This window comes from Bradyrhizobium sp. TM233, from assembly GCF_036247965.1.
Lineage (GTDB): Bacteria > Pseudomonadota > Alphaproteobacteria > Rhizobiales > Xanthobacteraceae > Bradyrhizobium > Bradyrhizobium ottawaense.
Genome location: NZ_BTIG01000006.1, coordinates 1 through 55,253, shown reverse-complemented (window position 1 = coordinate 55,253; position 55,253 = coordinate 1). Strand labels below are relative to the sequence as shown.

General features: G+C 65.2%; 57 protein-coding genes, 1 tRNA gene and 1 pseudogene (1 of these 59 running past the window's edge). 26 read left to right on the top strand and 33 right to left on the bottom strand.

The window, feature by feature from the left end:
• Positions 1–795, bottom strand: partial view of a DUF3280 domain-containing protein gene (locus tag AABA86_RS14665; protein WP_338307293.1) — the 5' portion only. Its footprint begins 120 nt before the window's first position; the window shows 795 of its 915 coding nt (coding positions 1–795); its start codon is at positions 793–795; its stop codon lies beyond the left edge, outside the window.
• Positions 796–985: 190 nt separating this feature from the next.
• On the opposite strand from AABA86_RS14665, the gene AABA86_RS14660 reads away from it, so the two are divergent.
• Together AABA86_RS14660 and AABA86_RS14655 are read left to right on the top strand one after the other, a co-directional pair.
• On the top strand, positions 986–2,368 hold the full coding sequence (locus AABA86_RS14660) for a sensor histidine kinase (protein WP_338307292.1): 1,383 nt from the start codon (positions 986–988) through the stop codon (positions 2,366–2,368).
• Positions 2,365–3,027, top strand: coding sequence for a response regulator (locus AABA86_RS14655; protein ID WP_038972910.1), 663 nt, complete (start codon positions 2,365–2,367; stop codon positions 3,025–3,027). Before AABA86_RS14660 ends, AABA86_RS14655 begins: the two co-directional genes overlap by 4 nt.
• A 21-nt stretch (positions 3,028–3,048) precedes the next feature.
• Here AABA86_RS14655 and AABA86_RS14650 read toward each other — a convergent pair whose 3' ends face one another.
• Positions 3,049–4,032, bottom strand: coding sequence for a VOC family protein (locus AABA86_RS14650; RefSeq protein WP_338307291.1), 984 nt, complete (start codon positions 4,030–4,032; stop codon positions 3,049–3,051).
• 144 nt (positions 4,033–4,176) lie between these two features.
• Between AABA86_RS14650 and AABA86_RS14645 the strand changes: the two genes are divergently transcribed.
• The 4 genes from AABA86_RS14645 (at position 4,177) to AABA86_RS14630 (ending at position 8,675) form a co-directional block, all read left to right on the top strand.
• A complete protein-coding gene (locus tag AABA86_RS14645; RefSeq protein ID WP_338307290.1) occupies positions 4,177–4,968 on the top strand; it encodes a DNA-binding transcriptional regulator in 792 nt (263 codons plus the stop codon).
• 77 nt (positions 4,969–5,045) lie between these two features.
• A complete protein-coding gene (mhpA, locus tag AABA86_RS14640; RefSeq protein WP_338307289.1) occupies positions 5,046–6,554 on the top strand; it encodes a bifunctional 3-(3-hydroxy-phenyl)propionate/3-hydroxycinnamic acid hydroxylase MhpA in 1,509 nt (502 codons plus the stop codon).
• Positions 6,555–6,569: 15 nt separating this feature from the next.
• Positions 6,570–7,421 carry a fumarylacetoacetate hydrolase family protein gene (locus AABA86_RS14635; protein ID WP_338307288.1) on the top strand — a complete coding sequence of 284 codons (852 nt, stop codon included), beginning with the start codon at positions 6,570–6,572 and terminating at the stop codon, positions 7,419–7,421.
• A gap of 42 nt (positions 7,422–7,463) precedes the next feature.
• Positions 7,464–8,675 carry an ABC transporter substrate-binding protein gene (locus tag AABA86_RS14630; RefSeq protein WP_338307287.1) on the top strand — a complete coding sequence of 404 codons (1,212 nt, stop codon included), beginning with the start codon at positions 7,464–7,466 and terminating at the stop codon, positions 8,673–8,675.
• Here AABA86_RS14630 and AABA86_RS14625 read toward each other — a convergent pair whose 3' ends face one another.
• Positions 8,676–9,518 (bottom strand): hypothetical protein, encoded by an 843-nt coding sequence (locus AABA86_RS14625; protein WP_212253779.1) that lies wholly within the window; start codon positions 9,516–9,518, stop codon positions 8,676–8,678. It abuts the gene before it with no gap.
• A gap of 213 nt (positions 9,519–9,731) precedes the next feature.
• Here AABA86_RS14625 and AABA86_RS14620 point away from each other — a divergent pair, with 213 nt between their 5' ends.
• Genes AABA86_RS14620 through AABA86_RS14605 form a run of 4 tightly spaced genes read left to right on the top strand, consistent with a single transcriptional unit; the run spans position 9,732 to position 14,083 of the window.
• The gene (locus AABA86_RS14620; protein ID WP_338307286.1) at positions 9,732–10,616 is read left to right on the top strand and encodes an IclR family transcriptional regulator; all 885 of its coding nucleotides are present in this window, start codon (positions 9,732–9,734) and stop codon (positions 10,614–10,616) included.
• 1 nt (position 10,617) lies between these two features.
• Positions 10,618–11,814, top strand: a complete 1,197-nt coding sequence (locus tag AABA86_RS14615; RefSeq protein ID WP_338307285.1) for a CaiB/BaiF CoA transferase family protein — start codon at positions 10,618–10,620, stop codon at positions 11,812–11,814.
• A gap of 42 nt (positions 11,815–11,856) precedes the next feature.
• A complete protein-coding gene (locus AABA86_RS14610) occupies positions 11,857–12,843 on the top strand; it encodes a Bug family tripartite tricarboxylate transporter substrate binding protein (RefSeq protein WP_338307284.1) in 987 nt (328 codons plus the stop codon).
• 19 nt (positions 12,844–12,862) lie between these two features.
• Positions 12,863–14,083 carry an ABC transporter substrate-binding protein gene (locus AABA86_RS14605; RefSeq protein WP_338307283.1) on the top strand — a complete coding sequence of 407 codons (1,221 nt, stop codon included), beginning with the start codon at positions 12,863–12,865 and terminating at the stop codon, positions 14,081–14,083.
• A 31-nt stretch (positions 14,084–14,114) separates the two neighbouring features.
• On the opposite strand, the gene AABA86_RS14600 is transcribed toward AABA86_RS14605, so the two are convergent.
• The 3 genes from AABA86_RS14600 to AABA86_RS14590 form a co-directional block, all read right to left on the bottom strand.
• The gene (locus AABA86_RS14600; RefSeq protein ID WP_212253774.1) at positions 14,115–14,381 is read right to left on the bottom strand and encodes a hypothetical protein; all 267 of its coding nucleotides are present in this window, start codon (positions 14,379–14,381) and stop codon (positions 14,115–14,117) included.
• A gap of 225 nt (positions 14,382–14,606) precedes the next feature.
• A complete protein-coding gene (locus tag AABA86_RS14595; RefSeq protein WP_212253773.1) occupies positions 14,607–15,098 on the bottom strand; it encodes an SRPBCC family protein in 492 nt (163 codons plus the stop codon).
• Positions 15,098–15,487 (bottom strand): ArsR/SmtB family transcription factor, encoded by a 390-nt coding sequence (locus tag AABA86_RS14590; RefSeq protein ID WP_028140935.1) that lies wholly within the window; start codon positions 15,485–15,487, stop codon positions 15,098–15,100. The genes AABA86_RS14595 and AABA86_RS14590 overlap by 1 nt, the downstream gene beginning before the upstream one ends.
• Before the next feature lie 282 nt (positions 15,488–15,769).
• Here AABA86_RS14590 and AABA86_RS14585 point away from each other — a divergent pair, with 282 nt between their 5' ends.
• Complete coding sequence (locus AABA86_RS14585) at positions 15,770–16,831, top strand: serine hydrolase (protein WP_338307282.1); 1,062 nt, start codon at positions 15,770–15,772, stop codon at positions 16,829–16,831.
• Positions 16,832–16,911: 80 nt separating this feature from the next.
• Here the strand turns inward: AABA86_RS14585 and AABA86_RS14580 are convergent, their stop codons facing one another.
• Positions 16,912–17,736 (bottom strand): outer membrane protein, encoded by an 825-nt coding sequence (locus AABA86_RS14580; protein WP_338307281.1) that lies wholly within the window; start codon positions 17,734–17,736, stop codon positions 16,912–16,914.
• A gap of 258 nt (positions 17,737–17,994) precedes the next feature.
• A complete protein-coding gene (locus AABA86_RS14575; RefSeq protein ID WP_338307280.1) occupies positions 17,995–18,699 on the bottom strand; it encodes an SDR family oxidoreductase in 705 nt (234 codons plus the stop codon).
• Between the two features lie 115 nt (positions 18,700–18,814).
• On the opposite strand from AABA86_RS14575, the gene AABA86_RS14570 reads away from it, so the two are divergent.
• Positions 18,815–19,657, top strand: a complete 843-nt coding sequence (locus AABA86_RS14570; RefSeq protein WP_338307279.1) for a GNAT family N-acetyltransferase — start codon at positions 18,815–18,817, stop codon at positions 19,655–19,657.
• Here AABA86_RS14570 and AABA86_RS14565 read toward each other — a convergent pair.
• The 7 genes from AABA86_RS14565 to AABA86_RS14535 all read right to left on the bottom strand — a co-directional run bounded on the left by AABA86_RS14565 (position 19,654) and on the right by AABA86_RS14535 (position 23,333).
• Positions 19,654–20,100, bottom strand: a complete 447-nt coding sequence (locus tag AABA86_RS14565) for a hypothetical protein (protein WP_338307278.1) — start codon at positions 20,098–20,100, stop codon at positions 19,654–19,656. The two genes, AABA86_RS14570 and AABA86_RS14565, sit on opposite strands and share 4 nt — an antisense overlap.
• Before the next feature lie 228 nt (positions 20,101–20,328).
• Positions 20,329–20,622, bottom strand: a complete 294-nt coding sequence (locus AABA86_RS14560) for a hypothetical protein (RefSeq protein ID WP_338307277.1) — start codon at positions 20,620–20,622, stop codon at positions 20,329–20,331.
• A 12-nt stretch (positions 20,623–20,634) separates the two neighbouring features.
• Complete coding sequence (locus AABA86_RS14555; protein WP_283814301.1) at positions 20,635–21,075, bottom strand: curlin; 441 nt, start codon at positions 21,073–21,075, stop codon at positions 20,635–20,637.
• A 79-nt stretch (positions 21,076–21,154) separates the two neighbouring features.
• Positions 21,155–21,565: a curlin gene (locus AABA86_RS14550; RefSeq protein ID WP_338307276.1), complete on the bottom strand. Its 411-nt coding sequence runs from the start codon at positions 21,563–21,565 to the stop codon at positions 21,155–21,157.
• Between the two features lie 26 nt (positions 21,566–21,591).
• Positions 21,592–21,984, bottom strand: a complete 393-nt coding sequence (locus tag AABA86_RS14545) for a curlin (protein WP_212253765.1) — start codon at positions 21,982–21,984, stop codon at positions 21,592–21,594.
• 120 nt (positions 21,985–22,104) lie between these two features.
• Positions 22,105–22,506 carry a curlin subunit CsgB gene (locus AABA86_RS14540; protein ID WP_338307275.1) on the bottom strand — a complete coding sequence of 134 codons (402 nt, stop codon included), beginning with the start codon at positions 22,504–22,506 and terminating at the stop codon, positions 22,105–22,107.
• A 179-nt stretch (positions 22,507–22,685) separates the two neighbouring features.
• Positions 22,686–23,333 (bottom strand): response regulator transcription factor, encoded by a 648-nt coding sequence (locus AABA86_RS14535; protein ID WP_212253763.1) that lies wholly within the window; start codon positions 23,331–23,333, stop codon positions 22,686–22,688.
• A gap of 617 nt (positions 23,334–23,950) precedes the next feature.
• On the opposite strand from AABA86_RS14535, the gene AABA86_RS14530 reads away from it, so the two are divergent.
• From AABA86_RS14530 to AABA86_RS14510, 5 genes are all read left to right on the top strand, one after another.
• Complete coding sequence (locus AABA86_RS14530; protein ID WP_338307274.1) at positions 23,951–25,378, top strand: efflux RND transporter periplasmic adaptor subunit; 1,428 nt, start codon at positions 23,951–23,953, stop codon at positions 25,376–25,378.
• A complete protein-coding gene (locus AABA86_RS14525) occupies positions 25,375–26,100 on the top strand; it encodes an ABC transporter ATP-binding protein (protein ID WP_338307273.1) in 726 nt (241 codons plus the stop codon). Before AABA86_RS14530 ends, AABA86_RS14525 begins: the two co-directional genes overlap by 4 nt.
• Positions 26,097–27,320, top strand: coding sequence for an ABC transporter permease (locus AABA86_RS14520; RefSeq protein WP_212253760.1), 1,224 nt, complete (start codon positions 26,097–26,099; stop codon positions 27,318–27,320). Before AABA86_RS14525 ends, AABA86_RS14520 begins: the two co-directional genes overlap by 4 nt.
• Positions 27,321–27,371: 51 nt before the next feature.
• Positions 27,372–27,683 (top strand): response regulator transcription factor, encoded by a 312-nt coding sequence (locus AABA86_RS14515; RefSeq protein ID WP_212253759.1) that lies wholly within the window; start codon positions 27,372–27,374, stop codon positions 27,681–27,683.
• Between the two features lie 1,222 nt (positions 27,684–28,905).
• Entirely contained in the window at positions 28,906–30,759 is a 1,854-nt protein-coding gene (locus tag AABA86_RS14510; RefSeq protein WP_212248947.1) for an alkaline phosphatase family protein, read from the top strand.
• 84 nt (positions 30,760–30,843) lie between these two features.
• On the opposite strand, the gene AABA86_RS14505 is transcribed toward AABA86_RS14510, so the two are convergent.
• The gene (locus AABA86_RS14505) at positions 30,844–31,416 is read right to left on the bottom strand and encodes a hypothetical protein (RefSeq protein ID WP_212248948.1); all 573 of its coding nucleotides are present in this window, start codon (positions 31,414–31,416) and stop codon (positions 30,844–30,846) included.
• Positions 31,417–31,809: 393 nt separating this feature from the next.
• Between AABA86_RS14505 and AABA86_RS14500 the strand changes: the two genes are divergently transcribed.
• Positions 31,810–32,469, top strand: a complete 660-nt coding sequence (locus AABA86_RS14500) for a peroxiredoxin (protein WP_212248949.1) — start codon at positions 31,810–31,812, stop codon at positions 32,467–32,469.
• A 132-nt stretch (positions 32,470–32,601) separates the two neighbouring features.
• On the opposite strand, the pseudogene AABA86_RS14495 reads toward AABA86_RS14500, so the two are convergent.
• Positions 32,602–34,333: pseudogene (locus AABA86_RS14495) on the bottom strand (methyl-accepting chemotaxis protein).
• 166 nt (positions 34,334–34,499) lie between these two features.
• Here AABA86_RS14495 and AABA86_RS14490 point away from each other — a divergent pair.
• On the top strand, positions 34,500–35,891 hold the full coding sequence (locus AABA86_RS14490; protein ID WP_338307302.1) for a cryptochrome/photolyase family protein: 1,392 nt from the start codon (positions 34,500–34,502) through the stop codon (positions 35,889–35,891).
• A gap of 66 nt (positions 35,892–35,957) precedes the next feature.
• Positions 35,958–36,275, top strand: coding sequence for a histone (locus AABA86_RS14485; RefSeq protein ID WP_338307272.1), 318 nt, complete (start codon positions 35,958–35,960; stop codon positions 36,273–36,275).
• Between the two features lie 61 nt (positions 36,276–36,336).
• Here AABA86_RS14485 and AABA86_RS14480 read toward each other — a convergent pair whose 3' ends face one another.
• From AABA86_RS14480 to AABA86_RS14470, 3 genes are all read right to left on the bottom strand, one after another.
• Positions 36,337–37,083 (bottom strand): hypothetical protein, encoded by a 747-nt coding sequence (locus tag AABA86_RS14480; RefSeq protein WP_338307271.1) that lies wholly within the window; start codon positions 37,081–37,083, stop codon positions 36,337–36,339.
• A gap of 97 nt (positions 37,084–37,180) precedes the next feature.
• Positions 37,181–38,053 carry a DMT family transporter gene (locus AABA86_RS14475; RefSeq protein ID WP_338307270.1) on the bottom strand — a complete coding sequence of 291 codons (873 nt, stop codon included), beginning with the start codon at positions 38,051–38,053 and terminating at the stop codon, positions 37,181–37,183.
• Between the two features lie 97 nt (positions 38,054–38,150).
• Positions 38,151–38,597, bottom strand: a complete 447-nt coding sequence (locus AABA86_RS14470) for a hypothetical protein (RefSeq protein WP_212248954.1) — start codon at positions 38,595–38,597, stop codon at positions 38,151–38,153.
• 293 nt (positions 38,598–38,890) lie between these two features.
• On the opposite strand from AABA86_RS14470, the gene AABA86_RS14465 reads away from it, so the two are divergent.
• A complete protein-coding gene (locus AABA86_RS14465) occupies positions 38,891–39,154 on the top strand; it encodes a hypothetical protein (RefSeq protein ID WP_212248955.1) in 264 nt (87 codons plus the stop codon).
• An 87-nt stretch (positions 39,155–39,241) separates the two neighbouring features.
• Here the strand turns inward: AABA86_RS14465 and AABA86_RS14460 are convergent, their stop codons facing one another.
• Positions 39,242–39,703 (bottom strand): host attachment protein, encoded by a 462-nt coding sequence (locus AABA86_RS14460; protein ID WP_212248956.1) that lies wholly within the window; start codon positions 39,701–39,703, stop codon positions 39,242–39,244.
• 310 nt (positions 39,704–40,013) lie between these two features.
• Here AABA86_RS14460 and AABA86_RS14455 point away from each other — a divergent pair, with 310 nt between their 5' ends.
• From AABA86_RS14455 to AABA86_RS14445, 3 genes are all read left to right on the top strand, one after another.
• Complete coding sequence (locus tag AABA86_RS14455; RefSeq protein WP_212248957.1) at positions 40,014–40,304, top strand: hypothetical protein; 291 nt, start codon at positions 40,014–40,016, stop codon at positions 40,302–40,304.
• 452 nt (positions 40,305–40,756) lie between these two features.
• Complete coding sequence (locus AABA86_RS14450) at positions 40,757–41,722, top strand: AraC family transcriptional regulator (RefSeq protein ID WP_338307269.1); 966 nt, start codon at positions 40,757–40,759, stop codon at positions 41,720–41,722.
• Positions 41,723–41,886: 164 nt separating this feature from the next.
• Positions 41,887–42,039, top strand: a complete 153-nt coding sequence (locus AABA86_RS14445; protein WP_166469028.1) for a hypothetical protein — start codon at positions 41,887–41,889, stop codon at positions 42,037–42,039.
• 81 nt (positions 42,040–42,120) lie between these two features.
• On the opposite strand, the gene AABA86_RS14440 is transcribed toward AABA86_RS14445, so the two are convergent.
• The 3 genes from AABA86_RS14440 to AABA86_RS14430 all read right to left on the bottom strand — a co-directional run bounded on the left by AABA86_RS14440 (position 42,121) and on the right by AABA86_RS14430 (position 43,560).
• Positions 42,121–42,197: transfer RNA gene (locus AABA86_RS14440), tRNA-Arg, on the bottom strand.
• 159 nt (positions 42,198–42,356) lie between these two features.
• The gene (locus AABA86_RS14435) at positions 42,357–42,824 is read right to left on the bottom strand and encodes a hypothetical protein (RefSeq protein ID WP_212248959.1); all 468 of its coding nucleotides are present in this window, start codon (positions 42,822–42,824) and stop codon (positions 42,357–42,359) included.
• A 160-nt stretch (positions 42,825–42,984) separates the two neighbouring features.
• Positions 42,985–43,560 (bottom strand): hypothetical protein, encoded by a 576-nt coding sequence (locus AABA86_RS14430; protein WP_212248960.1) that lies wholly within the window; start codon positions 43,558–43,560, stop codon positions 42,985–42,987.
• Between the two features lie 208 nt (positions 43,561–43,768).
• On the opposite strand from AABA86_RS14430, the gene AABA86_RS14425 reads away from it, so the two are divergent.
• A complete protein-coding gene (locus AABA86_RS14425; protein WP_028140965.1) occupies positions 43,769–44,152 on the top strand; it encodes a VOC family protein in 384 nt (127 codons plus the stop codon).
• A gap of 51 nt (positions 44,153–44,203) precedes the next feature.
• Here the strand turns inward: AABA86_RS14425 and AABA86_RS14420 are convergent, their stop codons facing one another.
• Positions 44,204–44,701, bottom strand: a complete 498-nt coding sequence (locus AABA86_RS14420) for a hypothetical protein (protein ID WP_212248961.1) — start codon at positions 44,699–44,701, stop codon at positions 44,204–44,206.
• Between the two features lie 259 nt (positions 44,702–44,960).
• Between AABA86_RS14420 and AABA86_RS14415 the strand changes: the two genes are divergently transcribed.
• Positions 44,961–45,314, top strand: a complete 354-nt coding sequence (locus tag AABA86_RS14415) for a GrlR family regulatory protein (RefSeq protein ID WP_212249165.1) — start codon at positions 44,961–44,963, stop codon at positions 45,312–45,314.
• Positions 45,315–45,323: 9 nt separating this feature from the next.
• On the opposite strand, the gene AABA86_RS14410 is transcribed toward AABA86_RS14415, so the two are convergent.
• From AABA86_RS14410 to AABA86_RS14375, 8 genes are all read right to left on the bottom strand, one after another.
• A complete protein-coding gene (locus AABA86_RS14410; protein ID WP_338307268.1) occupies positions 45,324–48,011 on the bottom strand; it encodes a PAS domain S-box protein in 2,688 nt (895 codons plus the stop codon).
• Between the two features lie 120 nt (positions 48,012–48,131).
• Positions 48,132–49,046 (bottom strand): DMT family transporter, encoded by a 915-nt coding sequence (locus AABA86_RS14405; RefSeq protein ID WP_212248963.1) that lies wholly within the window; start codon positions 49,044–49,046, stop codon positions 48,132–48,134.
• 80 nt (positions 49,047–49,126) lie between these two features.
• Positions 49,127–49,942: an NUDIX hydrolase gene (locus AABA86_RS14400; protein ID WP_338307267.1), complete on the bottom strand. Its 816-nt coding sequence runs from the start codon at positions 49,940–49,942 to the stop codon at positions 49,127–49,129.
• A gap of 4 nt (positions 49,943–49,946) precedes the next feature.
• The gene (locus tag AABA86_RS14395) at positions 49,947–50,900 is read right to left on the bottom strand and encodes a dihydrodipicolinate synthase family protein (RefSeq protein ID WP_212248965.1); all 954 of its coding nucleotides are present in this window, start codon (positions 50,898–50,900) and stop codon (positions 49,947–49,949) included.
• A 122-nt stretch (positions 50,901–51,022) separates the two neighbouring features.
• Positions 51,023–51,901 carry an SDR family oxidoreductase gene (locus AABA86_RS14390; protein WP_038950419.1) on the bottom strand — a complete coding sequence of 293 codons (879 nt, stop codon included), beginning with the start codon at positions 51,899–51,901 and terminating at the stop codon, positions 51,023–51,025.
• A gap of 163 nt (positions 51,902–52,064) precedes the next feature.
• The gene (locus tag AABA86_RS14385; RefSeq protein WP_338307266.1) at positions 52,065–52,925 is read right to left on the bottom strand and encodes a MaoC family dehydratase; all 861 of its coding nucleotides are present in this window, start codon (positions 52,923–52,925) and stop codon (positions 52,065–52,067) included.
• 254 nt (positions 52,926–53,179) lie between these two features.
• Positions 53,180–53,569: a Zn-ribbon domain-containing OB-fold protein gene (locus AABA86_RS14380; RefSeq protein ID WP_018322310.1), complete on the bottom strand. Its 390-nt coding sequence runs from the start codon at positions 53,567–53,569 to the stop codon at positions 53,180–53,182.
• Complete coding sequence (locus AABA86_RS14375; protein WP_338307265.1) at positions 53,569–54,726, bottom strand: thiolase domain-containing protein; 1,158 nt, start codon at positions 54,724–54,726, stop codon at positions 53,569–53,571. Before AABA86_RS14375 ends, AABA86_RS14380 begins: the two co-directional genes overlap by 1 nt.
• Positions 54,727–55,253: the final 527 nt, after the last annotated feature.

Below are 55,253 nucleotides of genomic sequence, written 5' to 3'. Positions count from 1 at the left end.
CAGCACCGCGCCGGTGCTGGCGTCGCGCAGCTGGAAGCCGAGCGTGTATTCGGTGCGGCTGACCCGCCGCACCACGCCGATCAGCGATTGATCCGCGCCGAGCTCTTTCGCAATCGCGGCCTCGCAGCCGCCGCAGTCGCGTAAAGCGTGCGCCTTGACCGCCTCGCCGCTCGCGCTGCCGATATCGATGATGCGGTAGCGGCCGGACTGGCCAAGCACGTCACGCACGCCACCGGTGGTCTCGGCGAGGTACGATGTGTCTGAAGCGGCCAAGGCGCCCCCTGATGCGGCCGTCATGTCCTCGAGCTCGAAATCGAACACGGCGAGCGCGACCGGCGCGGGCGTGCCGAGTGCCGCGATGACCTCGCGGGCGAGGAACGCCTCGGCGCGGTCCCAGGCTTCGTCGTTGTCGCCGCGGAACGTGTAGAGCTTCTCGAACAAGACCTTGTTGGCCCCGGTATCGATCACGGCGACCCGCGCCCATTGCACCAGCGTGCTCGTCTTCTGGACGCCGCCGACGACCTTGAATCTTGCGTCGGCTTGTCCTGCGGGCGTGAGCTGGTAGCGCTTGTCCGCCCCGACATCCCGTCGCAGCGCGATCATGAACGCGCCCAGCCGCTTCTCGTGGACGGCGGTCTGGTCGACCGGCTCGCCGGACGTATCCAGGTACTGGAAATCCTCGATCGACACGCCGGCCGGTGCCGCGGCAGCCGCCTCGGTCCCCGCGCCGGCAGGCCGGACAGCCACGAGGACAGCCAGGAGAAAAGCAGGGAGGATCAACCGGGAGAGGTACATGAGCGGAGCCTCGCAGATGGAGCGATCGGCAAATCTCGGCAGCAGCCCGACACCCTGCAACGGGGGCCGTCCCGGCGAGCGCCGGGAAAATTTCACGTCGTTGCACTGCGGTAACCGTGGCGCTTTGCGCGGCTGGCGTTCTGCCGTTTAATGCGGCGGCGACAAACCCGTTCGCGCCAGGTGCTGCCCGATGTGGAACCGCCCGAGATTCGATCTCAAGGTCCGTCTGACGTTGCGCGTCGCCGCCATAACGGCTGCCTGCTTCGCCGCAATCTCCGCCTATTTCCTGATCGCCGCCGACCGCGCGGTGCATGCGCGCATCGACGGCATCGCGGCGATCGTGGCGAAGTCGCTGGAGCTGCAGCAGGGCAAGATCCAGTGGGTGGCCGGCCCGCGCGACTTTCCCAACCTCGATCCCGTCGCGGCCTATGTGATGACGCCCGGCCTGTGTCTGGCATTCCGGGGCCCGAGCGGCGAGATGCTGCAGCGGTTCTGCAGCGGTGCGCCTGCCCCGGAGAGCCCGTCGCCGCAGGTCTTCGCGGCCTTCTATCGCAGCCTGTTCGACCCCGGCCGCGAAGCGGCACGGCCCGTGATCGTGCGCGGCGCAAAGCTCGGCGAGACCGTGGTCTCGGTCGATCCGGCCGTGCAGACGGCGGAGGCCTGGCACGAGGCCGGCCGCCTGATGATTGCGCTTGCGATCGCGCTGCCGCTGCTGTGCTTGCTGGTCTACGCCGCGCTGGCGCGCGCGCTGCGCCCGACCCGTCTGATCCGCACCGGCCTCGAGCGGATCGCCGCCAACGATCTCTCGGCGCGGCTGCCGCCGTTCGATCTGGCCGAACTCTCCGCGATCCGCGACGGCTTCAACCATCTCGCCGAAAGCCTCGACAACGCGCTCGCCGAGCGCAGCGAGCTGACGCGCAAGCTGATCGCGCTCCAGGACGACGAGCGCCGCCATCTGGCGCGCGAGCTGCACGACGAGTTCGGCCAGTCGCTGGCCGCCATCCGCGCGCTCGCCTCCTCCGCCCGCCAGACCGCCGCCCAGGACTGCCCCGCTTTGCTCGGCGAATGCGACGGTATCGCGCGGACCGCGACCGGCATGATGGAGACGCTGCGCGGCGCGCTGTTCCGGCTGCGCCCGCCCGACGTCGAGGAGCTCGGGCTGGTTGCGAGCCTGGAAGGCCTCGTCGCCGGCTGGAACGGACGCAGCCGCGGCGAGACCCGCTTTTCGATCCATTTCGACGGCGCGGTCGAGACCCTGCCCGCCGCGATCAGCGCCAACCTCTACCGCATCGTGCAGGAGGCGCTGACCAACGCCGCCAAGCACGCCGGCGCCACCAAGGTGGACCTGCATTTGACGATGGCGGCCAACGAGATCGCGCTTGCCATCGACGACGACGGCCGGCCGAACGATGCCTCCAGCAAATCCGGCATGGGCCTGCTCGGCATGCGCGAGCGCGTTGCGGCCTTGCGCGGCCGGATGAGCTTCGAAGTCGGCGCCAACGGCGGCTCGGCGCTGCGCGTCGTCATTCCGCTCACAGCCGCCGAGCGGCAGGCGCTGGAGCATGCGGCATGAGCGCGGCCGATGCCTCCATCCTGCTGGTCGACGACCATTCCGTGGTCCGCGAGGGCTATCGCTCCGTGCTCCAGAAGCAGCCGGGCCTGCGCGTCATCGCCGAGGCGTCCGACGGCGCGGAGGCCTACCGGCTGTACAAATCCGAGGCGCCCGACCTCGTCATCATGGATCTGAGCATGCCCGGCATCGGCGGCATCGAGGCCGTCAGGCGGATCAGGCAGTGGGACAAGGGCGCAAGGATTCTCATCTTCACCATGCATCAGAATGCGGGCTTTGCCGTGCAGGCGATCCGCGCCGGCGCCAGGGGTTACGTCACCAAGACCAGCCCGCCGGAAACGCTGGTGCGGGCCGTGATGGACGTGCTCGCCGGCAAAATCGCCATCAGCCCCGACATCGACCACGAGCTGGCGCTGAGCCGGCTCGGCGGCGAAAGCTCGGCCGCCGACGTCCTCACCGCGCGCGAGTTCGAGGTGATGCGGCTGCTGCTCGCGGAGCGGACGACGGAGGAGATCGCGGAAACGCTGCACGTCAGCCCGAAGACGGTGGCCAACCTGCACTCCCTGATCAAGGACAAGCTCGGCGTCGGCTCCGACATCGAGCTGGTCCGCCTCGCCTTGCGCCAGGGACTGTTGACCGAGCCCGATCTCGGCGAAGCCTGATGGACCCCGAGAAGCGGCCGATTATTCGCGCGCGACCACCTGGTCCAGCCACGCACAGTTGAGCGGCGGCACGCGGGGATCAGCGACGCGAACGCCGCGCGCTGCCGCATCGAGCCGCATGTCGCGCAGGCGCCTGCGCTGCTCCTCCGGCATATGCAGCCGCTCGTGGCCCCACAGCGACGGGCCGTCGAACGTCTCGTGCGGCTGCCAGGTCTCGGGATCGATGACGCGCGCACCCCAGCCATATTCGATGAAGAACCCGGACGGCGTATTCACGTAGAACGAGGTCATGTGGTCGTTGGTGTGCCGGCCCAGCGTATAGGCGATACGGCCCTCGTCCAGCTGCGCGAGGTCGTAGCCTTGACCGACATCGTCGAGGCTGCCGAGCTCGACCATGAAATGATGCATCGCCTTGCGCCCCGAGCCCACCATCGCAAAGGAATGATGGCGGCCGTTGACGTGGAAGAAATAGAGCCCGTAAGGCTTGAGTCCGAAGTCCGAGACGTGGAAGCCGAGCACGTCGCGGTAGAACGGTAACAGCGGCTCGACGTCCTCGACGTTGAGCACGACGTGCCCCATACCGAGCGCTCCGGTGCGGAAACCCGAGATCGGCCGACCCGGCTTGAACGGCTCGCTCGCAAGCTCCGGCTTGCAGAAGGCCTCGAGCCCGTTGCCGGCGGGATCGACGAACGCGATCAGTTCGGCGACATGCCGCTCGTCGGCGAGCGCGCGCGAGCCGCGCATCACCTTGACGCCGTGGTCTTCCAGCCGGCCGGCGAGCCGGTCGAGCTCGGCGCTCGAGGAGACTTCCCAGCCCATCACTGCAAGGCCGGCATCGCTGCTCCCGTCGACGATCAGCCGCTGCTTGCGATCGTCCATGCGGAACGCGCGCATCTTGCCGCCGCGATCGACCTGCTGCATGCCGAGCAGCCCCGTCGCCATCCGGCCCCACTGATCGAGCTGCGATGAGTTGATCCCGATATAACCGAGCGCGGTGATTTCCATCGAATTCCTCCCGAAGGCATCGCGTGTGCCGCAATGCGGCGAACTTGATACCGGCTGCGCACGATTCTACGGTGGCGTTCCGCAATCGCTTCGCGTTCGCAACGATAATCGCGGGACCGTGCGCCACAAGGGAGGAAATGCGAAGTGTCCAAGGAGCGGACGGGGACGGGCGCACCACGGCAGTCGGAAGGCGTCCGCGCCTTCAAGCGCGGCCTTGACGTGCTGCGAGAGGTCAACCGCTCGGGCGGCATCCGTGCCGGCGACGTTGCTCGCGCGCTCGACCTGCCCCGCCCGACCGTCTATCGCCTGCTCGAAACCCTGGAGGAACTTGGCTATATCGCCCGCAGCGCCAGCGACGACCGTTTTCGCGTGACCCGGCGCGCGCTGAGCCTCGGCGATGGCTACGACCCCGGCGTGGTGATCTGCCAGGCGGCAGCGCCTTATCTTGCCGAACTCAGCAAGACCCTGGTCTGGCCCGTCGATCTCTCGACTTATGAGAACGCCGCGATGGTGGTGCAGGAAACCACCCATTCGCGCAGCCCGCTCTCGATCGACCGCGGCATGATCGGCAAGCGCCTGCCGATGCTGCGGACGTCGGCGGGCCGCGCCTATCTTGCCGCCTGCCCGGCGCGCGAGCGCGACCTCATCGTCAATCATCTGCGCCGGATCGACGAGGCCGACGACCGCCCCTTTCTCGACGAAGCCCGCCTCGACCGCATGATTGCCGAGACTGCCGCGCGAGGTTACGCGATCCGCAGCGAGGGGGAGTACAATCCCAAGACGGCCTCGATCGCCGTACCCATCGTCCGAGGCGGCGTCGTGTTCGGTTGCATCTCCATCATCTGGATTCGTTCGGCACTGGGGATCGAGGAGGCAATTGCGCAATTTGCAGCGCAGCTTCAGGAGACGGCCGCGGCCATCCCGGTCGAGGTCTAGGCTCCGTCCGTCCGCTGGGCGGACACTTGGCGCGGCGGCGTTGATGCTGCGGCGCGGCTTGGGGAAGAGATAGCCCCATGCAAGATAAATCCGCCCCCGAAGAATTTGATGTCGTGATCGTCGGCCGCGGGCCGGTTGGTGCGACGCTTGCCAATCTGCTCGGCCTCCGCGGCGTGCGGACACTGGTGCTGGAGCGCGAGGCGCAGACCTATCATCTGCCGCGCGCGGTGCATTTCGACGACGAATGCATGCGCGTATTCCAGACCGTCGGCCTTGCCGACGCGATCCTGCCGCATGTCATCCTGAGCCCCGGCATGCTCTTCCTCGACGCCAACGGCAAAATGTTGCTGGATTGGTCGCGCCCGCAGACGCTGACGCCGATGGGCTGGCATCTCAGCTACCGCTTTCACCAACCTGATCTGGAGGACGTGCTGATCAGCGGCCTTGCCCGCTGGCCGCACGTCACCTTGCGCAGCCGCTGCGACGTGTTCGCGCTGGACCAGGACGAAGACGGCGTGCGCGTCCGCTACGAGGACCTGTCGAGCGGAAAGCTCACCGAGGTCAGGGCCGGCTATGTGATCGGCTGCGACGGCGCCCGCTCGCTGGTCCGCCGCTTCATCGGCTCCAGCATGGACGATCTCGGCTTCCACGAGCGCTGGTTGGTGATCGACGTGCTGCTCAAGCGCGCGCGCGACGATCTCGGCGACTACAGTCTCCAGCATTGCGATCCAAGGCGGCCGGCGACCTATGTGCGCGGGACCGGCACGCGGCGGCGCTGGGAGATCACGGTTCTCCCGGACGAGGATTCTCAGGAGATCGCGCAGCCGGCGAAGGTCTGGGAGCTGCTGTCGCGCTGGGTCACGCCCCACGATGCCGAGATCGAGCGCGCCGCGGTCTACACCTTTCATTCGGTCATAGCACAGCAATGGCGCAGCGGCCGATTGTTGCTCGCGGGCGATTCCGCGCATCAGACCCCGCCCTTCCTCGGCCAGGGCATGTGCGCCGGCATCCGCGATGCGGCCAACCTCGCCTGGAAGCTCGCCGCAATCATCCAGGGCGGCGCCGCACCCGATCTGCTCGACACCTACCAGAGCGAGCGCCAGCCGCATGTACGCGAATTCATCGAGCTCGCCATCCGTCTCGGCGGCATCATCAACACAAGGGCGATCGAGGCCGGCCTTGCCGTGGGCGAAGCGCGTCCGAATGCGCCGGCCAAGCTGGAGGTGAAAAAGCCTCTGCTCGGCCCTGGACTGGCGCTGGCGGATCTGCCGCTGTCTCGCCATCTCGCTCCTCAATTCGTGCTCGGCAATGGAGAGCGCAGCGACGACCGCACCGGCTACCACCACGTGCTGCTCGTCGAGACCACGGCCGCCCTGCCGTCGCGCCCCGCTCTGGCGCGGGCCGGAATCGAGATCCTCACCGCCGACGATGCCGATGGCATCGGCGACTGGCTGCGCGAACACGGCATCATCGCCGCATTGGTTGGTCCCGACCGCTACATCCGCGGCACCGCCCGCAACGAGATCGAGCTCGACCGACTCGCTGCTACCGCCATTCCCCCCAACCCTGTGCCGTCCGCGGCCTGATCTCAAGGATACCCCATGAAGCTGCTCTCATTCGTCGCCGGCGGCCGCGCCGCCTTCGGCGCCGTCAAGGACAACGGCGTCGTCGATCTCGGCGCGCGCATGGCGCCCTGCACCACGCTGCGGCAGTTGCTCGAAGCCGGTCGCCTTGCCGAGGCGGCAAAGATCGTCGCGTCCGCTGCGCCCGATCATCCGCTCGACAAAGTCACCTTCGCACCGGTGATCCCCGATCCCGGCAAGATCATCTGCGTCGGCCTGAACTACCGCGACCATGTCGCCGAGACCGGGCGCACCGTCACCGAGAAGCCGGCGCTGTTCGTTCGCTTCCCCTGCAGCCAGGTCGGCCATCTCCAGCCGATCGTGAAACCCAACGTCAGCGACGATTTCGATTATGAAGGGGAGCTCGCGCTGGTGATCGGCAAGCAAGGCCGGCACATCTCGGCTGGCCACGCGCTCGATCACATCGCCGGCTATTCCTGCTACAATGAGGGCAGCATCCGCGACTGGCAGCGCCACACCAGCCAGTTCCTCTCCGGCAAGACTTTTGCGGAGAGCGGCAGCTTCGGCCCGTGGCTGGTGACGGCGGACGAGATTCCAGATCCGTCGAAGCTCACCTTGCAGACGCGGCTGAACGGCGCCGTGGTGCAGGACACCACCACCGATCTCCTGATCACGGGCATCCCCGAGCTGATCGCCTACATCTCCACGATCTGCCCGCTCGTTCCCGGCGACGTCATCGTCACCGGCACGCCCGGCGGCGTCGGCGCCAAGCGCACGCCGCCGCTGTGGATGCGCCCGGGCGACACTGTCGAGGTCGAGATCTCCGGCATTGGAACCTTGCGCAACACGGTCGTCGCCGAACCGGCCTGACCACGCCTTCGAGCAATCAAAAACGACAAGTCAGGAAACGCCATGGCCAACCTCCGCACGACGTCCGCCTCCACCTTGCTCATCACGCTGGCGCTCGCAGGCCCGCCTGCGCGCGCCGAGATCAAGGCCGATGCCATCCGCATCGGCGTGCTCACCGACATGAACGGCGTGTTCGCGACCGCGATGGGCCCGGGCTCGGTCGAGGCGGCACGGATGGCCGCGGAGGAGTTTGGCGGCAAGATCAACGGCAAGCCGATCGAAATCCTGCAGGCCGATCACCAGAACAAGCCGGATCTGGCAGCATCACTCGCCCGCAAATGGTTCAGCGAAGGCGTCCAGGCGGTCGCCGACGGCGGCAGCTCCGGCGCGGCCCTCGCCGTGCAGGAGCTGGTGCGCAGCAACGGCAAGATCTTCCTCGTCTCCGGCGCCGGTGCCAACCAGCTCACCGATGAGGCGTGCGCGCCGACCAGCGTGCAATGGACCCAGGACGCCTATTCCACCGCGACCGCCGTGGTCTCCGGCATCATGCAGACCAGCAAGGAGCCATGGTTCTTCATCACCGGCGACTACGCCTTCGGCCATTCGATCGAAGCGACCGCACGCGCCCGCATTGGGGAGCTCGGCGGCAAGGTCGCCGGCAGCGTCAAGGCGCAGCTCGGAACGCCCGATTTCAGCTCATTCCTGCTGCAGGCACAGTCGTCGGGCGCCAAGATCCTCGCCATCAACGTCGCCGGCGACAACGCCACCGCCATCAAGCAGGCCGAGGAGTTCGGCCTCGCGGACCAGGGCATCAAGATCGTGCCGATGTCGTTCCAGAACGTCGACATCGAGTCGGTCGGGCTGAAGGCAACCCGCGGCGACCTCATCGTCACCTCGTTCTTCGAGGACGTCTCGCCGGCCGCGCGAAAATTCTCCGACGCCTTCTATGCGCGACGCAAGGCCATGCCCTCGCAGATCCAGGCAGGCGTCTATTCCGCCGTGCGTCACTATCTGCAGGCGATCAAGGACACCGATACCGACGACAGCGCCGCCGTGATGGCGAAGATGAAGGCGACACCGGTATCGGATGCGTATACGCCCAACGGCCGCATCCGCGAGGACCAGCGCATGGTGCACGATCTCTATCTGGTGCAGGTCAAGACACCCGAGGAGTCCAAGGGCCCATGGGATTTCGTCAAGCTGGTCGCGACGATCCCGCCCGACCAGGCCTTCCGTCCGCTCGACCGCAGCAAGTGCAGCCTCGTCGGCAAGTAATCAGGCGAGATACCGCGCCAGATAGCCTTCCATCGCATACAGCGCGCAGAGCGCGAGGCTCGACCACACCGCGGCGCTGAAATACAGGAACATCCAGGTCAGCTCGCCCTTCCAATGCGCGATGTCGTGGGTCACCACCCAGCGCGTCGAGACGTCGTGCAGGCCTTCGAGGAAGCCCAGGAACGTGTTGCCCTCGGCGTGCCCGGCCCGCCAGCGGCTGAGATACATCGGCACGTCGACGGTGACGAGGAAGGCGAGGAAGCAGGCGATGCCGACGATGCCTGACATCAGCGCCCAGCGCACCACGCCCTGGAATTCCGGCATCAGGCGGCACAGCGCGATGCCGGCGAGGAAGAAGGTCACCGCCCACAGCGAGTTCTCGATCGCGTTGTAGAGGAAATTGGTCGTCACCACCGCGTACCAGGAGAAACACTCCGCGATGATGATGATGGGCACGATCACGAGCGCGATGTTCACCGCGGTCTCGGCGCCCGTCATCTTGCCGAGCTGATGCAGGATGATGGCCCATTGCGCGACGAAACAGAGCTCGGCCACGGTCGCGACCGTTCGGCCGACGACGACGCTCGACAGCCAGGTGTCGAACAGGCAGATGCGCTGCACGTCGGCGCGCGGCAGGAAGGAGCGGAACGCGCAGCCGAACACGTAGCCGGCGCACAGCAGCAGCATCAGCCCGATGTCCGAGCCGCCGCTGAGGCTGCCCGCAGGCGTCGGGTAGAATTCGCGGTACAGCATGAACCACACCAGGATGTTGGCGCCGCTCACGAGCGTGAGGGATCCCCACCACCACGCGAGGGGATTTGACCGCGCCTGCCACTGCAACATGAACCGCTCCGCAAAATTATCGATCCGACATGCCGTCGTAATAATCCTGTCACAACAGGACATGCAATCGCGACAAAAATCCGTGTGCTCGGCCGGCCCGGTGCGTCCTTCAACAAAAACGTCGACGCAATCTCTGCGTCCACATATCGGACAATTTCGCCATTCTTGCTGAATCTATTGGACAGACGCAATTTCACCGTCTGATATTCGGGGATGGCCCTGAGAGATTCATCCAGACCGCGACATCCGCCCTCCTCCGCCGCCGCCGTGCTGGCGGACAGTGTCGATGACGCCGCCTTCGCGACGACGCTGGCAAAGGGGCTTGTCGTGCTCGAAGCGTTCAAGGCGGGAAGCACCCTGCTGGGCAACATGGAGCTGTCGACGCTGACGGGCATCCCGCGACCGACGGTGGCGCGGCTGACGCACACGCTGGCCGAGCTCGGCTACCTCCGTTACGACGCCGAGCGCGCCAAGTACCGCGTCGGTGCGCGGGCGCTGCGGATGGCGCATCCTCTGCTGGCCGGAATGCAATTTCGCCAGATGGCACGGCCCATGATGCAGGAGCTGGCGCTCAGCGTCCGCGGCACGGTCTCGATCGGCCTGCTCGACGCGACCTCGATGATCTATGTCGAGACCGCACGCTCCGGCGACGTCGGACCGCACGCGCCCGACATCGGCATGCCGATTCCCGTGGCGATGACCGCCATGGGCCGCGCCGCGGCGGCGACCTTGCCGCAGGCCGATGCAGACCGGCTCGAACGGACCATCGCCGCCGAAGATCCCGAGCTGTGGTCGGCCTTTCGCGACAAATACCGGGCGGGGATCGCGCAATGCAGAAGCCGCGGCTTCTGCACCTGCTGGGGCGAGTACATGGCCTCCATCCATGCCGTCGCCGCGCCGCTGTTTCACGCGAGCGAATCGAAGCAGTCGTTCTCGATCAATTGCGGCATCCCCGCCTTCCGGCTCCAGCCGGGCCAGCTGGAGGGCGAGATCGGTCCGCGCATCGCGGCACTCGCCGACAGCATCCGCGCCATCGTCGGACAGGCAGAGCCAGCGCCGCCGCGCAAGACCAAGAAAATCACAAGCGCCGGAAAGTGACATGGCTGGACCGCTCGAGGGACTGAAGGTTCTCGACATCGCGACGATCATTGCAGCGCCCTTCGCAGCAACGCTGCTGGCCGACTACGGCGCCGAGGTGCTCAAGATCGAGATGCCCGGCCACGGCGACGGCGTAAGGTCGTTTCCCCCGTTCAAGGACGGCAAGCCGCTGTGGTGGAAGGCGGCCAACCGCAACAAGAAGTTCGCCACGCTCGATCTGCGCACCGGGGAAGGACTTGCGCTGTTCAAGCAGCTGCTTCCGCGCTTCGACGTGCTGATCGAGAATTTCCGTCCCGGAACGCTCGATCGATGGGGCTTGCCTAAGGAGGTGCTGTGGTCGATCCAGCCGCGCCTCGTGATCCTGCGCGCCACCGCCTTCGGGCAGGATGGCCCCTATCGCGAGCGACCCGGCTTTGCCCGCATCTTCGAGGCCATGGGCGGGCTCACCTACATCACGGGGGAGAGCGACGGCGAACCGACCCATCCGGGCTACCCGATCGGGGATTCGATCGGCGGCCTGTTCGGCGCCGTCGGCGTGCTCGCGGCGCTGTGGAAACGGGCGCGCGATCCCGATGCGCCCGGCGAGGAGATCGATCTTTCGCTGACTGAGGCCACCTTCCGCCTGCTCGACGTCCTCGCCATCGAGCACGACCAGCTCGGCACCGTTCGCAGCCGGATCGGCAATTCCAACGGCTATTCGGCGCCGGCCGCCGTGTTTCGCACCAGCGACGATCATTGGGTGACGCTGGCAGGTTCGACCAACGCGCTGTTTGCCGCGAACTGCCGGGCAATCGAGCGCCCCGACCTGATCACCGATCCGCGCTTCGCCAGCAACGACCGGCGCGTCAAGCACGCCGCCGAGCTCAACGACATCTTCGCCGGCTGGTGCGCAGCCCATCCCCTCGAGGAGGTCCTCGCGCGATTCAATGCAGCGCAAGGCACGCTCGCCCCGATCTATTCGATCGACCAGATCGCGAGCGATCCGCAAGTGAAGGCGCGCGAGGTGATCACCCGCGTTGCCGACAAGCATTTCGGCACCGTCGCCATGACCAATGTCGTTCCGCGCTTCGCCAATGATCCCGCGCGATTGCGTCACGCCGCCGGCGACGTCGGCGAGGACAATGACGAGGTGTTTCGAAATTGGCTCGGCCTTTCGGACCAGGAGATCGAAAGGCTCACCGCGCGAAAGGTGATCTGAAATCAACAAGAAGACCAACTATAAAAAGGGAGGAAGAAAACAGTGACATCATTCAAGGTCACACGCCGAACCCTGCTGGGCACGCTCGTAGGCGGCCTCGCCGCCGGCTCGGGCCTGACGGCATGGGCCGAGGATGCTTGGCCCTCGCGCTTGGTGCGGCTGATCTCGCCCTACGGGCCCGGTGGCTCCAACGACATCTCGCTGCGCCTGCTGGCCGAAGAGTTCGGCCGCAGCCTGCGTCAGCAGTTCATCGTCGAGAACAAGCCGGGTGCCGGCACCCGCATCGCCAACGACATGGTCGCCCATGCCCCCGGCGACGGCTACACCATTCTCTACGTCGCGGCCCCCTACGCGACGGCCGAGGCGCTGTTCGGCAAGCTGACCTATGACCGCGGGGATCTGCAGCCGGTCGCAATGGTCGTGGTCGCGCCGCTGTTTCTCATCATCAGCGCCGACGCGCCGTTCAAGACGCTGCCCGAACTGATTGCCTATGGCAAATCGAAACCGGACGGGCTGACCTTCGCGTCTCCCGGCGCCGGCTCGCAGCCGCACCTTGCCGGAGAGCTCCTGTTTCGCGACGCCGGCGTCAAAGGCCTGAACATTCCGTTCCGGGGCGATGCCGCCTCTTACACCGAGCTGCTGGCCGGCCGCGTCGATGCCACACTGACGGCGTTGCCGACGGCCCTGCCCTACATCCAGAGCGGCAAGTTCACCGTGCTCGGCGTCGCCTCACCCAAGCGCAGCACGCTCTACCCGCAAGCGCCGACACTGCGCGAGCAGGGTTTTCCCAACGTGGCTGCCGCGGGCTGGTACGGCTTCATGGCGCCAGCCACGACGCCGCGCGCGATCGTCGACAAGCTCCAGGCCGAGATCCTGCGCGCGCTCGCCGAGCCTGCGATCAAGGACAAGCTGACCGCCCAAGGCCTCGAAGTGCGTGCCGGCACCGCGGCCGAGTTCGGCCAGTTCATCGACGCCGAGACGCAGAAATGGACCAAGCTGATCCGCGACGCCGGTCTCAAGGGCGAATAGCAATCGGAAAGGACCGGACATGACGAGCACTCTTCTCAAACACATCGCGGCCTCCGCACTGCTTCTCGCGCTCTCGAGCGCGGCAGCGCAGGCGCAGAAGACATACGATGCCGGCGCATCCGACACGGCGATCAAGGTCGGTCAGACCGTGCCGCTCAGCGGCCCGGCCTCTGCCTATGCCGTGATCGGCAAGACCCAGGCCGCCTATATGAAGATGATCAACGACCAGGGCGGCGTGAACGGCCGCAAGGTCGAGTTGATCCAGTATGACGATGCCTACTCGCCGCCGAAGACCGTGGAGCAGACCCGCAGGCTGGTCGAAAGCGACGAGGTGCTGCTGACGTTCCAGATCATCGGCACCGCGCCGAACGTCGCCGTGCAGAAATATCTCAACGCCAAGAAGATCCCCCAGCTGTTTGCCGCGACCGGCGCGGCGCGCTTCACCGATCCCAAGAACTTTCCCTGGACCATGGGCTTCAACCCCTCCTATCTCGTCGAGGGCCGCATTTACGCGCAGTACCTGCTGAAGAACCACCCGAACGCCAAGATCGGCGTGCTCTACCAGAACGACGACCTCGGCAAGGATTATCTCGCCGGCCTCAAGGCCGGCCTCGGCGACAAGGCGAAGATGGTCGTGGCCGAGACCTCCTATGAGATCACCGAGCCGACGATCGACTCGCAGATCCTGCGGCTGAAGGATGCCGGCGCCGATGTGTTGTTCAGCGCCACGACGCCGAAACAGGCCGCGCAGGCGATCAAGAAGGTCGCCGAGATCGGCTGGAAGCCGCTGCACATCATCGACATCAACGCCTCCTCGCTCAGCGCCGTGCTGAAGCCGGCAGGTCTGGACAATTCCAAGGGCGTCGTCAGCGTCGGTTACGTCAAGGATGCCGCCGATCCCGAATGGAAGGACGATCCCGGCATGAAGCGCTATCTCGCCTTCATGGCGAAATACTATCCCGACGGCGACAAGGATTCGAACCTGAACGTCTACGGTTACATCACCGCGCAACTGCTGGTTCAGGTGCTCAAGCAATGCGGCGACGACCTCACCCGCGAGAATGTGATGCGGCAGGCGGCCAACCTCAAGAACGTCGAACTCGACCTGACGCTGCCGGGCATCTCGGTCACGACCTCGCCGACCGACTATCGCGTCAACAAGCAGTTCCAGATGGTGCAGTTCGACGGCCTGCGCTGGCAGAAGCTCGGGGACATCGTGACGGACGAAGCGAAGGAGTGAGGCGACGAGAGGCGCAATTCCGGTGCGGCGCTCATTGCCCTCCGGCGAGGCGGCTGCCGGTGCGGATGACATCGGCGCGTTGGTCGACATGTCGCTGATATTCGGAGATCGCGCGATTGGCCATCCGGATCCGGTTGGTCTGCCCCTCCTCGACCATCATGGTGATACGCTGCGCCAGGAACACGCAGGCCTCGAATTCGTCGCCGATGACGCCCGTCCGCGCGAGAAAGTTCCAGGCGATCTCGTAGGCCTGCTCCGCGGCGGGGCTGCGGTAGTCGCTGAAGATAATGTGCGTCATCACCGGCAAAGCCGCAGGAGCGGGATCGTTCCTGTGGCGAGCATCCTGGGCGAGCCGAGTTCATAAAAAGACCACCGGCCGCCCTGGCCTGCCGGTGGTTCATGTCGGCAAGGATTGCGCGCGGCTACGCCGCCTGGCGCTGACGTGACAGGAACTCCATCGTCACCTTCTCGACATTGGAGTCGATCCAGGCGGCCATGCGCTTCGCCGGGACCGCTTTGGTCCTCAACGCTTCATCCCCGCCACATAGGCGGCCAGCTTGTCGAGCGTCTGATAGCCGTATTCGACGGCGCCGAAGCCGATCATGCCATCGCGCTGCGCTGTGCTCGAGGCCAGCTGGCGCATCATCAGCACGGTCTTGCCGTTGCTCTGCTCGGCAAAGGTGACGGTGAAGCGGAACATGCCGGGATCCTCGTCCTGGTCGACGCCGTGATCCATCTCCATCAGGTGCGGCCGCTCGATGCGGCGGAAGCGCATGCGGTTCGGATAGACCGTGCCATCGGGGCCGATCATGTTGAAGCGCCAGACACCGCCGACGCGAACGTCGATCTCGAAGGTCTCGACCTTGAACCCCTTCGGCCCGAACCATTGCGGCAGATGCTTCGGGTCGGACCAGGCCTCGAACACCAGATCGCGCGGCGCGTCGATCACGCGCGACATCACGATCTCACGGTCGAGCGACCATTGCGACAGAGCGGGATTGGCAGAATTCGTCATCACTCAGAACCTTTCCGTTTGGTTGTTCGGGACGGCCGCCTGGCGGCCGCCCTCTCCTTCTCTTTCTTGAGCTTCATCACATAGGCTTCGAACCGGTCGAGTCGCGCCTCCCAGATCGCGCGCTGTTGCTGGAACCAGTCCTCCGCACCGAGCAGCGCATCCGGGCTGAGACGGCAGGTGCGCACGCGGCCGGATTTCTCCGACAGCACGAGCCCGCTCGTCTCCAGCACATGGATGTGTTTCATGAAGCTCGGCAGCGCCATGGCGAAGGGGTCGGCGAGCTCGCCGACGGAGGCCTCGCCGGCGCACAGCCGCATCACGATCGCCCGTCTGGTGGGATCGGCGAGCGCTGCGAAGACCTGATCGAGGCGGGGCGATTGGTTAGCCATGAAGCTAACTATAGAGCCGCGGGATCGAATGTCAATAATTGTTAGCTTATAGGCTAAGTAATTTCGATCACAGGGGAAGCGGAACCTGAGACGCGCAATCGTGAATTGGGCCGCCGGACGCTTCGCGCTAAACGAGACTGGGGCACCATTGCATCATTCGCAGGGTCCGTGCCGTCTGTTGTCTCATCATCATCTCTCACCCGGCGGGCGCTCGCCCGGGCCGCGCTTGTTCCCCTCGCGATCGGGCTCGGCCGGCCGCGCCGCGCCTTGGCGGATTCCGACATGATCGCGCAGATGCGCGACATCGTCGCGAGCGAGCTTGCGCCGACCGTAACGCCGGACCATGCGGGCGGCCTTGCCGCCGCCCTCTATGCCGGACGCCATGTCGAGTTCTTCAACTACGGTCTTGCCGATGGTGCCACCAAACGGAAGGTGACGCCGGACACGCTGTTCAACCTCGCGTCTGTAAGAAAACCGTTCGAAGCGACGCTGGTCGCTCTCGGTACGCTCCGCGGCGAGCTGCGGCTCGACGACCGCGTCCATCAATATCTTCCCGAGCTCGACGGCGATTTCATCCGCCGCGTCAGCGTCGGCGAATTGGTCACCCACACCTCGGGGCTGTTGCTACCGACCGACCATCCGCCCTGGCCGAACGATCAGTTCACGCGCGAGCAGTTCATCGCGATGCTGAACGGCTTCGCGCCGGCACCCGGCGTCGCACCCGGCCGGCAGCGCATCTACAGCCATGCCGGCTACGTGCTGCTTCAGCTCGTGCTCGAGCGCTGCTACGGCACGCCGATCGGCGCGTTGATCCAGCACCGCATTCTCCGCCCCCTCGCCATGGAAGCCAGCTTCATCCCCGAGCGCGGCGCGGACAATCGCGCCATCATGGACGGGGCCTGGATGCTGCGCGTGGTCCAGGGCTATTCCGACCAGGGCACGGCGATCGGCCCAATCGGCGACCAGCAGAGCTATTTTGACTTTCCCGGCACCGGCCAGATGTTCTCCTCCGCCCGGGATCTTGCCACCTTCGCGGCGGCCTGCGTCGACGGCCGGCCGATCGATCCACAATTGCGCGAGGCGCTGCGGATGACGCAGCGCGAGGTCTTCCGCGTCGACGACAGGTTCGGACAGGGCATGGCCTGGGAGACCGTGCGTCTGCCGGGCGTCACCGTCATCGACAAGCCCGGCGGCCTCAACAACGCGTCCGGCTATATCGGGCTCGTGCCGGCGCGGCGGATCGCCATCGTCCTGCTCGCCAACCGCGGCGAATACCCGCACGAGATCGCGCGCTACAAGATCCTGCCCGCGCTGGCGCGTCTGCTGGCATCGCACGCAGGCTGAGCTTCACAACAGAAAGCCTTTTCACAACAGAAAGCCCCGGCCGAGCCGGGGCTTTCCACACCAGAATCGGAACGGGATGCTCAGTATCTGGCGACGACCGGTCCGCCGAACTTGTAGTTCACGCCGACGCGCACGATGTTCGACTTGAGATCGACCGAATGGGTGAAGGTCTGGGCCGGCAACGCCACACCGACGTTGAAATTGTTGCTGGTCATGCTGCTACGGCCAAGATCGACGTAGAGATATTCGGCCTTAAGCGACCAGCCGTTGCCCACGGCGTACTCACCGCCGACGCCTGCTGTCCAGCCGACGCGGGTGTCGCGGATCGCTCCGGACTCGGTCGCGCCAGCAAAGGTGTCGGTGAAGCTGAAATTGCCCTTGACCTCGGCAATGGCGGCGCCGCCGGTGGCGTAGATCAGCCAGCTCGGCGTCGCGAGGATGCCGATGCGGCCGCGAATGGTGGCGAGCCAATCGGCCGAGACCGACGAATTGACCGTGAAGGTGGTCGGCGCGCAGCAGGGATACACGGCGGTGCTGCTCGCGCTGCCCTTGAAGCCGAAATAGTTGATGTCGCCCTCGAGGCCGAGCACGGCGTTGTTGACCTGCCAGTTGTAGCCGGCGGTGAAGCCGCCGGTCACACCGGAGCTGTTGATGTGTTGGGCGCCGACCGTCCCGATGGCGGTCACGCTCGAATCGGCGAAATAGGCGGCTACCGGAAACAGCGTGGTGGTGGCGGGGTTCGCGCTGCCCCACTGCCCGCCGACATTGCCGCCGACGTAAAAGCCGGTCCAGTTATAGACTGGCGCGGCCACCGGCGCCTTGGTGTAATGCGCCGCGAGGTCGGCCGCCTGAACGGATGCGGTACCCAAGACCACAGAAGCGATCGCCAGCAAAAACTTGTTCATTCCAGTCTCCTTGCCCCACGCGATTGACCTCGCGTTTCGAATGCGCGCGGGTAAGAAGCAACCGGCGCAGTTAGGGGATAGGGCGTGCGCCACTGCTCGTCTTGGGCTGCGGCGAAGTTCGCAAGGACTGTGACGTAGTGTGCGCCTCGGATCGTGCGAACGGATGACGGGTGTGGCCGAGGAGCCACGCATCAGCCACGACCGGCGGCGCGCAGCACACGCCCGTGTCGCACCACGACAAGCTCGCCAGACCGCGGTTCAGACCGAGCGCGTCAGCCCGCCATCGACGCGGATGTTTTGGCCGGTGATGTAGGCCGCGCCGTCGGAGGCCAGGAACGAGATCGTCGCCGCGATCTCCTCGACCTTGCCGTAGCGCTTCATCGGCACGCTGTCGCGGCGCGCGTCCAGCTGCGGCAGGCTGTCGATCCAGCCCGGCAGGACGTTGTTCATGCGGATGTTGTCGGCGGCATGGGTGTCGGTGAAGATCTTGGTGAAGGCGGCAAGGCCGGCGCGGAACACCGCCGAGGTCGGGAACATTGCGCTGGGCTCGAACGCCCAGGCCGTCGAGATGTTGATAATGGCGCCACCCTTTTGCGCCTGCATGATCGGCGTCACCAGCCGGGTCGGACGGATCACGTTCAGCAAATAGGTGTCGAGGCCGGTGTGCCACTGCTCGTCGGTGATCTCGGTGATGGGCGCACGCGGCCCGTGGCCGGCGCTGTTGACGAGCACGTCGATGCGTCCCCACTTAGCCATGGCGCCGTCGACGAGGCGCTTCACATCGTCATTCTCCTTGTTGGAGCCGGTGACGCCGAGCCCGCCGAGCTCGGCCGCCAGCGCCTCGCCCTTGCCGGAGGATGACAGGATCGCGACGCGAAACCCATCCGCCGCCAGCCGCCGCGCAGCCCCTGCCCCCATGCCGCTGCCGCCGGCGGTAACGAGCGCAACCTTCTCTGCTGCCATGACCGATCATCCCTTCAGTTGAGGCGAGCCGCAGGCTCGGCCTATCATGAGGCCTTCTACAGCCAGACCTGTCGGCAGGTCCATGGTCGAGGGCATCCGTCATGAGCAACCCGAGATGAGTGATTTGCTGATCCGCAATTTGCGCCCCGAGGAGATCTCACTCGCCATTGGCTGGGCCGCGGCCGAGGGCTGGAATCCGGGCCTGGCCGATGCCGCCTGCTTCGCGGTTCCCGACGCACAGGGCTTCTTCGTGGGTGAGATCGATGGCGAGCCGGTGGCGACCGTCTCCTGCGTCAATTACGATGATCGCTTCGCCTTCCTCGGCTTCTACATCGTGCGCGCGGGCTTTCGCGGCGCGGGCCATGGCCTGCGCATCTGGAACGCGGCGATCGCACATGCGGGCGCGCGCGTGATCGGGCTCGACGGCGTCGTGGCGCAGCAGGACAATTACAGGAAATCCGGCTTCCAGCTGGCCTACGCCAATATCCGCTATGGCGGCAGCGTCGCCGTGGCTCCGAAGCCGCCCACTGACGTCGTTGCGCTCGACACGATTCCGTTTGCGCTGGTGGAAGCCGACGATGCCACCGTCTTCCCGGCCCGGCGCAGCGCCTTCCTGCGCGCCTGGCTCGACACATCAGGCCATGTCGGCCGCGCGCTGGTGCGGGACGGCAAGCTCGAAGCATGGGGCGTGATCCGGCCGTGCCGGACCGGCCGCAAGATCGGCCCGCTCGTCGCCGACGACCGCGCGGCGGCGGAGGCGGTCGTGCAGGCTTTGCTTGCGAGCACCGATGTCGGCGAGATCTTCCTCGACGTCCCCGCCGTCAATCGCGAGGCGATTGCGCTCGCGGAAGCGCTTGGCCTCAAGCCGGTGTTCGAGACCGCGCGGATGTACACGGGAGCGATCCCGCCGCTGCGCATCGACCGCGTCTTCGGCGTGACCAGCTTCGAGCTGGGTTAGTAGCAGCGCGTGATGTTGACGGTATGCTCGCTGCCGCCGCGGCCGGGTACCGTCACCTGCTCCGTCGGGCAGCTCGGCACATAGGGCCGGTCGGACGGCACCACGTTCGGCGGGAAGCGATGCGACCAGTCCCACGGGACGTCATAGGTGTAGGTGTAGCGCACATCGGTGGAGACCGGCTGCCCGGCATCGCCGAAGGGCTGGCTGTAGCCGGCGCCGTCGTAGAAGAACCCGCCGCCGCCCGGCCAGTAGACGAAAGGGCTATTCCGCCGATGAAACCGGGCTCCCGGCCCAATCGGCGCACGCGCCATGGCGCCGGGAGGCGCGGCGGTCATCCCGTGCGGCGCGGCGCCGCCGGGTCTGGCAAAACTGCCAACGGGGCTAAGGAGCAGCGCGGCTGCGCTGAGCGAGGCAAAGAGCGCCCCATATGATCTGGACATCATGATACGCACCAACTCGTTTGGCTTCGGCGGCTCCCCGAAAGCTACGCTAGGCCCGGCCGTCGCCCACCCGCAAACGTATAATTAATTATTGGTTAAGGCACGGGATTAACCGGGGAGCAGGTGCGGCAGAACGCCCGGGATTCTGTGCTGATTTCAGACACTTCGTTCCACGGCGTGTCGGCTTCATGACGAGTTGATCGTTCCAGCCGAATGCGTCCGGAACGTGCGTCAGCGGCCCTGCTGCTTGCGCAGCCAATCGAGCATGTCCTGCAAGTTTTCCTGCGCGTTGCCGGTGCCCTGCGTCACGATCGCGGTGTTGCCGCCGCTGCGCCGGTAGACCGTCGTGCGCCCGGGCTCCTTCTCGATTTTGACCTCGGCCTGCGCCGGATCGCCGCTCTGCGTGATCACCGACGTGCCGTTCTCGTCCTGGACCACCGTGGTGTGACCGTCGCCGGCGCCGGCCGGCGCCATCGCGACCACGCTCATGAGTCCTATTCCGGATGCGAGCAGGAGCAATCTCATGTCACACCTCCATCATCGGCTGAACTGAAAGATCGCCAGCCAGTTGAAACGCCCGAACTGCCTTACGGCTCCCGTATTCATGTCTCCGATCTGGAGCAGGAGCGCGTTGGTGGAATTTCCGACCTGGGTGATCTCGGCGGTGTTGCTCGCACCGGATTGACCGATGATCGCATTGGTGGTGCCGCCCACCTGGATCACATTGGCATAGTTGCGCGTGCCGTTCTGGATGATGGTCGCATCCACCGTTCCGGTGCCGCCGATCTGGATCACCCGCGCGATATTGATGCGGCTGTTCTCTTCGATCGTCACGGGCTGAACATTGTCGCCGAACTGCACGACCGTTTCAATGGTCACGTTCCGGTTCGTCACGCTGCGCTGGATCGACCCGGCGCTCGCCTGCGTCGCCGTGCCGATGGCGGCGAGCATCGCCGCCAGGGCCAAGGTGCGCCTCAAGGTGCGCCTCAAGGTTTGTCCGCCGCATCGCATTGCGCTTCCCCGTTCGTTCCTGGCACCGGCGCGTTCGCTTCGCCTGTTACGGACCGGTCTGGACGATCGTCGAGGCGTTGACCGTGCCGAATTGCGCCACCGTGCCAGCATTCATCGTGCCGAGCTGCGATATCAGGCTCGTCGCCGACTGGCCGGCCTGACCGACGAAGGCGAGATTGTTCGTTCCGGCCTGCCCGATCGATGCGGAATTCGTTCCGCCGAATTGCAGGACGCCGGTGGCATTGTTGGTGCCGTTCTGCGTCACTGTCGCGCTGGTGCTGCCGCCGATCATGAACACGCCCGCCATGTTGAGCTGACTGTTCTGGTTCAGCACCACGGGCGGCCCGCCGACAGAGACGATGGTCTTGATGTCGGCGGTCTGGGCACCGGCTGATCCGGTGCCCGCCGAGCACAGAGCGAGCACGATGGCGCCCGCGCGTCCCAAATGATGTTTCATGACATGCCTCGTCACTTCGGGTCGGCTCACGGAGCCTGCTGGATGATCGTCGAGCCGTTCAGGATTCCGAGCTGACCAACTCCGGCGGCATTGTTCGCACCGATCTGGCCGATCAGGCTCGAATTGGAGCCGCCGACCTGGCCGGCCAGCGCGGTGTTGGACGCCGTCGCGGTCGTGCCGCCCTGCCCGATCACCGAATTGTTGACGGTCAGGAGCGAGCCCATCTGCAAAGTGGTCGCCGTATTGGTGGCGCCGAACTGCATCGTCGTGGCGTTGTTGCTGGTGCCGCCGCTCTGCGAAATGAACGAAGTGTTGGTCGTTCCGAATTGCAGCACGCTGGCGGTGTTGCCGGCGTTTGCATCGGCGGCCGTCAGCGCACCGAGCGCCACGACCGTTGCAATGAAATAGGTGATCCGCATGTCATTTCCTCCGCGACAATGGGCGGGCTATCGCAATTGATCAGCCGGCCGGATTGCGGTGCATTCGAGAATGGCGCGGACGCACCGCAACTGGGTGCGCCCGGCCGACGAGTACGTGGGTCAGTGCGCCGTCTGCGAGACGGTGCTGCCGTTGACGCCGAACACGCTGAGCTGGCCGACGGCGGCGGAGTTGTTCTGCAGCGCGGGAGGCCCGAACGAGTTCTGGGTGATCGCGCTGCCGTTGTTGCCGAACGCCACCTGGCCGGTGGTCGCCGTGTTCTGCACGCCGATCTGGTTGACCGTGCTGCCGTTGTTGAGCGAGGCAGAGCTGGTTCCCTGCATCGTCGTCGCAGTGTTCACGATGCCGAGCTGGCTGGTCGAGGAAGTGTCATTGGTGAGGCCCTGCTGCGAGACGCTCGAACCGTTCACGACGCCGACCTGCACCGTGGTCGAGGTGTTGGCGGCCTGCGCCGCGGAGGACAGGGCAAACAATGCAACGGAAGCAATAAACAATTTGCGCATGGAGTATTCCTTTCTGGCCAAGTTGTCTGACTGGGTTCGGATGCCGTCTTGGAAGAGGCCGACATCGTAGGAATACTGTGAACCGATCGTGGCCTGCGCGACAGACTGCAGTTCATGCTAATCGGTACGGACTAGACGTTGCGCAAAAATGTCGGCACATCGAAGCGCAAGAGCGGCCTCTATCCCGTGCCGGCGCGAATCGTCTCCGCTTCGCGCCCCATGCTGTCGATCAGCCGTACCACTTCGATCGGCGTACGCAGCTCCAGCTTCCGCATCATCCTGGCGCGATGGACCTTCGCCGTCACCTCGCTCACGCCGAGCCTCGCCGCGATCTGCTTGGCCACCAGCCCTTCGGCCATCAGCAGCATGATCTCGCGCTCTCTCGCCGTCAGCGTCTCGACGCGCTGGCGGGCTTCACGCACCACATCCTCGCGTTCCAGCCGCCTGCGGTCGCGCTCGATGCCATGCCTGATCGCATCGAGGATCTCCTGCTCGCGAAAGGGTTTTGGCAGAAACTCGACCGCGCCGCGCTTCATGGCCTCGACCGAGACGCGGACGTCGGAATGGCCGCTGATGAAGACGATCGGGATCGGCACGCCCGTCTCGGCGAGCCGGCGCTGAAGCTCGAGGCCGGTCGGCGAGGTGCCGGGAAAGCGGACGTCGAGCACGAGGCACGACGGCCCGGGCGAAATACTCTCCGCGAGGAACTCTTCCGTCGAGGCGAACAACTTCACCCGGTGTCCGGTCTCCTCGCAGAGATTTCCGATCGCGGTTCGAATCTGAATTTCGTCGTCAACAACATAAACTATGGCTTGATCTGAACCCATTGCAACGGACTCCTCGTCTTGGGGCTCGATGAGCAGGCATCGAGCCATCCATTCTTCTTGCAAGCGCAGACAAGGTGCTTGAATGAATTCGCGGGGTCCGGGCGAAGCGCATCGGTCCACCGGTTCGACGTCTTAGAGCCAACACCCGCTCGTGACGAGTGAAGGCGTTCACACATCGGGCTTCGTGATCGGAGGGAATTGAGCTCGCCTCCGTTCGCGTCGCGACGGCGTGCGATATCGGGGAATGCGGCAATCCGGTGTTGTGGAGTCCGGTCGCGTGATCGCGGTCTCGCCAACTGCATCATGGCATCATCACTCATGTGCCGAGTTGAACGCCGGGCGCCGGCCGCTTTCGGCCGGAGCAGACGGGACGTTCAGTCAGCTTATCGAGTTCGATACCGCGCGCGTCATATCGATACGCTTCGTATGCATCTCCAGCAAATCACGAAAAGTCGCACCCCTGCGCCTTTACTACTGGATCATCAGGCGCACCCGACCGACGCCCCGACGAGAACGACATACTGACGATCGATACTACCTTAGATGATTTACAACCATAGCGAGCTTGCCATTTTTTCCTGCCGCAACGAAGCCATTTCAACGAGGCGGGTTTTGATATGCGATTTGTGCCAGTTATTGCCTTGCTTGGAACTGCATGCAGCCTCGCCGCGGTCACCACCGTGGGGCCGGCTGTCATCACCGGCGCGACCGGGAGAGCTGCGGACAAGGCGGCGCACGCCTTGGAATCGACCAGGCGCCTGCTCGTGCCCACTGGGCGTGAAGCTCCGACATTCGGGTCCGATTCGCCCGTGTTCCGCTATGCCTCGATTCAACGCGGCAGCATCGAGCAGACCGTCACCGTCACCGGTGCCCTGCAGCCGGTCAAGACGATCGAGGTAGGTTCCCAGCTGTCCGGGCAGCTCGCCCGGGTCTATGTCGACTTCAACGACACCGTCGCCAAGGATCAGCCGCTCGCCTTGATCGATCCGCGCAGCTTTGCAGCCAAGGTCGACGAAGCCAGGGCCGCCCTTGCCGTCTCCAATTCGCTCGTCGACATCGCCAGGGCCAAGCTCGATCGCGCCAGGATCGACCTGCAAAACGCCAGAGGCAGCCGCGACGTGCTCGCCGCCAAGCTCGAGAGCGCCCAGGCCGTCAAGACCTCGGCGCAGAAGACCTTGCAACGGAAGCTGGCGCTGCAGTCGCAGAACGTGGTGGCGACGACGACGGTCGACGACGCGCAGACCGAGTTCACCGCACGTCTCGCCCAGGAGCGCGAGGCCGAGGTCCTGATGTCCCTCAACTCCTATTCGGTAGAGGGCGCGCAGGCCGACGTCCGCAGGATCGAGGCGGAGCTGCAACAGGCGCGCATGGCGGTGCCGGAGAAGGCCGCCGTTCTCGCCGCGGCCCAGGCCGATCTCGACCGCACAATGATCCGCTCGCCGATCGACGGCGTCGTCGTCGGCAGGTTCGTCAACGAGGGCCAGACGCTCGCGGTCGGACTGGAATCGCGCACCACCTTCGTTGTCGCCCACCGCCTGGAGGACATGGAGATTCACGCGCAGGTCGACGAAGCCGATATCGGCCGCATCGCCCCCGGCCAGCGCGCCCATTTCACGGTGGATGCCTACCCCGACCGCCGCTTCGAGGCGGTGGTGCGGCAGGTGCGCAAGGCGCCGCAGACCCAGCAGCACGTCGTCACCTACACCGTGGTCCTGGCAACCTCCAATCTCGACGGCGCGCTGCTCCCCGGAATGACTGCGCTGGTGAAGATCGTGATCGAGCGGCAGGACGACGTTCTGAAGGTGCCGCTCGCCGCACTGCGCTTCCAGCCCTCCGGCGCGCGGCAGGATCCTGCTGCACGCAGCGGGGTGTGGCTGCGCACCGCAAGCGGCTCGCTCCAGCGCATCGCGGTGACGGTCGGCGCGGCCGGCACCGAACAAGTCGCCCTCAAGAGCGGAGATCTCGACGAGGGCAGCCAGGTTGCCGTCGGCCAGGCCATCCGTCCGGCGGGCATGGAATTTCTCGGAATCAGGTTCGGATCATGACCGCCTCCCCGCCGCTCATCAGCCTCCAGTCGGTGGGCAGGACCTATCGCACCGACGGAGTGGCGGTCGCCGCCATCCGCAATGTCAGCTTCGACATCGCGCAAGGCGAGATCGTCGCCGTGATGGGACCGTCCGGCTCCGGCAAGTCGACGCTGATGAACATGATCGGGCTGCTCGACCTGCCGAGCGAGGGCGCGGTCTATCTCGAAGGGGCCGATGTCGCCGATCTCTCGGAAGATCGCCGGTCGTCCCTGCGCGCCCGCAGCATCGGCTTCGTGTTCCAGTCCTACAATCTGCTCGCGCGCCACGATGCGATCGAGAACGTCGCGCTGCCGCTGGTCTATTGCGGTGTCGGCCGCCGGGAACGCCTGGCGCGCGCGGAAGCGAGCCTTCAGGCCGTCGGCATGTTGCACCGGGCCCATCATTTTCCGCGGCAGCTCTCCGGCGGCGAGCAGCAGCGCGTCGCGATCGCGCGCGCCCTGATCGCCTCCCCGCTGATCGTGCTTGCCGACGAGCCGACCGGCGCGCTCGACAGCCGTACTGGCGCCGAGATCCTGGCGCTGTTCGCCGCGCTCAACCGGACCGGCCAGACCATCGTGATGATCACGCATGATCCCGGCATCGCGGCGCAGTGCCGCCGCACCATTCACCTGCATGACGGCGAGCTCGTCGCTGACGAGACGCCGGCTCCGGCCCTGCCGAAACGGAGCGCTGCGCCATGACGATGCTCCAGGGATTCCAGATCGCCCTGCACGCCCTCAGGCTCAATCCGCTGCGCAGCTTCCTGACCATGCTCGGCATCGTGATCGGCGTCGCCTCGATCGTGACGGTGTTTGCGATCGGTTCCGGCGCGCAGCTGCGCCTGCAGGAACAGATCCGCTCGATCGGCGCCAACGTCCTGATGATCACCCCCGGCGCGGTCTACCAGGGCGGCGTGCGTCTCAAGGACGGCAGCAAGCTGACGATGACGGAGAGTGACGTGCAGGCCATCCTCGAGCAGATACCGGAAGTCCAGGCCGCGGCCGGCTCGATCGCCGGAACGGCGCAAGTCATCCACGAAGGCAAGAACTGGAATACGACGATCAACGGCACGACGACGGGGCACTTCATGGTGCGCGACTGGCAGCTCGCGACCGGCCGCTATTTTTCGGGCACCGAGGAGGCCGGAGCCGGCAAGGTGGTGATCCTCGGCAGCACGGTTGCACGCGAGCTGTTCGCCCCCGGCGACGACCCCATCGGTGCGCAGATCCGGATCATGAAGGTCCCGCTCGAAGTGATCGGCGTTCTCGATCGCAAGGGACCCGCGCAGGACGACGTGGCCTTCGTGCCGCTCGCCACCGCCAAGCTGCGCTTTCTCGGCAGTGCCAGCAACATCAACCGGGATTCGGTTGCCTACATCATCGCCAAGGTCGCCGGCGACGGCCAGATGGCGGGGGCCCGATCGGAGATCGAGAATTTGTTGCGGCAGCGCCACCGTATTCCCGACGGCCTGGAGGACGATTTCAAGGTCCAGGATCCGGCCGCCGCCATGGAAGCGCAGCAGGGTGCGATCCGCACCGTCGCGCTCCTGCTCGTCGCCATCGCCTCGGTCTCGCTGCTCGTCGGCGGCATCAGCATCATGAATGTCATGATCGTGTCGGTCACCGAGCGCACGCGGGAGATCGGCATCCGCCGCGCGCTGGGCGGGCGGATGCGGGACATCCGTCTGCAGTTCCTCTGCGAGGCGCTCGTGCTCTGCCTGCTCGGCGGCGCCATCGGCGTCGCCGGCGGCGTCACGCTCTCGATGACGGTGGCCCGTATGGCAGGATGGGTCACCTCGGTCGACGGTCAAGCGATCGGCCTTGCCCTCGCCTTCTCGATCGCGACCGGCCTCGTCTTCGGTTTCTATCCCGCCCACAAGGCGTCCAAGCTCAGCCCGATCGAGGCGCTCAAGACGGAGTGACAACATGCCGGGAGTCGCCACATCAACCCGCAGTCCAGGGAGGAGCCAGCCATGAGCCGAGATCCGCAGGACTCGATTACACCGACGCCGCGCGAGCGCGAGCTGATGATGTTGATCGCACGGGGAATGCAGAACAAGAATATCGCCTACGAGCTCAAGATCTCGGAGAATACGGTGCGGGCGCATATCGGCAACATCATGCGCAAATACCGGCTCTCGAACCGGACGCAGATCGCGATCGTGTTTGCCCTGCACGCCGCGCCATCCTCGCTACGCCGCGATCTTGCCCGGGTCGACCGCCATCCGACGGCAACAAAGCCCGCGCAAGCCCCTGCACCACGGGTGCAGACCGCGACGGATTGAATGTCCCGGCCACAATCCCTTGCGTTGCCCGACGGGCAAAACACCCAAGGTATCGGTCAACGCGCCCGGCCGAAAATATTCCACTTTACCGAATTTCGGAAATGACGTATGTGTCGCGGCAACCCGGCCCAAGGAAGAGGGGCGTATCGCGATCGTCACGAACGCGGGCCGGGCGGCGGTGGACGCAGGTGACATCGGCGCGATGGGTTTTGCAGGGCGGAGAGCCGTGAGCAGAACCGTCGCGCACACGACCGGTGTGATCCGCGTACGGCAAAATCGTGTGGTCCTGGCGCCCGGGGTCTGTGCGCCAAGTCTTGTGGTGATGGGTGTCGTCCAACCGGACGCATCCGTCAGCCATCCGCAAGGCGACGGGGGCAATAGTGCAACGCTCCCCGGGGAGAACACGACATAAGCCGTAAGCCCACTGCGCAGGGAAGGCCGGGATGCTCCGGTTGCCCTGTTACCCGCTATGCATGAAGCACACGCAGTCTGCTCTTGGCATGGCGGTCAATGGGAGCCAACCGGCTCCCGGCCTTCCCTGCGCCCTCTTTCAATGGAGGGTGAAGCGATCAAGCAAAGCTCGGGCGAAATGCGCCGCGAGGATGCGAAGGCGTGTCTGCAAAGTAGAATGCGAGTGCCGAATGCCGCCGCAAGCTCTATCCGTCACCGTCACCCTGAGGTGCGCGCGCTGCGGCGCGACCGCGTCGCAGAGCAAGCCTCGAAGGGCGACGGCCCGGCTGCACCAGCTCGGCCGCTCATCCTTCGAGGCTCAGCATGCGATGCATCCGCATCGCGCGCTTCGCACCTCAGGATGACGGAATGGATACTGTCCGTGCGGAAAGAGTCTGGATGGCTGGACTTCGCGCGCCGAAACCAAGGTCTCGTGCCCCGGACGCAGCGCAGCGCTCTCCCGGCGATGCAAAGCATCGTCCGGTTTAGCGGTGCGCTGCAGAGCCGGGGCCCATGTAGCAGCACGTGCCGTGGCTTCCTGGGTCCCGGCTCTGCGCAGCAGCGTAAGAACGCTGCAGCGCGTCCGGGACAAGAGCGTGGCGGATGCTGTACTTCACACTCGCGTGGGGGCCGCTCCCCTCCCCAACCCTCTTGCATCGGCGACGGGCCTTGTAACAAAACCGTCATGCAGCGAAACTAAACGAACCGGGGACCGCGGTTGCGGCCCCGGGGGCCGCGGGTTGCGGCCAAGCCGCCTCGCAGGGAGATTTCGATGCGCCGTTCACTGGTGTTGCTGTCCGCCGGACTGACAGTGCTATCCACCGGATTTGCCTCCGCCCAGAACAACACGCCCCGCAATCTGATCCTGTTCATTCCGGACGGTCTGCGCGCGCTGAAGGTCACCCCCGACACGGCGCCCGCCATGGCCGAAATCCGCGACAAGGGCGTCAACTTCAAGAACTCGCACTCGCTGTTCCCGACCTTCACCATGGCCAACGGCTCGGCGATGTCGACCGGTCACTATCTCGGCGATACCGGGGTGTTCTCCAACACGATCTGGACCAACTACACCTCCGTCCCCGCCGGCGACACCGTGGTCCCCTTCATCGAGAACGACGCCGTGCTCGGCGACATCGACGAGCATTTTAGGGGCAACTACCTCAACGAGGACACCATCCTGAAGCTGGCCCGCGACAAGGGGTACAGCACCGCAGCGCTAGGCAAGCACGGTCCGACCTATCAGTTCGATCACACCGACAAGCCTGACAAAGCCGGCCTGCATTCGATCGTGTTCGACGACGCCACCGGCGGCAAGAACGGCGTGGCGCTGTCGGACGAGGTAAAGGACGCCCTGACCAAGGCCGGCCTGCCCACCACCACGCCGCCGCGCGGTGACAATTCCAAGGCAGGCGATGCCAAGACGCCCGGCACGACGTCCGCCAACGTCCCGCAGCAGGCCTATTTCGCCGACGTCGCCGCCAAGGTGGTGCTGCCGATGTTCAAGGCGCGCAACAAGCCGTTCGTGCTGGTGTTCTGGTCGCGCGACCCCGATGGCAGCCAGCACAACACCGGCGACAGCCTCAACCAGATCATGCCCGGCATCAACGGTCCGACCTCGATGGCCGGCATCAAGAACGCCGACACCAACCTTGCCCAGCTTCGCAAGGCGCTGGACGAGCTCGGGCTTGCGGCCTCGACCAACATCATCGTCTCGGCCGACCATGGCTTCTCCACCATCTCCAAGGAGAGCAAGACCAGCCCTTCAGCCAAGGTCAGCTATGACGACACGCCAAAGGACTTCCTGCCGATGGGCTTCCTGGCGCTCGACCTCGCCAAGGCGCTCGACCTGCCGCTATTCGACCCCAACGACAAGAACGCGAAGATCGAGGGCAACAAGCATCCCAAGGCCGGCAACGGCGTGCTCGGCAAGGATCCGGAAAAGCCCGACCTCGTCGTCGCCACCAATGGCGGCTCGGACCTCGTCTATCTCCCGAACAAGGACAAGAAGCTGGCGGCCAAGACCATCAAGGCGCTGCTCGCGCAGGACTATGTTTCCGGCCTGTTCGTCGAGGACTCGCTCGGCCGCTTCCCCGGCACCCTGCCGCTGTCGAGCATCAATCTGCGCGGCAAGGCAGCGACGCCGACGCCGTCGATCGTGGTCAACTTCCGCTCCTATGCCAGCAATTGCGGCGAGGCGCCGACCAACTGCTCGGTGCAGGTCGCCGATACCGTGCTGCGCCAGGGCCAGGGCATGCATGGCAGCTTCAGCCGCGGCGACACCATGAACTTCATGGCCGCGATCGGCCCGGACTTCAAAGCCGGCTATGTCGACGAGCTGCCGGTCAGCAATGCCGACGTCGGCATGACGGCCGCCCAGCTCATGGGTCTGCGCGGCGCACAGAACGGCGGCCTGGTCGGCCGCGTGATGTCGGAGGCCCTGCCCAACGGCATCGTGCCGAAGGCCTATGTTGGCACGCAGAAGTCCAGGCCTGCCGAGGGCGGCCTGATGACCGTGCTGAATTTCCAGCGCGTCGGCAGCCAGCGCTATTTCGACGCCGCCGGATTCCCGGGCCGAACGCTCGGGCTCGAGGTCGACGCGGGCAAACAAAAAACGGCGGGGAAATAACCCGCCGCTTTCGCTCGCGCCCCGCAGGGGGCGCGAGAACATCTCGGTCGTTACAGGCCCGGATCTTTTACATGCCCGGATCTTCTACATGCCGATGTCGAACACGTTCGGCAATTGGCCCGCCAGGGGCAGCGCGGTGGCGCCGAGGAAGGTCGCCACCATCGCCATCAGGCGGCGGTTGTTGTGGCGCTTGCCGCGCATCTGGCCGGCGATCCACTCCAGCATCTCGCTGTTGACCTTGGAGGCATAGGACGGAGCCCAGCTCTCGATGTCGGTGTCGGCCGACAGCGCGACGCTGCGCGGCGGCACCTTGAGGCCAGAGGCGCTCGCGGCATAGTGGGCAACCGCCTTGGCGAGCAGGTCGTCGAAGCGGCCACCATCGGTGCGTTCGGTCGCGGCCTCGTTGATCTCGAACAGGACCTCGGCCTCGGTGCGGCTGATTGGCTGGTCGTTGACGGCGGTGGCGGTCAGGATGCGCGTGCACCAGGCGGTGTCATCGGCATCGAGCGAGCGGGAGAAATGGACCCGGCCCTTGGTGGTCGGGCCTTCGCCCGTGATCACGCCGTCGCGCACGATGGAGAGTGCATGGGCCGCGGTATCGCGGCAGGACGGTTCAAGGGACGGCGACTCAGCAGATTTAGGCGCAGCGGCAGACATAGTTCACTTCCAGATTTCTTCTGATCGGCCAGCATTTTCATGCCGGCGTAAAGGGGTGGTTAACGATTCGATACGGGGATCGCGACTTTTCTAGATGGTTGCCAATTGGTCGCTGTCAGGACCATTTTGGTTCTAGGACGCGCCGGGCGAGCGTGATGGAAGTCATAAAAGGCATTATCGGGGCGAGCGAGACCGTGTGACCCCGGGTGGGGCTGTTTCGCCGCAGGTGCCGGTGTAACAATAAGTTGCTAGAAAATCGGCCCTTCGAGGAAGGAATTCACATTTTACTTTAACCGGTTCAGTTGGCGTTCACTTGGCCTTGTAAGACCCCTATAATGAGGGGGACGGCTAGAGACAAATTCTCCAGTATATTCAATATGATGAGGTAGAACCATGACACTTCCGATCGGCACCACCGCACCCGACTTCGAAGCCGAGACCACCGAAGGGAAGATCAAGTTCCACGACTGGATCGGCAACAGCTGGGCGCTCTTGTTCTCGCACCCCAAGGACTTCACGCCGGTTTGCACGACCGAGCTCGGCGCGCTCGCCAAGCTGAAGCCGGAATTCGACAAGCGCGGCGTCAAGCTGATGGGCCTTTCGGTCGACCCGGTCGACCGTCATGCCAAATGGTCGGAAGACATCAAGGAGACGCAAGGCGCGGCTCCGAACTACCCGATGATCGGCGACACCGATTACAATGTGTCGAAGCTGTACGGCATGCTGCCGGCCGCGATCTCCGGCGATCCCCTCACCCGCACTGCCGCCGACAACCAGACCGTCCGCAACGTCTTCATCATCGGGCCGGACAAGAAGATCAAGCTGGTGCTGGTCTATCCGATGACAACGGGGCGGAACTTCCAGGAGATCCTGCGTGTCGTCGACTCGCTCCAGCTCACCGCCAAGCATCGCGTCGCGACGCCGGCCGACTGGAACCAGGGCGAGGACGTGATCATCGCGGGCTCAGTCTCCAACGACGAGGCCAAGACGATCTATCCGCAGGGCTGGAAAGAGCCGAAGCCCTACATCCGCATCGTGCCGCAGCCGAAATAACAACGAACTGTCATTCCGGGGCGGTGCGAAGCACCGAACTATGGTGCGCACTTGCGCACCCGAGAATCTCGAGATTCCGGGTTCGGCTCTGCGAGCCGCCCCGGAATGACGCTGTGAATTTCGAGCCCTGCTTTACGCCGCCCGCACGCGATCCAGAAAACCGTCGACCTCGGCCTTCAGGTGCAGGCTTTCGCCCGACAACGCCTGGGCCGAGGCAAACATCCGGCTCGAAGTCTCGCCGGTCTCGCTGGCGCCCTTGGCGGCGTGTCGGACATTGACGGCGACATCGGCCGTGCCCGAGACCGCGGCGCGGACGCTTGCCACGATGTTGTGGGTCGCGCTTTTCTGCTGCTCGACCGCAGCCGAGATCGAGCCGGCGATGCCGCTGATGCGCTCGATGGTCTGGCTGATCGCCTTGATGGCGACGACCGATTCCTCGGTCGCAAGCTGCATGCTGGCGATCTGGTTCGAGATCTCGTCGGTTGCCTTGGCGGTCTGGCCGGCCAGCGTCTTGACCTCCTGGGCCACCACCGCGAAGCCGCGACCGGCCTCGCCCGCGCGCGCGGCCTCGATGGTGGCGTTCAGCGCCAACAGGTTGGTCTGCTCGGCGATCGAGGTGATCAGCTTGACGACGTCGCCGATGCGCGCGCCCGCCTCGGAGAGCTGCGCGATGCGCTGATCGGTCGCCTCGGCCTGCTGCACCGCCTCGGCGGAAATCTGGTTGGATTCCTGCACGCGCCGGGTGATCTCGGAGATCGATTGAGACAGCTCGTCCGAGGCCGACGCCGCCGAACGCACGTGCTCGGAGGCGTTTTCGGACGCGCCCGCCGACTGCGCCGACAGATCGGCGGTGGAGCGTGCGACATCGGTCAGTTGCCGCGCGGCGCGCTCGAATTCGCCCGACGAGGCCAGCACCTTGTCGAGGATGCCGCCGACGCTGCCGCGGAACTCCTCGACGAAGCCGCGCAGGTCGGATTTGCGCTGCTCGGCCGCCGCAGCCGTGGCTGCCGCCTGCTCGCTGCGCATGCGCGCCCGCTCCAGCGAATTGCTCTTGAACACGGCGACCGTGCGGGCGATCTCGCCGATCTCGTCGGCGCGATCCTCGCATTCGATCGCGACGTCGCTCTGTCCGTTGGCAAGCGCGGTGAGCGAGTGCGTGACCGAGGTGAGCGGCCGGGTGATGCGGCGGACGACCAGCAGGGTCAGGACCAGCACCAGAAGCGCAGCGAGGCCCGCGGCCACCGCCATGCTCTCGATCGCCTGGGCCAGCATGCTCTCGTACTGGGCCATGGGGATTCCGACATAGAGGATGCCGGCGACCTTGCCAGCCCCGTCCACGATCGGGAAATAGGCAGTCATGAATGACTTGCCGAACAGCGTGGCCGGCCCCTTATAGGCCTCGCCACGGCGCAGCGGCGCCTGCCCCGGATGGTCGGCGGCAAGCTGGGTGCCGACGGCGCGGTCGCCATTTTCTTTCTTCACATTGGTCGAGCGTCGCACGAACTGCCCGCTCGCATCGTCGAACACGAACAGGGTCGCATTGCCGCCGACATAGGACACCGCGCGATCGACGATGGCGTGATCCTTGAAGTCGGGCATCTTGGGGATCTCGGCGCGCGCCACCGCGCCATCCCTCATCGTGATCTTGGCGGCCGGGACGGTCTCGGTAAAGGCCAGTGCCAGCGTGCGCAGATTGACCTCAATGTCGCGCAAGGCGCGATCGTTGAAGGCGGATGTCAACGACCAATAGCCGGCGCCGACCACGAGCGCGGTGTTCATGGCGATCAGCAGTACGGCGCACAGGACCGCCTTGGTGCCGAGCTTGAAATTGCGGCAGGCGCTTTGCCGTCGAAAGTTTGGACATGGATGGAACTACCCCCGTAATTCCTGCATATTCGTGCAGCCCGCTTTCGGTCCCATTAACGACGGTTCACACCGCCGCACGCGGCATGCTTTCCAAAGTGTAAACGAGGACGCCCCTGACCACGCCGAGCGCGCCTGTCATCGTCTGGTTTCGCGATGACCTTCGTCTGTCCGACCATCCCGCCCTCCATGCTGCCGTGAAAACCGGCGCGCCGGTGGTCTGCCTCTATGTGCTGGACGAGGCCGCCGGGCGCCCGCCGGGCAGCGCGGCGCGCTGGTGGCTGGCGCAGTCGTTGCGGGCGCTTGGCGCCGAGATCGCCACGCGCGGCGGATCGCTCGTCCTGCGCAGGGGACCGGCGGCCAAGGTCGTCGCCGAATTGGCCCGCGAAAGCGGTGCCCGCGCCGTCCACTGGAATGGAATTGCGCAGGCGCCGCATCAGGCAGTTGAGAGGCAGCTCGAAGCCGCACTGGCAAAGCTCGGCATCGACTCGCAAAGCTTCCCCGGCGACCTCCTCGTCCAGCCCTCGGCGATCCGCAACAAGGAAGGCCGGGGCTTGCGCGTATTCACGCCGTTCTGGCGGCGGGTGCTGTCGCTCGGCGATCCGCCAAAGCCCTTGCCCGCACCGAAGCAGCTGCGCCCTGCGCCGAGGCTTGCGAGCGATGAGCTGGAAAGCTGGAAGCTCGAGCCGGCCAGGCCGGATTGGGCGGGCGGCCTGCGCGAGACATGGACCCCGGGCGAAGCCTCCGCGCGGGCGCGCCTGCGCGATTTCCTCAAGCACACCGCGCGCCGCTATGTCGGCGATCGCGACCGGCCGGATCGGGACGGCACCTCAAGCCTGTCACCGCATCTGCGCTTCGGCGAGCTCAGCCCGCGCCAGGTCTGGCACGCGGCGCGGTTCGCCGCGGCCGAGGATCCGTCACGCGGGCCCGGCATCGAAAAGTTCCTGAGCGAGCTCGGCTGGCGCGAATTCTGCCGTCACCTGCTGCACGACCATCCCGACCTCGCCACCGAAAATCTGCAGACGAGCTTCGACGGCTTCCCCTGGAAAGGCGACGAGAAGGCGCTCCTGGCCTGGCAGCGCGGGCACACCGGCTACCCGATCGTCGATGCCGGACTGCGCGAGCTCTGGCACACCGGCGTGATGCACAACCGGGTGCGGATGGTGGTGGCGTCGTTCCTGGTCAAGCACCTCTTGATCGACTGGCGCGATGGCGAAGCCTGGTTCTGGGACACGCTGGTCGATGCGGATGCCGGCAGCAATCCCGCCAACTGGCAATGGGTCGCCGGCTGCGGCGCCGACGCGGCACCCTATTTCCGCGTGTTCAACCCTCAGCTCCAGGGCGAGAAGTTCGATCCGGATGGAACCTACGTTCGGCGCTGGGTGCCGGAGTTGAAGGACATGCCAACCAAGCTGATCCACCGGCCCTGGCAGGCCACGCCGATCGAGCTCGCGAGCGCGGGCATCACGCTCGGCAAGACCTACCCGCAGCCGATCGTCGATCATGCCAGGGGACGCGAGCGTGCGCTCGCCGCCTACGCAAAGATCCGCAGAAGTTGAGCGCTGCTTTGACACAATTTCGAAACCCGCTATCGTCATCGCTCCAATCAAACCGCGGGGGACGATATGGACGACGATAAGCCGATTACCGAACAGGCGATGGAGACGATCACCACAGCTGTGGAAGCGACCAAGGACGCGGCGGTCATCGCCGTCAAGAAGGTCAGGAAAGCCGCCAAGAAGGTCGCGAAGAAAGTAGCGCCGAAGAAGGCTTCCAAGAAGAAGGCCAAGAAAGCCTCGAAGAAGAGTTCGAAGAAGGCTGCAAAGAAGTCGTCGAAGAAAGCGGCCAAGAAAGCGACCAAGAAAACTGCAAAGAAGTCCGCGAAGAAGACCGCCGAGAAAGCCACAAAGTCGAAAAAGAAGGCTCGGAAGGCCAAGCGCTGATCGCAACATTCAAAGAGGTCTCCGGGTGCGGGCGCGCCCGGAGACAGCTTCCCGGGATACCCTACCCTCGCGGCTTGGATGCGCGCCGGCCCGGGTGATGCTCTCCCTTCGGATCACGGAATTCGCTGCGATGACCGCGGCGGTCCTCGGCCTTGAAGCGCCGCCGCTTTTCCGGTGAGCCGAACTGCTTGATCAGCCGCCTGCCGTTGACCTTCTTGATGACGTAGCCACCCTCGGTCATCGAGAACGGCGCCTTGAGCGATCCCATATGGTCGAACTTGGTGCCGCGGGGATGCTTGAAGGGCTCGAACCAGGACGGATAGACGAAGTTCGACATCGGGAAGCCGTTGACGAGGAAAGAGTCCTCCTCCACGGCGTCGCAGACCTCGTAGGCATATTGGGTGTGGCGGGTCCTGTCGGCCCACAGATTGGCCATGGGGTCCAGCACCATCTCGAACAGCTCGTGCGATGCCGCCAGGCTGACGGGATCGTCCTCACCCAGCGTCTTCAGGAATATCTTCGAGATCGGCTGTCCCCGATGCGTCAGCTCGTGCCGTCCGAGGAAGTTCTTGTGGGTGGCGTCGTCGAAATAGACGAGCTGCCAGTCCGTCGGCTTCGGCTTGCGGGTGACGTCGAGATCGATCGGGTAGCCCCAGACGGGGAGGAAATGCTCGTCGTAGCATTTCTGGAGCGCGGCCGTGAGCTTGGCCATCATCCGGTCGCTCATCATCTCCTCCGCGTAGTTGATGCAGGCAATGCGGACCGGCTTCAACGATCTGCCGAGCAGCGCGCGCCTCGCCTTCTTCATGGAAATCACCGCTCTGAATGTGAAACTGAAATGCGTTCAGCCTAACACGAACGTGCCGCGCACGTCAGGGATGTATTCGACGCCCCGCTCCATCCGCCTAGAAGCGCCGGTTGACGACGAACACCGCGGCCGCGCACATCCCCATGCCGGCAATCGCCAGCACGTCGAGCTTCTCTCCGAACAGCAGATAAGCCATCAGCGCGGTCACGGCAGGCACCAGATAGAACAGGCTCGCGACCGAGGTCGCCGCGGCGTGGCGGATCAGCCAGTACAATAGCCCGATCGATCCGATCGAGAGCGCCACCGCGAGCCAGCCGAGCGCGAGCACGAACTCCCGCGTCCAGTGCACCACGCGGTCTTCGAACAGGAAGGCCCCGATCGCGAAGAAGATGGTGACGGACACATATTGCACGAGATTGCCGGCGCGCCAGTCGATCTGGTTGCAGTAGCGGCGCTGATAGAGCGTGCCGAGCGTGATGCTGATCAGCGAGACCACGGAGGCAAGCCAGCCGAGCCCGGCTTCACCCGTCATGGGACGGTTGTGCAGGATCATCACCACGCCGCCGAGGCCGAGCACGAGCCCGGCCCATTGCACCGGCGTCACCTTCTCGCCGAGCCAGCGATTGGCAATCGTCGAGGTCAGGATCGGCTGCAGGCCCGGGATCAGCGCGGAGAGCCCGGCCGGGATCGAATGCGCGATCGCGATCGCGGTGCCGCCGAGATAGAAACCGTGGACCAGAATGCCGGCGACGGCGCTATGCGCGATGCCGGTGCGATCGGGCCATTTCGGCCGCGCGATCGCCGCGATCATCGCCATCAGGCCGACCACGATCGCCATGCGGATGGCGAGGTAGGTCAAGGGATCGGCATTGTCGACGACGTATTTGGTGCCGATGAATCCGGTGCTCCAGAGCAGGACGAACAGGATCGGCGCGGCGCGGGCGGGAAAGGATTCTTGATTATGGTTCATTGCCGCCCTCATTGCCCCACCGGGGGCTATGCGGCAATGCGAATTTGGTGCGGCCGATGCTGCGCTGCGACGGACGATGGCGGCTCAGCTCAGCCGCTCACCATTCTTCCGGACAGGGGTCGATGATCTTCCAGAGCTCGACGCCGTTCTTGATCTTCTTCATGTCGGTGGTGAGCCCGCCATTGCGGCGGATCCACTCCTTCACCGTATCCGGGTAGTAGGACATCAGGTCGGACGTCCCCTCGGAGCTGGTGACCTTGATGCCGAAGGTGAAGGCCTTGTCGTAGTAGGCCTGGTGGAAGCCGAGGCTGGCGCGGGGCGTCACGCAGATCTTGTTCATCGGCACGATGCCGAGCACCAGCGTGCAGGCCGAGTTGCAGATGCCGTCGATGATGACGCGCTCGCCCTTCTCGCGGACCCGCTTGTACTTGGTCTTGTATTCCTCGACATAGCCGCCGTGGTCGCGGGTGATATGCAGCTCGGCCCGCGCCGGCGTGGCGGCGGCGAGGCAGAGCAACAGCAGGCTCAGAAGCGTGATGCGCATGGCGGCGTGACGGCGAAAGCCTTCAGGAATGGACCGGCCTCGAAGGGAGCCCCAAAAGGCCGGCGACAGGATTCTTAACCGAATACTCTTTGGTCATACTTGTGTGGGGAATTCGTTAAGCATCCCGAAAAGGCCAAAAATGGGCAGCCTTCGACCACATGTCCGGCAATTCTGTCACACCCACCCGGGAATCTGCGGGATTGGCCCGGATTTCCGGGCGCCGGACGGGTGCCCTGGAGGTGCGAAGTGGCTATAGATGGCTGACCACTTCGCGCGGGTTCCGGAGAATCGAGATGAGCAAGTTGACGCTTGTAGCCGCGGTTGCTGCCCTGTCGGCCGCAATCCTAGCCCCTGGCCTCGCGGAGGCGCGGGGACATCACCGGCACCACCGCCATTACGCCAATCCGCTGCCCTACCCGATCAGCTATCTGCACAATTACGGCCCCGGCTTCACCCCCGGCACCTTCGCCTTTTATGACGGCCCGTCGACCAACCATTGCTACCAGAGCGCGGCCGCCTATGTCGGCCAGGACCGCCGCCGGCACCCCTGCTACTGAGGGGCGCTACGCGTCCCCGGAGCGCTACGCGTCCCCCGGGGCGCTACCGCGTCCCCGGGGGTGCTGGCGCGGCCTCTGCGGGCGCCTCTATTTGGCGGCGCCCGACAGCAGCAATTGCTTCTCGATCTCGTAGACCGGCAGCTTGACGAGGTCCTTGCCGACCTCGCCCCGCAGCGCCTTGCGCATGACGTCCGAATAATCGGCGCGGATCATCCCGAGCGCGCGCGGCGAGGCGACCATGGTCAGGGCCGCAGTCTCGCCCGAGCTGACGGCAGCATCGAGCCGGCCGGCAAGGCTGCGCAGGAAGGCGCGCTCGGCCTCATCGTGCCAATCGGTCTGCTCGGCCGAGCTGCGCACGCCGCCGGCAGCGGCATGCAGGCGGCCCGGCGCGTCGCTCCCTTGCGCGCTGGTCGAGGGATTAGGCTGCTCGTGCACCTCCCTGGTGTGAAGGTTCGGAAACATCTCGTCGCCGAGGTTTTCCAGAATGAGCGCCTTGCGCCCATCGCACACGACCAACCAGTCACCCTTGTCTAGTCTCATCTTGTCCATTGCACAGCTCCAAGCAACCTGTGAGCTTGCCCTTCGAATTCGTCGAAGGACTGGCCACGCAACAAGACTACGAACGAAGCCCCGACGGCGGATTGCGCAGGATCAAGAACGGTATCGATGTCCCGCGAGGCCATCGCTGCGCAGGCGCAGCATTGGTCACTCGCGCGAACCTAGGCTAGTCTGGCGAGGTTGAGGTCAGGCCTGCGGGGGACCGGCTGAAGATTTGTTCATCAGCATTACATTTCGGTTCCGCCACAATTTGATCAGAACAAGTTCGATATCCTGGATCGCGTAAGCGGAGGAAGACATCATGAATCTCAAGATCGGCCTCGTCGCCGCAGCCCTGTTCGGTGCCATGTTTGGTGCTTTGGCGACATCGCCGGCGGCGTCTGCCATGCCCATCGCGCCCGCGCCTGCGACGCCGCAGGCGTCCGGCGTCGAGCAGGTCCGCATGGTCTGCGACGCCTGGGGGCGCTGCTTTTGGCGTCCGAACTACTATGGGTATTACGCGCCGCGGCCGTATTACGGCCCCCGCTATTATGGGCCGCGCTATTACGGTTACGGTCCACGCTATTATGGCCCACGCTATCGCCGCTGGTGACATCTGAAGGGGCCCTCGGGGCCCCTTCGCTTTTGCGAAATCATTGCTTGCGCGGTCATCGCCGGCCTGGAGCCATTCCAAAACTGATCTGGATCAAGGATGAAATCGGCCCGCACCGTCATTCTACGGTGATGGCGGATTTGATCGTTTTTCGATGCCCTCAGACGGGCATGAACGTACAGACGGATCTCGAGAAGCAGCTGAGACAGGAGAGACGGAGCTTTGCATCCTTCCCCTGTCCCGCCTGCACGCGGCTGCATTTCATCGACCTCGCCTCCGGCCAACCGATGAGCCGGGAACGTTGACGGTCACATCGATCTGGACGGACGTCATGGCATGATGTCCGCAATACTACGGCCTGAAATTCGGTTTACTGAAACGCGATGTTTCGCCATTGATGGCGGTGTATCGACGTTCATTTGATTGCCACATTTCAGCAGCCGGCCAGCCCCATGTTGTTCGACGCCCTCGCTCCGTCCTCCGCCCTTCAACTGATCGGCTTCGCCGACGTCGATGCGTTTTGGCCGATCGAGACGATGGAGGACGCCAGGAGCATCCCGCTCGACATCCCGAACTTCGCCGCGGCCCGTGCCGTCGTCTCCCTGCCGGCGTGCCGCATCATCATGATGAGATCATTCGCGCGCATCCTCGACACCGCCTATCGGATGCCGGGCGGGATGGTGATCCTGTCCATGACCGACGACCTCCAGGTCAACTTCAAGGGCCTGGATCTCGACGCGCGCTTCTTCGTGACGCTCCGCGGCAACGATGAATGCCATTTCGTCGAGCCTCAGACCAATCATCATGCAATGATCATCTTCTCCCCCGAGCTGAGAGACCGGGGCTGGTTCGATCACGCCGACGATTTGCGGGCTCATGTCGCGAACCGGCCCGCCCTGCTCCACACGCGGCAACTCCTGCTCGACATCCTGCGAACCGCCTCGATGCAGCCGCTCCTGTTCGAGACCACCGAGGCGGCGGCCCATCTGCAGGAGGGCCTGCTGCTCGCACTCGACGATCTGTTTCGGATCGATTCGATGTCGGATCGGAGCGCCTCGGTCCAGGGCGAACGTTCGATCAAGCTCGTGCAGCGGATCGACGATTACGTCGCAGCCCATCCGACCGCGCCGATCTATACCGCCGATCTCGCCGGTGAGTTCGGCGTCTCGATCCGGACGCTCGGCGGCGCGGTCAGCAAGGTGCGTGGCATGAGCCTGCACCAGTACATTCGCCTCAAGCGGCTGTGGGCGACCCGCGCCCGCCTGCTCAAGGGCGGCGGCGCCACCGTCGCCACGTGTGCGCGCGCGCAGGGCTTCCATCATCTCGGTGAATTTGCCGCAGCCTACCGCGCGACGTTCCACGAGGCGCCGTCCGACACGCTGGCACGCGGCCGGCACGGCGGTGTCTCATCCGGCTGACGGACGCCCGTCGCGCCACTGCAGCCAAGGGAACCGGTTCCGTCCAACCGCGTTACCCCGTCAGAGTAGTTCGCCGCTAGCCAGACCGGGGGCGAGCTGAAGCACCCCGCACGACGACGCGCGGGGTTTTTCTCGCCGTAGACGCAGTGGTGCAGGGGGAAAGAATGTCTATCAACCGTAATGTGCTGTTTCTGATTATTGGCGCTCTGGTCGTCACCGCGGGCGTACTTGGCTACAATCTCTACCAGGAAAAGAAGCAGCCGGACGGACTGCAAATCAACGTCGGACCGAACGGGCTGAAGATCCAGGGCAAATAGACGTCGCTACACGTTAGCTCAAGTCCAGGCCATGAAGTCTCCAGTGTCGAGCTCCATGGTCCGCATCAGCATCAAAGGTAATGGCGCGCTCGGAGAGATTCGAACTCCCGACCCTCGGAATCGAAATCCGATGCTCTATCCAGCTGAGCTACGAGCGCCCTGGCCCGGGGGTACCGGGCCACAAACCGAGACTTGCCGGACCGGCGGCTGACGAGCCAGCGCACCGGACGGCGGTTCGGGATGGGTTCGAATTAGCAGAGAGGCCGACCAATAAAAAGCCCTCCCCGCCTCGTTTCGAGACGGATCGAAGGCTGCTGTCACCAGGTCGTGTTGAAGAGCCCGAAATGGGGCTGCTGGGCAACCAGCATGATCGGTCGTCCCTGCTGCGGCGCCGGATGCGCCCTGGCGACCTTGCGCTTGGGCTGAACCGGAGGCTTGGCGGCGGTATCGGCCTTCGCACCCGGCGTGAACTGGGCGAAGGTCTCGCGCACCCGCGCCTTGGCCGACAGCTCGGCCAATGCCGCCGACTGGGCCTCCTGCACCGGCGGCTGGGGAGCCACAACAGCGGCGGTCTTCACCGCGGGCGCAGCAATCGTCGGCTGGCTGGTGTCGAGGACGACGCGCTCAGGCAGGTGCCGATCCGACCGGATTCGGATCAGGGGCTGATCATTGCTCGCGGTCGCAACGGCTCGCGCCACGGGCGCCGCCGGATAAACGAAATTTGCCGCGAACAGCAGTGTGAGCAAAGCTCCACCGACAAAGAGGAAATACCGAAAGATGGGCATGGGCCGCGCTCCGCCCCCCGCATCCCCGCGTGGGCTCTCCGCCTCAACAGGCGATCTGTTAATTTGTTCCTGGCCCAGCCGTTCGGTTCAAATGGCGATGCGAGGTTTTTTCGCCAAGGACCAAGGAGGGTAACTTTTCCGCTACCGGAACATGCCGCCGTTAAGCACGATGTGCTGCAACCAGCGAGCATTTCGCCTGATCGGCATTCACGTTGACGAAGCCGATCGGGATATGCGCGAAGGTCTTGCGGCTCTTCATGCTGACCGGATCCGCCAGCACGCGGCTGCGGTCGGTGAGGTGACTGCCGTCGCGCCGCGCAAAGGCGCAGACGATCTCGATATCCTTTACGGCATAGTCATTGTCATTTCGCAGCGTGAACGTCACCAGGGCTCTCGAGCCAAGGCCGCCGCGGCGCCAAGTCTGCGATGAAATCCGCAAGCGACCGAGTTCTGCCACGGCGGGTGACTTGGCCAGTGCCTGGGCTTCCGAGACCGGCGACACCGTTGCGGCCGCATCGCCCGAAGGAGCCGGCTCGACGGCCGCCAGCTCCGCCTCAGCACTCTTTCCCTTGGACAGCGGCAGCAGCATCCAGACGCCGCAGCCGACAATGATGGCCGCCAGCAGCCACAGAAGGCTGCGGCCAAATGAGACGCTCGCGATTGTCACGGCCCGCGCCAGTCGTTCGCCGGTCCCGGCGAAGCGCCCCAATCCGATCCGGTCGAGCCTGGCGTTCATGGTTGCATTACCGATCGCGGCCGAAGCACATTCACTGACGGACTCGCAATGACGGACTCGCAACGACGGATTCCGCCACTGCTTACCTTAATCCGGAAGACGAACTAAGGTTCCCGCGCAGTTGCGAATCGGCAAGGACGGTGGCGATCACCGCTTACGGCCGCTAACATGCGCTGCAACATCGCGAAGGCCCGTTGGGAGAATTGAAATGCCAGTCGTCACTTGGGATCACGTCCATCTGCGCAGCCCCGATCCAGAGGCCACGGCGGCCTGGCTGCGGGACATCCTCGGTGGCGAGATCGTGCATGCGCCGGGACGGATCGACGTGAACCTTGGCGGCGCCAGGATCTTCATCGCGCCGCTCGAGGGCGACAACGCCGTCAACCCGCCGCCTCCGCACCCGCATCAGGGCCTCGACCATTTTGGCCTGACGGTGAAGGACATCGATGCCGTTGCGGCCGAGATCAAGGCCAAGGGTGTCACCTTCACGCGCGAGCCGACGACGATCCGGCCCGGCGTGCGCATCTGCTTCATCCGCGGCCCCGAAGGCATCTCCATCGAGTTGCTCGAGCGCGACAAGAAATATACCTGATCCGGCGCAAGCCGCATCATCATCACACCAGACGACACGCCCCCGGCAGGGCTAGGTCATGCTGCCGGGCATGAAGCAGCGGATGCTGACGCCCATATAGCCGTAGATCGGCCATACCATGGTGCGCCCCACCCGGTTGGGCTCGGAGATCACGGCCTCCTCGGGGACGTCGACCCAGACGAGTTCCTGCGGCTGCCCTTCGAGCCTGGAGCCATAGCGCGGGAGGCGGACACGATAGTGCCCGTCCTTGCTGTCCCAGTCGGTATCCGAGAGCGCCGAACCGTCAGCATCGGAGCAGCACGGCCCCTTGCCGCTGCGCAGGCCGTCGAACCAGGCTTTCAAATCCGCATTGGTGTTGACGAACTGGCCGCGGTCGCGCGCGTGCCCGAAGGGGGCTGCGAGCGCAACCAAGACCAGGGCACCTGCCAGACTTGCCGCGCATCGCCAGTATGTTGCGCTGCCGGAACACCGTTGTTCGCTTTTGCAATTCGTAGGACGCGCACTGTACAGACGCGGCTCATCGCCGCCGGAATCGATCCAGTTGCTCATCGTCTTGCTCCAGCACCCCGCGGCCAGTGCAACAATTGTTATGCATTTCGCGGGCCAACCTTGATTCGTAGGCGATCGGCCTCGCCCTATCATCAGACCGTCATGACGGCGTCACGCACAAGCCGGGACAACTACGGCTCGCGGCGGCAACCTCCCATGGCCGGCCGGCAAACTGCCGCGTTGCGCGAGGCGATACGCTTTGGCATAAAAGCCGGACCGGTTACGCCGTTGGGCGATGGCGGCCGGCCTGCGGGACGTTATGAAGAACGGCCTCTATTCGATTCACGTGAACCTGCTCGATGGTCGGGTCGGCAAGGGCAGTGGCGTGATTCTTTTTCACGACGGCAAGATTCTTGGCGGCGATGCCTACCTCTATTACACCGGCAGCTACGTGGTGAAGGACAACAACACCTTCAAAGGCGAAGTGCTGGTGCAACGACACACCTCGCCGCGGGGCGACGACAATCCGCTGTTCGGCGGCCCTGCCCCCGTCGGCATCGGCCTCAGCGGCACCTTCACGGACACACGCGCGGAGATGACGGGCACGGCTCTCGTCGGCAAGGCCAGCCAGATTTTTGGCGCAACGCTGCACAAGCTCGCCGACATCGACTAAACGCACGAGCTACTCGGCAGCCTGCTCCAGCGGCGCCGTGCGCGGCAGGATGATCTGGATGCGAGTGCCGCTGCCCGGTTCGGAATCGAGATCGAGCCGCCCGCCGAGCCGGTTGGTGACGATGCTGTAGACGATGTGCAATCCAAGACCCGTGCCGCCCTGGTCGCGCCGCGTCGTGAAGAACGGATCGAAGGCGCGCCGGCGGACGTCGAGCGACATGCCGCAGCCATTGTCGGAGAAGGTGATCTCGACATTGTCCTTGCCGGACTCGCGCACCTGGATGTCGATGGTCCCCGGCCGCCCGTCCGGGAAGGCGTGCGCCACCGAATTGAGAAACAGATTGGTCAGCACCTGGCCGTATGGGCCAGGATAGCTGTTCATGGTCAGATCCGGCTGGCACTCGACATTGAGCGTCAGGTTGTGCTTGCGCAGGCCCGGCCTCAGGCTCATCACCACCTGCTCGGTGAGATCGCCGAGATCGAAGCTGCGCTGATCCGAATAGTTGCGGTCGGCGGCGACCTGCTTGAACGACTGGATCAGCTCGGCGGCGCGGTTGAGATTGGAGACGAGCTGCGAGGATGCGTCGCGGCTGGTGTTGAGGAAGTCGTTGAGCGTGGAGCGGCGCAGCTCCCCGCGCTCGACCTCGGAGGTGAACATCGCCGTCTTGCGCTCCAGCGCGGAGGCGACCGTGAGGCTGATGCCGACGGGATTGTTGACCTCATGGGCGACGCCGGCAACGAGGCGCCCGAGCGCGGCGAGCTTCTCGGCCTCGATCAGCGAGGCCTGGGTCTCGCGCAGATTGCGCAGCGCGGTCTCGGCGGACTCCTTGGCCTTGCGCATCTCCTGCTCGCCGCGCTTGCGCTCGCCGATGTCGAGCGCGACGGTGACGATCCGCTCGATCTCGCCCTCGGCATCGAGCAGCGGCAGCTTGTTGACCAGCCATTGCCGCATGTTGCCGGAGCTATCCTTGTACTCCTCCTCATAGAAGCCGAGCCCCTTGCGGATGCTGAGCACGCGCTTGTCGTTCTCGTCGGTCTTGGCCGCGCCGTAGCGCGACATCAGGTCCGCCGTGGTGCGGCCGAGCGCGTCGCCGGGTTCGATGCCGAAGATGCCGGCCATGTAGCGGTTCATCAGCACATAGCGCAGGTCGCGGTCCTTGACGTTGATCACCGCTGGCACGGTGTCGATGACCTGCTGGAGCAGGCGCCGGCCTTCGGCGATGGCGTCTTCCGCCCGCTTCTGGTCGGTGATGTCGCGCAGCGTGCCCTCATAGCGGACGATGTTGCCCTGCTCGTCGCGCACGCCGGTGGCGCTGTCCGAAAGCCACAGGATGTCGCCGCTGCGCTGGCGCACCTGGTACTCGAACTCGCGCACCATGCCGTCGCGCGCCATCAGCCGCTGGTATTCGACGCGTGCCTCGGGATGGACGTAGATGGTGTGGGCGATGTCGTTGATGCTGTCGATGAGGTGCTGCGGGCTGTCATAGCCCATCATCCGCGCCAGCGCCGGATTGGCGTTGAGCAGATCGCCGGCCGGCGTCGTGACGTAGATGCCGTCGACCGAGCCCTCGAACAGCTTTCGGTAGCTCTCTTCGGCGAGGCGCTGTTCGGTAAGCGCGCGCACCGCCGCCTCGCGCGCCGTGTCGGCTTCCTCCAGCGCGCGTCGGAACACTTCGGCTGCACGGGCGATGTCGCCGATCTCGTTGTCGAGGTCGGCCGACGGGATCGAGGTGTCCTTCCGGCCCGCCGCAAGCGCGCGGATCGAGCGGGCGATCTGGGCGAGCGGGCGCACCGTCCTGCGCACCACGAACAACGCCGCGGCGATACCGATCAGAACGCCGATGGTGCCGAGCACGATGCTCTGCCATCGCGCTTCCGTCAGCGTCCGGGCGAAATCGCGCGACAGCACATGGCCGCGCCGGTCGCTGACTTCACGCAGCAATTCGGTGACGCGACCGATCAGCCGGCCCTCGGTTCCCAGCACCTCGCGGTCGATGTCGGCGATCTGCCGCTCGCGAACGGCCACGGCCATGATGGCCTCGGCATAGTCGTTCACCGCCGATCTCAGCCTGGCATCGACAATGTTCAGGGCCCGCATATTCTGCGCCGCCTGCTCCGCCGCGGACGGGTTGCGCGCAAGCAGCCCGAGCGCGATCCGGCTCTGCGCCTCCGACAGTCGCGAGGCCAGCTCACGGTCGGCGGTGCCGGAGACAGCCACATCGAACTGGTCGCGCAGCGGCGGCAGGCCGGCGAGCAGCTGGGCGCGGCGATCGATCAGGGTCGATATCCGCTCGAGGCCGTTGCGATAAGTCGCAAGCCGCTCGGTGACCCCGTCGATCATGTCCTGCTGCTCGGGCGCGAGCTCGATGCGGGTCTTCTTCAGGATGTCGCTGAGCGTCGAGGCCGCCTCGCCCACCTGCTTGAACTGGATGCCGGCGCCGGGATCGGTGACGAAGTCGCGCGCGGCAAGCCGCAACTCGTTCATGCGGCGATCGATGTCCTCGGCGAGGTCGCCGACGCTCTGGAGCCGCTGCAGCTCGGCGAAGGTGGTGTCGATGTGCCGGATCGCGATCACGCTCGCGGTCGACGTGACGATGATCACCGCCAGCACCAACAGGAAGCTGCCGAAAGTGAGCTGGCCGATGGAGAGCGAGAATGTTCGCTTTTTCTCAGGGGTCGGCGTCAATTCGGCGGACATTGGGCTTTGAGGACCGGGATATTGGAGGCCCAATATACGACGTATTGCGGCCCCGGGGAAACATGCCGCGGGCCGCCGATTATCCTTAATATTGTGGGCCTCGGAGCCCCCTTCCCCGAACTATGACGGTTTGACGCTTGCCTGCCGCCGGGCCGGGATCGTCATGGCGGCGACGCCGAGGACGACGCAGGCAAGCCCGATCCAGGCGGTCCGGCTCAGGCTCTCGCCGAGGAAGGCAACGCTGATGGCAACGCCAATGGGCACCCGCAGATAGGCCTGCGCGGTGGTGCCAACCGAGCCCAGGGTCTGGATCAGGCGGAAATAGATCGCAAACGCCGCGGCCGTCGAGAACACCGCGAGCGCGAGCAGCGCCAGCAGCGAACTCGGCGAAGGCGACAGCGTCCAGGGCTGCTCGACCACCAGCGAGGCCGGGATCAGGACCGCCGCCCCCGCCAGCAGCGAGCCGGCCGCGGGCGCCATGGGATCGAGGCCCTTGAAGCTGCGGCCGAAGATCGCGGCGCAGGCGTAGCAGATGGTGGCGGCGACGATGGCCGCCTCCGCGACGAGACCGCTGCCCATGTCATGGAAGGCATCGACGCCGACGATCAGCAGGATGCCGGCCATGCCGGCGACCACGCCGAACAGCTTGCGCGATGTCGTCGCCTCGTGGCGGGTCACGACAGCCGTGAGCAGGAAGGTGAAGATCGGGCCGGCCGAGTTGAGGATGGTGGCGAGCGCTGCATCGACGTGGCGCTCGCCCCAGGCGATCAGCGTCCAGGGGATGACGCTGTTGAGCACGGCCTGGAAGGCGAAGCGCTGCCAGGTCGCTGCGTCCGTGGGCATCCTGATGCCGCGCAGCCACATGACGGCCAGCAGCAGGAGGCCCGCAATCGCGGTTCGCGCCGCGATCAAGGTGATCGGGGGAATGGTGGCGACGCCGAGCTTGATGAAGGTGTAGGAGCCGCCCCAGAGCGTTGCGAGCGCGACCAGTAGCGCTAGCTCGCCGGCGATGTTGGTGTCCTGCCGGCTGTCCATTTCGCACGCTCCGTCCCGTTGTCAGAGACGGAACCTAGCGCGTCTACGGTCGCAGATAGTTCGTTGCGTGTCGAAGTGTATTAGCCCACCGCGCCGACCTCGAACACCTCGCCGTCATAGCCGGCCTCGCGGGGAATGCGGAGCTGGCGGCCGGTTTCGGTCTTGGTCATCACGGGCATCACCGTGACAATCGACATGCCGCGGGCATGGTCCAGCGCGGCGCCCACGCTGCCCTGCTTGGCGAGGCGGATCAGATTGCGCGTGGTCGGGAACGGCAATTTGAAGCGGCCGCTCTCGCCGCCCTCCACCGCCTCGCGCGGCGAGACCCAGATCGAATCGGTCGACTCCCGGCCATCATGGGCGCCGAGCTGATCGGGCGGCGCGGCGGCGAGGAAGAACCAGGTGTCGAAGCGCTTCGGCATGCCCTCCGGCGTGATCCAGTGCGCGTAAGGCACCAGCGTGTCGAGCGCGAGCTGAAGGTCGTTGTCGACCAGGATGCTCAGGAAGCTGACCTTGTGCTCGTTGAGCGCGACGCGGTGCTTGTCGGCGATCTCGCCGGCACGCCTGGCATCGACAGGCGCGCCCGTCCCCTTCGCCCGCGCCAACAGGATGCCGCTCTCCTCGAAGGTCTCGCGGATCGCGGCGATGCGAAAACCACGATCCGCCTCGCTGAGGCCCTCACCGCCCGAATACAGGTCGGCGCGCGCGACGATCTCGTTGTCGCCGGCATCGACGCTGCCGCCGGGAAACACCAGCGCGCCCGAGTTGAACTCGATCTGATGATGGCGGACCATCATGAAGACTTCGATTTCGTCGCGGCTCTTGCCGTCGACACTGGGGCCGTCGCGCAGCAGGAGGATCGTCGAGGCCGGGCGTGATGCTGATGTCTCGGCCATGCGACTAACCCGCGGCGCTGGATTGCGGGCCGAGATTGGCGCGCTTGTCGACACGGGCGACGCGCGACAGCAGGTATTCGACCTCCGCCTTCGCCATCGCCGTGATGGTCGCGCCGGGCTTGCGCTGGGCGCTGGAGGCGATGATGCCGCGCTTCTGCAACACGTATTTGCGGATGGTCAGGCCGACGCCGGGCTGCTGCTCGTAGCGGATCAGCGGCAGATGCGCGTCGAACAGATCATGCGCGGCATCGCGCTTGCCGGCCTTGGAGAGGTTCACGACGTCGATCAGAAGCTCCGGGAAGGCGTAACCGGTCATGGCGCCGTCGGCGCCGCGCTCCATCTCGAAGTCCAGGAACGTGCCGCCATTGCCGCAGAGAATCGAGAGCGGGCGGAGCGAGCCGTCCTTCTGGAAGCCGCGTAGCGTCGTGATCTTCTCCAGCCCCGGCCAATCCTCATGCTTGAGCATCACGCAGTTCGGATTGTCCATGACGATCTTGCGGATCACGGCGGGGGTGAACACCACCGACAGCGTCAGCGGATAGTCCTGGAGCACCCAGGGCACATCAGGCCCGATGGCTTCCGCCGCCTGCTTGAAATAGCCGACGATCTGGTCGTCGGTGCGAAGCGAGGGCGGCGGCGCGATCATGACGCCGGCGGCGCCCGCATCCATCGAGGCCTTCGCCAGCGAGCGCATGGTGGCAAAGCCCGGCGCGGAGACGCCGACGATCACCTGCATCTTCCTGGCGCGCTTGACGAAGCGCACCGCCACCTGCTCGGCCTCGGTGGCGTCCAGCTTCGGCGCCTCACCAAGGATGCCCAGCACCGTGACGCCGTCGCACCCGACCTCCTCGTAGAAATCGGTCAGGCGGTCGATCGAGCGCTCGTCGATCCGGCCGTCGTCGTGGAACGGCGTCGGCGCGATTGCGAAAGTGCCCTTGGCGTCGGCGGTGAGTTTCATAAGTCTCTCTTTCTAGGTCATTCCGGGGCGTGCGAAGCACCAGCCCGGAATCCATTTATCTGCTCCGCGTGCCGTACCATGGATCCCGGGCTCACGCTTCGCGTGCCCCGGGATGACGGCTCCTAAAACCGCCGCGCGCCCATCTTGATCTGCTCCTCGGAGAAGAAGATCTCCTTGGCATGATCGGCGATGTCCTGGGCCTTCCAACCCGTGTGCGGCGGTTTCCAGCCTTCCATTTCCATCATCCGCATCTCGCGCACGCCGCGGGGCCCGGACACGCCCAGCACCTTGCCAGTCTGGTCGCCCGACAAGTCGCTGACCATGTATAGCACGGCCGGCGCGATGCCGTCCGGCCCCAGCGCCGCCGAGGGGTTCTCCTTATAGCGGGGCAGGTCTGCGGTCATGCGGGTCAGGGCGCCCGGGGCCAGCGTCCAGATCCGGATGTTGTACTTGCGGCCCTCGATCGCCAGCACGTTGGACAGGCCCCAGATGCCGCCCTTGGCCGCACCGTAATTGGTCTGGCCGAAATTGCCGATCAGCCCCGAGGTCGAGGAGGTGTTGACGATGACGCCGCCGCCGTTTTCCCGCATCCAGCGAAACACCGGCATGGTGCAACAAAAGGTGCCCTTCAGGTGCACCTTGATGACCTTGTCCCAGTCGGACTCGGAGGCCTTGGCAAAGGTCTGGTCGCGCAAAATGCCGGCATTGTTGACCAGGATGTCGGCGCGGCCAAAGTGCTTGATGGCGTCGTCGAACACCGACTGGCCGCCCTCCATGGTGGAGATGTCGGCGCCGTTGGCGACCGCCTTGCCGCCCTCGGCCGTGATTGCGTCCACCACGAGCTGCGCCATCGACTTGTCGGCGCCGGAGCCGTCGCGGGGCCCGCCGAGATCGTTGACGACGACCGAGGCCCCTTCCCGCGCGAACAGCTTCGCATAGGCCTCACCCAGCCCGCCGCCAGCGCCGGTGATCAGCGCGACCTTGCCATCGAGTAGTCCCATGGTGGCTTCTCCCTGTTTTTATTGTTTCGTGTCCCGGACGCGATGCAGCGTGAAACGCTGCGTCGCAGAGCCGGGACCCAGTTCTTTGCTGCGGCCTCTGGGCCCCGGCTCTGCAGCGCACCGCTGAAGGAGCGCTGCGCTGCGTCCGGGGCACGAGACTGGCCTAACCCAGCACCGTCTTGCCGTTCTTGATCACCGTCACCCCGCGCGACTTCACCTTGGCTTCGAACGAGATCGTGTTGCCGTCTTTCCAGAGGTCCATGGTCACGGTCTCGCCGGGATAGACCGGCGAGGAGAACCGCGCGACGTGCTGGCGGAAGGCGCTGGCGTCGTAGTCGGCATAGGTCTGCAGCACGCCGCGGCAGGTGATGCCGTAGGTGCACATGCCGTGCAGGATCGGGCGCGGGAAGCCGGCCTTCTTGGCGAACTCGGGATCACTGTGCAACGGGTTGCGGTCGCCGCAGAGGCGATAGACCAGCGCCTGATCCGGGCGCGTGATGATGTCGATGGTCTTGTCGGGCGCGCGCGAGGGGATCTTGTGCGGATCGGGCTGGGTCAGGCTCGGCCCGCCGAAGCCGCCGTCGCCGCGGGCAAAGCGCGAAGCAACGAGTGTCGCGAGCTTCTCGCCCTTCTCGTTCTTGAGCACCGTCTGGTGCACGATGACGACGCCCTTGTCCTTGCCCTTGTCGTAGACCTCGACGACGGAGGAGTCCGCGGTGATGTGCGCAGCCACCGGCAGCGGCTGGTGGAAGGTGATGTCGCGCTCGCCGTCGACCACCATGACGCGGTTGAGGTTCATCTCGCCGGGGCCCGCGCCCCAGGCTGCGACGGACGCAAACGTCGGTACCACCTTCAGCGGTCGCGGCGTCAGCGTGCCCTCGTTGACGAAAGCGAGCTCCTTCTCGTCCATGGGATCGGCGCCGAGCCCGATGCCGTAGGCATAGAGCATCACCTCGCGGTCGGTGTAGGCGTATTTCTGGCCGAGGTTCTTCAGGCCTTTGAGCTCTTCGTATCTGGCGGACATTTTGTTTGTTTCCTCTCCGGACTCTTATGCGCCGCTGCCAGTCGAAGTGCCCTCTCCCCTTGCGGGAGAGGGCTGCGAGAGCCGTGCGGCAAACTCGTTTGGGTGAGGGGTTGCTTCCGCAGCGAGCAATCTCTCTGTGGAGAGAAACCCTTCATCCGGCGCCAAAGCCGAAGCTCCGCTTCGGCGTCTTTTAAGAACGGCCGCCAGAGGCGGCCTATGCCACCTTCCCCCGCAAGGGGGAAGGAAGAAAGCAATCAGGCCGGTGTGAAAAACGGCAGCGGTGCGCCGTCGGTGGGCTTGAACACCACCTTCACCTTCTGGCCGATCTTCAGCTTCTCGAGATCGCAGTCGACGAAGTTGGTCTGCACCGACGGCCCCTCCTTCAGCGTGACATAGCCGATGGCGTAAGGACCGGTCGGCGACTTCCGCATCAGGCTCCAGGTGTAGATGGTGCCCTCGCCCGAGGCCTCCTCCCACACCGTCTTGTCGGAGTAGCAGAACGGGCAGATCGAACGCGGGAAGTAATGCGCTTCGCCGCACGCCGTGCAGCGCTTGATCATGAACTTGCCCTGTTTGGCCGCGTCCCAGAACGCGGCGGTCTCGGGGTTCGTCACCGGGGCCGGATACTTTTTCGTCTCGCTCATCACACGCGCTCCAGAATGGCCGTCGAGGCGGCGTGGCGAACACCCAAAAGGCCGCCGGTGCCGTGCGCGATGGCGAGATCGCAATTCCTGACCTGCACCTTCGGATGCGCCTCGCCGCGCAGCTGCCGGACGGCCTCGATGATCTTGGTCATGCCGCCGCGGTTGACGGGATGGTTGCTGCAGAGGCCGCCGCCATCGGTGTTGAACGGCAGCTTGCCAACGCCCGAGATCAGATTGCCGTCGGCGACGAACTTGCCGCCCTCGCCTTTCTTGCAGAAGCCGAGGTCCTCGAGCTGCATCAAGACCGTGATGGTGAAGCTGTCATAGATCGAGGCGTATTTGATGTCCTTCGGCGTGATGCCTGCTTCCTCGAACGCACGCGGGCCTGACCAGATGCCGGCGGAGTAAGTGAGATCGAGATCCTTGCCGCCGCGCGGGCCCTTCATGGCCTCGCCATGGCCGATCAGCTTGACCAGCGGCTTCTTCAACCTCTTCGCAATCTCGGGCGTCGTCACGATCAGCGCGCCGCCGCCGTCGGAGACGACGCAGCAATCCATGCGGTGAAGCGGATCGGAAATCATCGGCGAGTTCAAGACGTCCTCGACGGTGACGACGTCCTTGAGCATCGCATGCGGATTGTATTGCGCGTGATGGGAGGCTGCGACCTTGATCCAGGCGAGCTGCTCGCTCGTGGTGCCATAGTCGTGCATATGGCGCATGGCACACATGCCATAGGCATTGTGCGTGGTCGCACCGTAAGCGGATTCGAAATCGACCTCGGCGCCGGCCGCACGCGGCGGCATCGCGCCGGTGCGCGGCTTGCCGGCCAGCGTGATCAGCGCGATCGAGCACTTGCCCGCCGCGATCGCTTCAGCGGCATGGCCGAGATGGATGATGTAGGAACAGCCGCCGGTCTCGGTGGAATCAACGTGGCGAAGCTTCTTGGTGTTGAGCCCGAGATAATCGACCATCGGCCAGGCGCCGCCCGGAGCATCGCCCGCGCAGAAATAGCCGTCGACGTCGTCCTTGCTGATCCCGGCATCCTCGATCGCGCCCTTGGCGACCTCAGCGTGAAGCTGGGCGGTGGATTTGTCCGGCGCATGCCGGGTCGGGTGCTCATAGATCCCGGCAATGTAGGCTTTGCCCTTGATGGTCAAAACAGAGGTCTCCGCTCGCGTTTCTTATTGCCCCGTTTTTCTGAACCGCGGTGGCCCTGTTGGCAAGCGCGGAAATATTCCGTCGCGCGAGAGGGTAGCGGGTGGGCGCAAGTGGGGTGATCTTTCGCGTCCCGGACGCGCTGCAGCGTGCAACGCTGCTGCGCAGAGCCGGGACACATGCCACACCGCACTCGTCGCGAGATGGGCCCCGGCTCTGCAGCGCACCGCTAAGAAGCGCTGCGCTGCGTCCGGGGCAAGAGACCTGCACTGCAGACACAATTCCGCATCCTCGCGGCGCGTTCGCCCGAGCTTTGCGTCCGTCTTGCCTCCCTCGAAAAACAGAGGGCGCAGGGAAGACCGGGTGCCGGCCGGGCACCCACGGTCCACTGTGCGAAGATTGCGCTACAAGGGCTGCACAGCGGCATACAGGTGAAGCCGAACATCCGGCCTTCCCTGCGCAGTGGCTTTACGGCTTATGTCGTGCCCTCCCCGGGGAGCGTTGCACTATTGCCCCCGTCGCCTTGCGG

Coding starts and splice junctions, on each gene's coding strand:
- AABA86_RS14570 (WP_338307279.1), top strand. CDS start 18,815: ATGAGTGATTTGCTGATCCGCAATTTGCGCCCCGAGGAGATCTCACTC.
- AABA86_RS14525 (WP_338307273.1), top strand. CDS start 25,375: ATGACCGCCTCCCCGCCGCTCATCAGCCTCCAGTCGGTGGGCAGGACC.
- AABA86_RS14385 (WP_338307266.1), bottom strand. CDS start 52,925: ATGTCCGCCAGATACGAAGAGCTCAAAGGCCTGAAGAACCTCGGCCAG.
- mhpA (WP_338307289.1), top strand. CDS start 5,046: ATGCAAGATAAATCCGCCCCCGAAGAATTTGATGTCGTGATCGTCGGC.
- AABA86_RS14410 (WP_338307268.1), bottom strand. CDS start 48,011: ATGTCCGCCGAATTGACGCCGACCCCTGAGAAAAAGCGAACATTCTCG.
- AABA86_RS14395 (WP_212248965.1), bottom strand. CDS start 50,900: ATGAAACTCACCGCCGACGCCAAGGGCACTTTCGCAATCGCGCCGACG.
- AABA86_RS14530 (WP_338307274.1), top strand. CDS start 23,951: ATGCGATTTGTGCCAGTTATTGCCTTGCTTGGAACTGCATGCAGCCTC.
- AABA86_RS14605 (WP_338307283.1), top strand. CDS start 12,863: ATGACGAGCACTCTTCTCAAACACATCGCGGCCTCCGCACTGCTTCTC.
- AABA86_RS14460 (WP_212248956.1), bottom strand. CDS start 39,703: ATGGACAAGATGAGACTAGACAAGGGTGACTGGTTGGTCGTGTGCGAT.
- AABA86_RS14435 (WP_212248959.1), bottom strand. CDS start 42,824: ATGCCCATCTTTCGGTATTTCCTCTTTGTCGGTGGAGCTTTGCTCACA.
- AABA86_RS14600 (WP_212253774.1), bottom strand. CDS start 14,381: ATGACGCACATTATCTTCAGCGACTACCGCAGCCCCGCCGCGGAGCAG.
- AABA86_RS14510 (WP_212248947.1), top strand. CDS start 28,906: ATGCGCCGTTCACTGGTGTTGCTGTCCGCCGGACTGACAGTGCTATCC.
- AABA86_RS14405 (WP_212248963.1), bottom strand. CDS start 49,046: ATGGACAGCCGGCAGGACACCAACATCGCCGGCGAGCTAGCGCTACTG.
- AABA86_RS14535 (WP_212253763.1), bottom strand. CDS start 23,333: ATGGGTTCAGATCAAGCCATAGTTTATGTTGTTGACGACGAAATTCAG.
- AABA86_RS14615 (WP_338307285.1), top strand. CDS start 10,618: ATGGCTGGACCGCTCGAGGGACTGAAGGTTCTCGACATCGCGACGATC.
- AABA86_RS14515 (WP_212253759.1), top strand. CDS start 27,372: ATGAGCCGAGATCCGCAGGACTCGATTACACCGACGCCGCGCGAGCGC.
- AABA86_RS14635 (WP_338307288.1), top strand. CDS start 6,570: ATGAAGCTGCTCTCATTCGTCGCCGGCGGCCGCGCCGCCTTCGGCGCC.
- AABA86_RS14505 (WP_212248948.1), bottom strand. CDS start 31,416: ATGTCTGCCGCTGCGCCTAAATCTGCTGAGTCGCCGTCCCTTGAACCG.
- AABA86_RS14455 (WP_212248957.1), top strand. CDS start 40,014: ATGAATCTCAAGATCGGCCTCGTCGCCGCAGCCCTGTTCGGTGCCATG.
- AABA86_RS14585 (WP_338307282.1), top strand. CDS start 15,770: ATGATCGCGCAGATGCGCGACATCGTCGCGAGCGAGCTTGCGCCGACC.
- AABA86_RS14590 (WP_028140935.1), bottom strand. CDS start 15,487: ATGGCTAACCAATCGCCCCGCCTCGATCAGGTCTTCGCAGCGCTCGCC.
- AABA86_RS14465 (WP_212248955.1), top strand. CDS start 38,891: ATGAGCAAGTTGACGCTTGTAGCCGCGGTTGCTGCCCTGTCGGCCGCA.
- AABA86_RS14580 (WP_338307281.1), bottom strand. CDS start 17,736: ATGAACAAGTTTTTGCTGGCGATCGCTTCTGTGGTCTTGGGTACCGCA.
- AABA86_RS14480 (WP_338307271.1), bottom strand. CDS start 37,083: ATGAAGAAGGCGAGGCGCGCGCTGCTCGGCAGATCGTTGAAGCCGGTC.
- AABA86_RS14620 (WP_338307286.1), top strand. CDS start 9,732: ATGGCCCTGAGAGATTCATCCAGACCGCGACATCCGCCCTCCTCCGCC.
- AABA86_RS14470 (WP_212248954.1), bottom strand. CDS start 38,597: ATGCGCATCACGCTTCTGAGCCTGCTGTTGCTCTGCCTCGCCGCCGCC.
- AABA86_RS14520 (WP_212253760.1), top strand. CDS start 26,097: ATGACGATGCTCCAGGGATTCCAGATCGCCCTGCACGCCCTCAGGCTC.
- AABA86_RS14650 (WP_338307291.1), bottom strand. CDS start 4,032: ATGGAAATCACCGCGCTCGGTTATATCGGGATCAACTCATCGCAGCTC.
- AABA86_RS14595 (WP_212253773.1), bottom strand. CDS start 15,098: ATGACGAATTCTGCCAATCCCGCTCTGTCGCAATGGTCGCTCGACCGT.
- AABA86_RS14450 (WP_338307269.1), top strand. CDS start 40,757: ATGTTGTTCGACGCCCTCGCTCCGTCCTCCGCCCTTCAACTGATCGGC.
- AABA86_RS14475 (WP_338307270.1), bottom strand. CDS start 38,053: ATGAACCATAATCAAGAATCCTTTCCCGCCCGCGCCGCGCCGATCCTG.
- AABA86_RS14565 (WP_338307278.1), bottom strand. CDS start 20,100: ATGATGTCCAGATCATATGGGGCGCTCTTTGCCTCGCTCAGCGCAGCC.
- AABA86_RS14400 (WP_338307267.1), bottom strand. CDS start 49,942: ATGGCCGAGACATCAGCATCACGCCCGGCCTCGACGATCCTCCTGCTG.
- AABA86_RS14415 (WP_212249165.1), top strand. CDS start 44,961: ATGAAGAACGGCCTCTATTCGATTCACGTGAACCTGCTCGATGGTCGG.
- AABA86_RS14630 (WP_338307287.1), top strand. CDS start 7,464: ATGGCCAACCTCCGCACGACGTCCGCCTCCACCTTGCTCATCACGCTG.
- AABA86_RS14625 (WP_212253779.1), bottom strand. CDS start 9,518: ATGTTGCAGTGGCAGGCGCGGTCAAATCCCCTCGCGTGGTGGTGGGGA.
- AABA86_RS14560 (WP_338307277.1), bottom strand. CDS start 20,622: ATGAGATTGCTCCTGCTCGCATCCGGAATAGGACTCATGAGCGTGGTC.
- AABA86_RS14540 (WP_338307275.1), bottom strand. CDS start 22,506: ATGCGCAAATTGTTTATTGCTTCCGTTGCATTGTTTGCCCTGTCCTCC.
- AABA86_RS14545 (WP_212253765.1), bottom strand. CDS start 21,984: ATGCGGATCACCTATTTCATTGCAACGGTCGTGGCGCTCGGTGCGCTG.
- AABA86_RS14485 (WP_338307272.1), top strand. CDS start 35,958: ATGGACGACGATAAGCCGATTACCGAACAGGCGATGGAGACGATCACC.
- AABA86_RS14445 (WP_166469028.1), top strand. CDS start 41,887: ATGTCTATCAACCGTAATGTGCTGTTTCTGATTATTGGCGCTCTGGTC.
- AABA86_RS14660 (WP_338307292.1), top strand. CDS start 986: ATGTGGAACCGCCCGAGATTCGATCTCAAGGTCCGTCTGACGTTGCGC.
- AABA86_RS14500 (WP_212248949.1), top strand. CDS start 31,810: ATGACACTTCCGATCGGCACCACCGCACCCGACTTCGAAGCCGAGACC.
- AABA86_RS14575 (WP_338307280.1), bottom strand. CDS start 18,699: ATGGCAGCAGAGAAGGTTGCGCTCGTTACCGCCGGCGGCAGCGGCATG.
- AABA86_RS14550 (WP_338307276.1), bottom strand. CDS start 21,565: ATGAAACATCATTTGGGACGCGCGGGCGCCATCGTGCTCGCTCTGTGC.
- AABA86_RS14430 (WP_212248960.1), bottom strand. CDS start 43,560: ATGAACGCCAGGCTCGACCGGATCGGATTGGGGCGCTTCGCCGGGACC.
- AABA86_RS14420 (WP_212248961.1), bottom strand. CDS start 44,701: ATGAGCAACTGGATCGATTCCGGCGGCGATGAGCCGCGTCTGTACAGT.
- AABA86_RS14655 (WP_038972910.1), top strand. CDS start 2,365: ATGAGCGCGGCCGATGCCTCCATCCTGCTGGTCGACGACCATTCCGTG.
- AABA86_RS14425 (WP_028140965.1), top strand. CDS start 43,769: ATGCCAGTCGTCACTTGGGATCACGTCCATCTGCGCAGCCCCGATCCA.
- AABA86_RS14390 (WP_038950419.1), bottom strand. CDS start 51,901: ATGGGACTACTCGATGGCAAGGTCGCGCTGATCACCGGCGCTGGCGGC.
- AABA86_RS14380 (WP_018322310.1), bottom strand. CDS start 53,569: ATGAGCGAGACGAAAAAGTATCCGGCCCCGGTGACGAACCCCGAGACC.